General features: G+C 40.7%; 46 protein-coding genes, 1 tRNA gene, 2 pseudogenes and 1 riboswitch (1 of these 50 running past the window's edge). Of the genes and pseudogenes, 32 read left to right on the plus strand and 17 right to left on the minus strand.

What is annotated here, in order from left to right; all coding sequences use genetic code 11:
- Positions 1–541: 541 nt before the first annotated feature.
- The 13 genes from LI288_RS13050 to dnaA form a co-directional block, all read right to left on the minus strand.
- Positions 542–1,351 (minus strand): LicD family protein, encoded by an 810-nt coding sequence (locus LI288_RS13050; RefSeq protein ID WP_227090833.1) that lies wholly within the window; start codon positions 1,349–1,351, stop codon positions 542–544.
- Positions 1,352–1,364: 13 nt separating this feature from the next.
- On the minus strand, positions 1,365–2,576 hold the full coding sequence (locus tag LI288_RS13055; protein WP_022432599.1) for a lipopolysaccharide biosynthesis protein: 1,212 nt from the start codon (positions 2,574–2,576) through the stop codon (positions 1,365–1,367).
- A gap of 81 nt (positions 2,577–2,657) precedes the next feature.
- A tRNA-Ser gene (locus LI288_RS13060) sits at positions 2,658–2,745 on the minus strand.
- A gap of 85 nt (positions 2,746–2,830) precedes the next feature.
- Positions 2,831–3,379 carry a Fe-S-containing hydro-lyase gene (locus LI288_RS13065; protein WP_227090834.1) on the minus strand — a complete coding sequence of 183 codons (549 nt, stop codon included), beginning with the start codon at positions 3,377–3,379 and terminating at the stop codon, positions 2,831–2,833.
- A gap of 266 nt (positions 3,380–3,645) precedes the next feature.
- Positions 3,646–4,488, minus strand: coding sequence for a fumarate hydratase (locus tag LI288_RS13070; RefSeq protein WP_227090835.1), 843 nt, complete (start codon positions 4,486–4,488; stop codon positions 3,646–3,648).
- 115 nt (positions 4,489–4,603) lie between these two features.
- A complete protein-coding gene (locus LI288_RS13075; RefSeq protein WP_022432596.1) occupies positions 4,604–5,353 on the minus strand; it encodes an alpha/beta hydrolase in 750 nt (249 codons plus the stop codon).
- Positions 5,344–6,126: an alpha/beta hydrolase gene (locus LI288_RS13080; RefSeq protein ID WP_022432595.1), complete on the minus strand. Its 783-nt coding sequence runs from the start codon at positions 6,124–6,126 to the stop codon at positions 5,344–5,346. The genes LI288_RS13075 and LI288_RS13080 overlap by 10 nt, the downstream gene beginning before the upstream one ends.
- 85 nt (positions 6,127–6,211) lie before the next feature.
- Complete coding sequence (gene gyrA, locus LI288_RS13085; RefSeq protein ID WP_022432594.1) at positions 6,212–8,722, minus strand: DNA gyrase subunit A; 2,511 nt, start codon at positions 8,720–8,722, stop codon at positions 6,212–6,214.
- Between the two features lie 86 nt (positions 8,723–8,808).
- Entirely contained in the window at positions 8,809–10,731 is a 1,923-nt protein-coding gene (gene gyrB, locus LI288_RS13090; RefSeq protein WP_022432593.1) for a DNA topoisomerase (ATP-hydrolyzing) subunit B, read from the minus strand.
- A 32-nt stretch (positions 10,732–10,763) separates the two neighbouring features.
- Entirely contained in the window at positions 10,764–11,861 is a 1,098-nt protein-coding gene (gene recF / locus LI288_RS13095) for a DNA replication/repair protein RecF (protein ID WP_022432592.1), read from the minus strand.
- Positions 11,862–11,876: 15 nt separating this feature from the next.
- Complete coding sequence (locus LI288_RS13100) at positions 11,877–12,086, minus strand: RNA-binding S4 domain-containing protein (protein ID WP_022432591.1); 210 nt, start codon at positions 12,084–12,086, stop codon at positions 11,877–11,879.
- 16 nt (positions 12,087–12,102) lie between these two features.
- Positions 12,103–13,209, minus strand: a complete 1,107-nt coding sequence (gene dnaN / locus LI288_RS13105; protein ID WP_022432590.1) for a DNA polymerase III subunit beta — start codon at positions 13,207–13,209, stop codon at positions 12,103–12,105.
- 311 nt (positions 13,210–13,520) lie between these two features.
- Positions 13,521–14,873, minus strand: a complete 1,353-nt coding sequence (dnaA, locus tag LI288_RS13110) for a chromosomal replication initiator protein DnaA (protein WP_227090837.1) — start codon at positions 14,871–14,873, stop codon at positions 13,521–13,523.
- Between the two features lie 420 nt (positions 14,874–15,293).
- Here dnaA and rpmH point away from each other — a divergent pair, with 420 nt between their 5' ends.
- From rpmH to rsmG, 8 genes are all read left to right on the plus strand, one after another.
- Positions 15,294–15,428 (plus strand): 50S ribosomal protein L34, encoded by a 135-nt coding sequence (rpmH, locus tag LI288_RS13115; RefSeq protein WP_022432588.1) that lies wholly within the window; start codon positions 15,294–15,296, stop codon positions 15,426–15,428.
- Between the two features lie 222 nt (positions 15,429–15,650).
- Entirely contained in the window at positions 15,651–16,025 is a 375-nt protein-coding gene (rnpA, locus tag LI288_RS13120; RefSeq protein ID WP_227090838.1) for a ribonuclease P protein component, read from the plus strand.
- Positions 16,006–16,248, plus strand: coding sequence for a membrane protein insertion efficiency factor YidD (yidD, locus tag LI288_RS13125; RefSeq protein ID WP_227090840.1), 243 nt, complete (start codon positions 16,006–16,008; stop codon positions 16,246–16,248). Before rnpA ends, yidD begins: the two co-directional genes overlap by 20 nt.
- 17 nt (positions 16,249–16,265) lie before the next feature.
- Positions 16,266–17,525, plus strand: a complete 1,260-nt coding sequence (locus LI288_RS13130) for a YidC/Oxa1 family membrane protein insertase (protein WP_227090842.1) — start codon at positions 16,266–16,268, stop codon at positions 17,523–17,525.
- Between the two features lie 30 nt (positions 17,526–17,555).
- Positions 17,556–18,311: an RNA-binding cell elongation regulator Jag/EloR gene (gene jag / locus LI288_RS13135; RefSeq protein WP_022432584.1), complete on the plus strand. Its 756-nt coding sequence runs from the start codon at positions 17,556–17,558 to the stop codon at positions 18,309–18,311.
- A 67-nt stretch (positions 18,312–18,378) separates the two neighbouring features.
- Positions 18,379–19,752, plus strand: coding sequence for a tRNA uridine-5-carboxymethylaminomethyl(34) synthesis GTPase MnmE (gene mnmE, locus LI288_RS13140; RefSeq protein ID WP_022432583.1), 1,374 nt, complete (start codon positions 18,379–18,381; stop codon positions 19,750–19,752).
- 51 nt (positions 19,753–19,803) lie between these two features.
- On the plus strand, positions 19,804–21,687 hold the full coding sequence (gene mnmG, locus LI288_RS13145) for a tRNA uridine-5-carboxymethylaminomethyl(34) synthesis enzyme MnmG (RefSeq protein ID WP_227090843.1): 1,884 nt from the start codon (positions 19,804–19,806) through the stop codon (positions 21,685–21,687).
- 35 nt (positions 21,688–21,722) lie between these two features.
- The gene (gene rsmG / locus LI288_RS13150; RefSeq protein WP_022432581.1) at positions 21,723–22,439 is read left to right on the plus strand and encodes a 16S rRNA (guanine(527)-N(7))-methyltransferase RsmG; all 717 of its coding nucleotides are present in this window, start codon (positions 21,723–21,725) and stop codon (positions 22,437–22,439) included.
- A gap of 213 nt (positions 22,440–22,652) precedes the next feature.
- On the opposite strand, the gene LI288_RS13155 is transcribed toward rsmG, so the two are convergent.
- Positions 22,653–23,612 carry an alpha/beta fold hydrolase gene (locus LI288_RS13155; RefSeq protein WP_022432580.1) on the minus strand — a complete coding sequence of 320 codons (960 nt, stop codon included), beginning with the start codon at positions 23,610–23,612 and terminating at the stop codon, positions 22,653–22,655.
- A 286-nt stretch (positions 23,613–23,898) separates the two neighbouring features.
- Between LI288_RS13155 and LI288_RS13160 the strand changes: the two genes are divergently transcribed.
- The 17 genes and pseudogenes from LI288_RS13160 to LI288_RS13240 form a co-directional block, all read left to right on the plus strand.
- Complete coding sequence (locus LI288_RS13160) at positions 23,899–24,918, plus strand: sensor histidine kinase (RefSeq protein ID WP_227090844.1); 1,020 nt, start codon at positions 23,899–23,901, stop codon at positions 24,916–24,918.
- A gap of 18 nt (positions 24,919–24,936) precedes the next feature.
- On the plus strand, positions 24,937–25,581 hold the full coding sequence (locus LI288_RS13165; protein WP_022432578.1) for a response regulator: 645 nt from the start codon (positions 24,937–24,939) through the stop codon (positions 25,579–25,581).
- A gap of 555 nt (positions 25,582–26,136) precedes the next feature.
- Positions 26,137–26,910 carry a ParA family protein gene (locus LI288_RS13170; RefSeq protein ID WP_227090846.1) on the plus strand — a complete coding sequence of 258 codons (774 nt, stop codon included), beginning with the start codon at positions 26,137–26,139 and terminating at the stop codon, positions 26,908–26,910.
- Complete coding sequence (locus LI288_RS13175; protein WP_227090848.1) at positions 26,911–27,831, plus strand: ParB/RepB/Spo0J family partition protein; 921 nt, start codon at positions 26,911–26,913, stop codon at positions 27,829–27,831.
- Between the two features lie 46 nt (positions 27,832–27,877).
- Positions 27,878–28,441 carry a DUF4446 family protein gene (locus LI288_RS13180; RefSeq protein WP_227090850.1) on the plus strand — a complete coding sequence of 188 codons (564 nt, stop codon included), beginning with the start codon at positions 27,878–27,880 and terminating at the stop codon, positions 28,439–28,441.
- Between the two features lie 92 nt (positions 28,442–28,533).
- Positions 28,534–29,814 carry a serine--tRNA ligase gene (serS, locus tag LI288_RS13185; protein WP_022431389.1) on the plus strand — a complete coding sequence of 427 codons (1,281 nt, stop codon included), beginning with the start codon at positions 28,534–28,536 and terminating at the stop codon, positions 29,812–29,814.
- A gap of 354 nt (positions 29,815–30,168) precedes the next feature.
- Positions 30,169–30,681 carry an isochorismatase family cysteine hydrolase gene (locus LI288_RS13190; RefSeq protein ID WP_227090852.1) on the plus strand — a complete coding sequence of 171 codons (513 nt, stop codon included), beginning with the start codon at positions 30,169–30,171 and terminating at the stop codon, positions 30,679–30,681.
- Positions 30,682–30,945: 264 nt separating this feature from the next.
- Complete coding sequence (locus tag LI288_RS13195; RefSeq protein WP_227090853.1) at positions 30,946–32,043, plus strand: Gfo/Idh/MocA family protein; 1,098 nt, start codon at positions 30,946–30,948, stop codon at positions 32,041–32,043.
- 47 nt (positions 32,044–32,090) lie between these two features.
- Positions 32,091–33,251, plus strand: a complete 1,161-nt coding sequence (locus LI288_RS13200) for a Gfo/Idh/MocA family protein (RefSeq protein ID WP_227090855.1) — start codon at positions 32,091–32,093, stop codon at positions 33,249–33,251.
- Between the two features lie 126 nt (positions 33,252–33,377).
- Complete coding sequence (locus LI288_RS13205; protein ID WP_227090857.1) at positions 33,378–34,616, plus strand: diguanylate cyclase domain-containing protein; 1,239 nt, start codon at positions 33,378–33,380, stop codon at positions 34,614–34,616.
- Between the two features lie 99 nt (positions 34,617–34,715).
- Positions 34,716–35,702, plus strand: coding sequence for a diaminopimelate dehydrogenase (locus LI288_RS13210; protein ID WP_227091049.1), 987 nt, complete (start codon positions 34,716–34,718; stop codon positions 35,700–35,702).
- A gap of 7 nt (positions 35,703–35,709) precedes the next feature.
- A complete protein-coding gene (locus tag LI288_RS13215) occupies positions 35,710–36,330 on the plus strand; it encodes a sugar O-acetyltransferase (RefSeq protein ID WP_227090859.1) in 621 nt (206 codons plus the stop codon).
- Between the two features lie 159 nt (positions 36,331–36,489).
- Entirely contained in the window at positions 36,490–36,870 is a 381-nt protein-coding gene (locus LI288_RS14795) for an Rrf2 family transcriptional regulator (RefSeq protein ID WP_440311450.1), read from the plus strand.
- A 33-nt stretch (positions 36,871–36,903) separates the two neighbouring features.
- A riboswitch (Fluoride riboswitch) is annotated at positions 36,904–36,980 on the plus strand.
- A 47-nt stretch (positions 36,981–37,027) separates the two neighbouring features.
- On the plus strand, positions 37,028–38,209 hold the full coding sequence (locus tag LI288_RS13225; RefSeq protein ID WP_227090862.1) for a cation:proton antiporter: 1,182 nt from the start codon (positions 37,028–37,030) through the stop codon (positions 38,207–38,209).
- Positions 38,210–38,362: 153 nt separating this feature from the next.
- Positions 38,363–39,322 (plus strand): ketopantoate reductase family protein, encoded by a 960-nt coding sequence (locus tag LI288_RS13230; protein WP_227090864.1) that lies wholly within the window; start codon positions 38,363–38,365, stop codon positions 39,320–39,322.
- A 147-nt stretch (positions 39,323–39,469) separates the two neighbouring features.
- A complete protein-coding gene (locus LI288_RS13235) occupies positions 39,470–41,050 on the plus strand; it encodes a glucose-6-phosphate isomerase (RefSeq protein WP_227090866.1) in 1,581 nt (526 codons plus the stop codon).
- 170 nt (positions 41,051–41,220) lie between these two features.
- Positions 41,221–41,688 (plus strand): annotated as a pseudogene (locus tag LI288_RS13240) (transposase); the annotation flags it as partial.
- 264 nt (positions 41,689–41,952) lie between these two features.
- Here LI288_RS13240 and LI288_RS13245 read toward each other — a convergent pair.
- Entirely contained in the window at positions 41,953–42,795 is an 843-nt protein-coding gene (locus LI288_RS13245) for a helix-turn-helix domain-containing protein (RefSeq protein ID WP_227090868.1), read from the minus strand.
- A 170-nt stretch (positions 42,796–42,965) separates the two neighbouring features.
- Here LI288_RS13245 and LI288_RS13250 point away from each other — a divergent pair, with 170 nt between their 5' ends.
- From LI288_RS13250 to LI288_RS14735, 5 genes and pseudogenes are all read left to right on the plus strand, one after another.
- A complete protein-coding gene (locus LI288_RS13250; RefSeq protein ID WP_227090870.1) occupies positions 42,966–44,345 on the plus strand; it encodes an MFS transporter in 1,380 nt (459 codons plus the stop codon).
- A gap of 24 nt (positions 44,346–44,369) precedes the next feature.
- Positions 44,370–45,122 carry an alpha/beta hydrolase gene (locus LI288_RS13255; RefSeq protein WP_227090872.1) on the plus strand — a complete coding sequence of 251 codons (753 nt, stop codon included), beginning with the start codon at positions 44,370–44,372 and terminating at the stop codon, positions 45,120–45,122.
- A 29-nt stretch (positions 45,123–45,151) separates the two neighbouring features.
- Complete coding sequence (gene bilR, locus LI288_RS13260; RefSeq protein WP_227090873.1) at positions 45,152–47,086, plus strand: bilirubin reductase, long form; 1,935 nt, start codon at positions 45,152–45,154, stop codon at positions 47,084–47,086.
- A 144-nt stretch (positions 47,087–47,230) separates the two neighbouring features.
- Positions 47,231–47,908, plus strand: a pseudogene (locus LI288_RS13265) (transposase); the annotation flags it as partial.
- Positions 47,887–48,084, plus strand: a complete 198-nt coding sequence (locus tag LI288_RS14735; protein ID WP_369122878.1) for a hypothetical protein — start codon at positions 47,887–47,889, stop codon at positions 48,082–48,084. The pseudogene LI288_RS13265 and the gene LI288_RS14735, both read left to right, overlap by 22 nt.
- A gap of 251 nt (positions 48,085–48,335) precedes the next feature.
- Here the strand turns inward: LI288_RS14735 and LI288_RS13270 are convergent, their stop codons facing one another.
- Both LI288_RS13270 and LI288_RS14360 read right to left on the minus strand, forming a co-directional pair.
- Positions 48,336–48,503 carry a hypothetical protein gene (locus LI288_RS13270; protein ID WP_227090877.1) on the minus strand — a complete coding sequence of 56 codons (168 nt, stop codon included), beginning with the start codon at positions 48,501–48,503 and terminating at the stop codon, positions 48,336–48,338.
- Positions 48,491–48,619, minus strand: coding sequence for a hypothetical protein (locus LI288_RS14360; protein ID WP_264473994.1), 129 nt, complete (start codon positions 48,617–48,619; stop codon positions 48,491–48,493). Before LI288_RS14360 ends, LI288_RS13270 begins: the two co-directional genes overlap by 13 nt.
- 508 nt (positions 48,620–49,127) lie before the next feature.
- Here LI288_RS14360 and LI288_RS13275 point away from each other — a divergent pair.
- Positions 49,128–56,453: a pectinesterase family protein gene (locus LI288_RS13275; protein ID WP_227090879.1), complete on the plus strand. Its 7,326-nt coding sequence runs from the start codon at positions 49,128–49,130 to the stop codon at positions 56,451–56,453.
- 225 nt (positions 56,454–56,678) lie between these two features.
- Positions 56,679–57,671 carry the 5' portion of an HD-GYP domain-containing protein gene (locus tag LI288_RS13280; RefSeq protein ID WP_227090881.1) on the plus strand. Its footprint extends 102 nt past the window's final position, so the window shows 993 of its 1,095 coding nt (coding positions 1–993); it begins with the start codon at positions 56,679–56,681; its stop codon lies beyond the right edge, outside the window.

Genomic DNA, 57,671 nt, shown 5'->3' on the forward strand with positions numbered 1-57,671 from the left:
AATTGCTTACTTCCTGTCAGTTCGTAAATTGAAAATTTCAAAGAATTTTCAGGGTTGTTTTACTGTTCAGTTATCAATGTTCGTTTATCAATACCGGCTTATAAGCCGTTGTTGATTTGTTTTATTTTGTTACCGCTGTGGGCTGTTTTTGTTGCCCTCGCTCGCGGCGACTTGATTATAATATCACCAATGGGACAGGTTGTCAACATTATTTTTCAAGTTTTTTAGTTTTTTTTTGAAAGTTTTTGCATCGCCATCAAGAATCCCAGTGTTTATGCGGGTTTGCGGCATTTTATATTTACAATAAAATATCACATTTTGCAGAATTTTATTGTATTTTCTGCATTTTCTCTCTGTTTTTATCAACACTTTTCAGATGCGTATTGCATTTATGGCAGCATCTTTTTTATAACCGTACTTCCTGCAAAGCATTATCTATTACCCCGCGATATTTTTTGTTTTTACAAAAAGCAAAAAACTGCCGGAGCAGCCCCGGCAGTTTTTTCTTTTATTCTTTTTATCTATTATCTATAAGAAGTCTTTATTCTTCTAAATCTGCGTGATGTACAAAGGCATCTTTATCTTCCGGCGGTTTTCTCCAATCCCCGTAGTGTACGGTCAGTTCTTCATCATAGCCTGCCGGTACCGGGAACTTTCTTCCTTTAATGATACCGTAATCTGTGTCCTCATACAAATCCGAACGATAAAAACACGTTTCATCAATTGCATTGTTGCAGGCATAAGACCAGCCCGTTTTCTGTCCCTGATATTTAGAAGACGCCTTCTCCCACATTTTACAGACTTTCGGTGTCGTTGTAAATTTTCCTAAAAAGCGGAGTACGCCAACCTGTAATTTTTGTAGTCCGGTATATTTCTCATCTTTTAACTGGTAACGTTTTGACATGCCCAGTCCGTAAATGACCTTATACCGGAATTTCATCATTTTTCTTTTAAATTCACTGTCCGGCGCAACATCAAAAATAAAAACATCGATTCCGATTCGGTTCTGATAATTCTTATAGTAGCGGTCCTCTGCCGTTTCTTCCCTTAACGGATACCGCTCATCATAGATTCTTGGAATAAAATCGTAAAATGCAGGGCTGTAATCCTGCGGTTCAATAAAGTGCAGGTATTCCGGCAGGTGCTTTCTCATTGCCTCACAAAATGCCGGATAATCTTCACGGAACACCTTAATATCCATGTCATCATCCCACGGAATAATATCCTGTTCTCTTAATGAGCCAAGCTCCGTGCCGGAATCCAGAAACCACCGGACATTTTCTTTTTTACAAATGTCATCAATAATACATAATGTTTCAAATAACAGCTTATGCAATTCTTCTCTTTTCATCTTTTCGTACCCCTTATTTCTGACTTTGTGCCAGCGCATCTTTATATCCTAAGAACAAAGACACTGCCATTCTTAAAATACATACAACCAGTAATGCAATACAGAATGCCCACATATCTGCAAGGTAAAGCGTTACCGGAATACAGATTGCGCAGAATGCTGCTGCATATACTACATTAATATACAGCTGATACCTCGCTTTTGAAAAACGAAGCAGAATGACTGTAATTACATTTGTGACAAAATAAAAGACCTGTGCCATATTTGCAATAATAAAAAACTGCTTCACTTCATGATAATTCTGTGGATATAAAATGTATATCAGAATATGTGAGGCAATCGTACAAAGCAGCGTTCCAATCACAACTGCTGCCAGCGAAAATACAGTCACCAGATTCATAAATTTCAAATTCAAATTTCCCTTGTATTTTGCAAGGTAACCGATAATAACACTGTTAAGCGGTGTTGAAATCAATGAAACCGTCTTTCCCAACAGCGATGCGATATAATATACCGTTACCGCTGTTCCGTCAATAAATATTTTTAAAACCAGTCTGTCACCGTTAAATACGATATTGGAAATGATATCTGTGATAATTAAAACGATAACAACTTTAAAAACTTCTTTAAATGATTCTTTTGAAAATTCCGTATCCTTTTTGAAAACAGAACCTTTGGCAAAAACCATTATGAGTCCTGCGATTTCTCCCGGAATTAATGCCAATGCCCACATACCGGTTACTTTAAATAACACAATACCGATTAAATATCCGATACTGATAAAAAGGTAATATAAAAAGTAACCTTTGTAATTCAGATGCAGCCTGTACTCCACATCCGCATAAAAGCGCCACATTGTAAGAATCGTAAGAATTAAAAATGTAACCGCTTCAGTCACTGTCATCGGAACACCGCAGAACTTTACAATGATGAGCATTACCGGAATCACGATTACAGAGGATGCCATAAGAATAATATTGTAATTGATATTCCATGTATCCTTTGTCGCGCTCTCTGTCATCCGGGCATAATTACATGCACTGCCGACAGAAATAGCGATAATGTTCATAATTGATATCAGATATAAAATGTTTCCGTATTCTTCACTGCCAAGGTGGTTGTTCCACACCGGATAAACTAAAAACTGAACAACAACGTTCATTAACATTAATCCTGCAATACTCCACATGGAATCCGTCAGCAGTGCTTTAATCTTTTCTTTCATACTTATTTCCATTCTGACTTCTATTTATTTGTATAAACTGAAAATGCTACGAACCCGAAAGTCCGTAGCATTTCTAGTCAGCGGAGAAAGAGGGATTTGAACCCTCGCGCCGGTTGCCCGACCTACACCCTTAGCAGGGGCGCCTCTTCAGCCTCTTGAGTATTTCTCCAGATTCTGTTACAAATCATATAATGTGTTAAACACGATTATTAGAATACCAAAGAAATATCTGTTTGTCAATATCATTTATCAACTTATTTGCAATATTTTTTTGCAGCCTGTTCGTAAAGGTCTGTTCCTTCACTGTCAATGACCACAATAACCGGGAAATCTTCAACCTCCAGTCTGCGGATGGCTTCTGTTCCAAGGTCATCATAAGCTATGACCTCAGATGATTTTATGCGCTGTGAAAGCAGTGCCCCCGCACCGCCGATTGCCGCAAAGTAAACGGCCTTGTTCCGCACAATGGCGTCCTTGACTGCCTGGGAGCGCTTTCCCTTTCCAATCATTCCCTTTAAACCGAGATCTAACAGGGTCGGCGCATACTTATCCATTCTGCTTGCCGTTGTCGGTCCTGCCGAACCGATTGGTCGTCCCTGTCTTGCCGGTGACGGTCCCATATAATAAATCACCGTATCCTGCATCTTTATCGGCAGTTCCTTATGTTCGCCGATTGTTTCATACATTCTTTTATGCGCAGCATCTCTTGCTGTATAAATCGTTCCCGTAATATATACATAATCCCCTGCTTTTAAATCTTTAATATCAGATTCCTTCAACGGGGCAGTAATGTGCTTTTCCATATTCTTCCTCTTTTCCGCAGGCATTTTAATGCCGGAGGAACCGCGGACTGAATTTATTCAGTTCTGCGATAAATCCAGAATTGTGACGCCTGCGGCACAATTCTGTTATGCGAAAATCTTTGATTTATGGATTTTCGCATTTCTCCATTTCTAAACTTATGAACTGCTTTGTCGCGAAATGGCGATGAGAATTTCGCGCAGGCGATTTTTCATCTGCCATATAAGTAGATTTGCTTTTGTCGCGCATCAGCGTTATTTTTCATACTTTATATCGTCCGTGTCACATGGCGGTTGACGTGACAGCAGATATTAACTGCCACCGGAAGTCCCGCGATGTGTGTCGGATAGGTTTCGATGTTGACTGCCAGCGCCGTTTTGGTTCCCCCAAGTCCACCCGGTCCGATGCCTAAACGGTTGATTTTTTCAAGCATTTCTTCCTCTAAGTTTCTGACATACTCTTTTTCCGGCTTTTCATGCAGATTTCTGGTCAGTGCCTTTTTCGCTAAAAATGCACATTTTTCAAATGTACCGCCGATACCGACACCCACAACCATTGGCGGACAGGCATTCGGACCTGCATCTTTAACGGCCGTTAAAATTGCTTCTTTCACACCTTCAATGCCGTCTGCCGGTTTTAACATGAAAACACGGCTCATATTTTCACTGCCAAAGCCCTTTGGCGCAACGGTGATTTCCACTTTATCACCCGGCACGATGTCATAATGGATAACTGCCGGTGTATTGTCCTTAGTATTTTCACGGTAAATCGGGTCTTTGACAACGGATTTTCTTAAATATCCGTCAACGTATCCCTGACGCACGCCCTCATTGACCGCATCGGTAAGACCGCCGCCCGTGATATGGACTTCCTGTCCGACTTTAACAAAAACAACCGCCATACCGGTATCCTGACAAATCGGAATCATGTCTTCTCCTGCAATTTGCAGATTTTCCTGAAGCTGTCCTAAAATCTGTCTGCCAAGAGGAGATTCTTCCTCCACTGCTGCCGCATCATATACTTCTTTCATATCCTTTGACAGAAAATGATTCGCTTCAATACACATTTCCTTAATATTTTTGATAATTTCATTTACATCAACTTCCCGCATACCTTTATCCCTTTCAAAAACGCAGTGTAAGGTTTTACTGCGTGTCATTACTCACATCTTCTTTATAGCGTATACCATTTTAATTCATAAGTCAAAAGTTTTCAAAATTTTTGATTTACCAGTGCAGAAAATCCAGAAATCTTTTCAGTTCCTCGTTCCAGAACTTCCACTCATGTCCAAGCTCCGGGATTTCATCATAGGTGTAATCAAATCCGGGGTGTGCCGTAAAATAATCGCGCAGAATGTGATTTTGCATAAGCCACGGATCTTTTCCACCACACGCATGGAAAATTCGCGGCTTATCCACATTTTCAGTCAAAAGTTTCCCCGCAAGGTGGGTAAGTCCGTAGTCATTTTCGTGTAAATCGCCCTCACCAAACAACAGCAGCCTGCTTTTTTGCTTTGCAGGTGATGAAAAATCAGAGTCCGCCTTATCGCCTGCCGAAAATGCACCGACACCCGCAAATTTTTGTGGATATGATAGCGCCGTATGCAGACAGCCGTATCCGCCGTTTGAAAATCCGGCAATGTAGTTGTCCTGTCTTTCACCGGAAATACACGCAAACATGTTCCAGATAACAGACGGCAGTTCCTTTCCCACAAACGTACCAAAGGCGTCCCCGATATTCATATTGACAAAACAAGATTCATGGACATTCGGAAGCACCGCTGCAAAATGCTTTTCCTCTGCCAGTTCGACCAGCGGTGTGTGATACAGCCATGCCGTATGATCGCCGCTTCCGCCGTGATACAGCCACAGACATTTCAGTTTCTCCCCTTTTTTTAGATTTTCAGGCAGTACAACCATACAGTCAATGCCGTAACGCAGTGTAATTGAAAACAGATTGATATTCATTACCGGCATATGCTCCTCCAATCCGGTGACACAGGCACCTTATCATTTAAAATTTGAATTGTATTTTGTATACACGCATCCCAGTACGTCCAGTCATGTCCGCCAGTTTCCGTGATATAATGCACATTAAAGTTTTCCTGCTTCATCGCCTCATACAGCTTCCGGCTCATTTCAATGCGCTTATCCTGTAATCCACAGGTAATGAAAATTTCCGGAAGGTTATCCACATTTCCCGATAAATTTATGCCGGTTTTGTGTGTAAGTTCAAATAAATCTGCTGCCGCCGTGGAAAAATCCTCTTTTTCACCGAAAACCGGTTTTAAATCGAGTCCCTGCGGTCTTAAAAAACGCTCCGATATATCAAGCAGTCCCGAATAGGAAAATGCTTTTCCGTATAATTCCGGTCTTTTTAACGCCGCATGAACCGCTCCGTATCCTCCCATCGACATTCCGGCGATGAAACGGTCTTCTTTTTTTGGCGAAAGGTCAAACCACGTTTCGCATTTTTCGATGAGTTCCTCTGTCAGAAATGTAAAATAGTCTTTTCCGTAACGGTTGTTGACATAACATTTGTTGTTGCCGGACGGCATCACCACTGCAATATTTTTTCCTTCTGCGTAATCCGCAACACGGGATTTTAGCAGCCATGATGCATAATCGCCCCCTGCGCCGTGTAAAAGATACAAGGTTTTATATCCGCCACGCCCCTGCGGCATTAAGACATTTGTCATGACCGGCATTCCCAATGCCTTGGATTCAAAATTTATACTTATCCATGCCATTTTTTTCTTACTCCTGTTTAAAAATTACCGCACGAAGAAACGGCATCTTCTGATGTCCCCTCCGTGCGGCAGTTTCAATGATTGTTTATTCACTCTCTGTGTTTTCTTCGTCGTTTTCTGTTTCTATTTCTTCGCCTTTTTCATTTTCAGGCTTTTTAGAAACTTTTGCAATCGTTGCAACAGTTACATTCTCATCAAGATTAATCAGTTTGACGCCGGATGTAATTCTGCCAAGCTTTGAAATGTCTTTACATTCAATCTGGATAATCACACCTTCTGTCGTAATTAACATGACTTCACGTGTGTCATCAACTGCCTTGACACCGACTACATTTCCGGTCTTTTCACTGATCTTATAACACTTAATTCCCTTGCCGCCTCTGTGCTGGACTGTAAATTCATTCATATCCGTGATTTTACCGAGTCCCTTTTCAGAAACGATTAACAGCGAATCGCCCTGTGTATCAAGCTGCATGCCGACTACTTCATCTTCGTCTAACAGATTCATGCCGATAACGCCCATAGAACTTCTGCCGGTCTTTCTTACATCAGATTCATGGAATCGGATACACTGTCCGAGTTTTGTTACAAGCAAAATATCCTTTGTGTTATCGGTTAATTTTACTTCAATTAATTCATCGTCATCACGCAGATTAATTGCCTGAAGACCTGTCTTTCTGATATTGGCATACTCTTTTAACTGGGTCTTTTTTACAATACCCTTCTTTGTTGCCATAAACATATAATCTGAATCATTAATATGTTTTGTATCCACAGGAATCACGGCTGTAATCTGTTCTTCCGGCTGGAGCTGCAGCAGATTAATAATTGCCGTTCCTCTTGAGGTTCTGCCGGACTCCGGAATTTCGTAAGCCTTTAACTTATAGGCACGTCCCTGGTTGGTAAAGAATGTCAGGCTGTGGTGTGATGTCGTCATGAATAAATCTTCAATAAAATCATCTTCTAAGGTCTGCATTCCCTTAATGCCCTTGCCGCCTCTGTGCTGGCTCTTGAAATTATCCGGTGTCATGCGCTTGATGTATCCGAGATTGGTTCTTGCAATAATAACATCTTCATCCGGGATTAAATCTTCCATGGATAAATCGTATTCGTCAAATCCAATCTGTGTTCTTCTTTCATCGGCATATTTATCCGCAATGGCACTGATTTCTGTCTTGATGACGGTAAGGAGCTTTTTCTTGTCACTTAAAATTGCCTTGTATTCCGCAATCTTTGCAAGCAGTTCCTTTAATTCAGCTTCCAGCTTCTCTCTTTCCAGACCTGTCAGTGCACGCAGACGCATATCCACGATTGCCTGTGCCTGTGCTTCGGAAAGTCCGAATTCACTCATCAGCCCTTCCTTGGCAATCTGTACATTCTGCGAACCTCTGATAATCTGGATGACACGGTCAATATTGTCAAGCGCAATCATTAAGCCCTCTAAAATGTGGGCCCGTTCTTCAGCTTTATTTAAATCATACTGCGTTCTTCTTGTGACAACTTCTTCCTGATGCAGAAGGTAATACTTGAGCATATCGTAAAGGTTTAATACCTTTGGCTGGTTGTCAACAAGCGCCAGCATAATCACACCAAATGTATCCTGTAACTGGGTATGCTTGTACAGCTGGTTTAAAATGATGTTTGCATTGACATCACGGCGCAGTTCAATACAGATTCTCATACCGCTTCGGTCAGATTCATCACGCAGTGCCGTAATGCCGTCAATCTTTTTATCGCGAACCAGTTCCGCTATTTTCTGGATTAATTTGGCTTTGTTTACCATGTACGGAAGTTCCGTTACGATAATGCGGTGCTTTCCGTTTTCCATTGGCTCGATATTGGTCACTGCACGGACTTTAATCTTTCCGCGGCCTGTACGGTATGCTTCTTCAATGCCCATTTTACCGATAATGACACCGCCGGTCGGAAAATCCGGACCTTTGACAATCTGCAATACTTCATCAATCGACGTTTCGCGGTCTTCCTCGACTTTGTTATCAATCAGCCTGACAACGGCATCGACAACTTCACGCAGATTATGCGGCGGGATATTCGTTGCCATACCAACGGCAATACCGGACGTTCCGTTTACTAAAAGATTCGGATAACGGGACGGCAGTACAACCGGTTCTTTTTCCGTTTCATCAAAGTTTGGAATAAAATCCACGGTATTTTTATTAATATCGGCTGTCATTTCCATGGAAATGCGGCTTAAACGTGCTTCTGTATATCGCATGGCGGCGGCACCGTCACCATCGACAGAACCGAAATTACCGTGTCCGTCTACCAGCGGGTATCTTGTATTGAAATCCTGTGCCAGTTTTACCAGTGCTTCATAAATGGATGAATCTCCGTGCGGATGATATTTACCCATTGTATCACCGACAATACGCGCACATTTTCTGTGCGGCTTGTCAGGACCGTTATTTAATTCAATCATTGAGAATAAGATTCTTCGCTGTACCGGCTTTAAACCGTCCCTTACATCAGGAAGTGCACGGGAAGCGATAACGCTCATCGCATAGTCGATATAGTAATCTTCCATGGTCTGCTTCATATCCACTTCATGAATCTTATCAAAGATATGTTCGTCCATTTTCTACTCCATTCCGAGAACGCGTTTTAGAAAAAATTCATTATCACCCGGAGCGTTCTCAGTCCGTGTGACGGTACAAATTTTTATTAAATATCCAGATTCTTTACATACTTAGCATTGGCTTCAATGAATTCCCTGCGCGGCTCAACCTTATCGCCCATCAGCGTAGAGAACGTTACATCAATTTCTGATTCTGAATCCTCGTCCATGTTCACCCGTAATAAAATTCTCTTTTCCGGGTCCATGGTTGTTTCCCAGAGCTGGTCGGCATCCATTTCGCCAAGACCTTTGTAGCGCTGGACTTTGTTATTCTGGTCACGTCCGATTTCAAGCATAATCTGATTGAGTTCCTCATCACTGTATGCATACCAGACTTTTTTGTTCTTTTCAATCTTATAAAGCGGCGGCTGTGCAAGATATACGTGACCCTGCTTGATTAACTCCGGCATAAACCGGTAGAAAAAGGTAAGCAGCAGTGTTGCAATATGCGCACCGTCCACATCGGCATCGGTCATAATAATAATCTTGTGGTATCTTAATTTGCTGATATCAAAATCTTCATGAATGCCTGTACCGAATGCCGTAATCATAGCCTTGATTTCTTCGTTGCCTAAAATTCTGTCGAGTCTTGCTTTTTCAACATTTAAAATCTTGCCGCGCAGCGGAAGAATTGCCTGTGTTGCACGGCTTCTTGCCGTCTTTGCAGAACCGCCGGCAGAATCACCCTCAACGATATAGATTTCACAGTTTTTCGGGTCCCTGTCAGAGCAGTCCGCAAGTTTACCCGGAAGACTTGTATTTTCAAGCGCAGTCTTTCTTCTTGTCAGATCTCTTGCCTTTCTTGCCGCCTCTCTTGCGCGCTGTGCAAGAATGGATTTTTCACAGATAACCTTTGCAACTGCCGGATTCTGCTCTAAGAAAATCTCAAGCTGTTCACTGACAATGCTGTCAACGGCACTTCGTGCAACGGTGTTGCCAAGCTTCTGCTTTGTCTGTCCCTCAAACTGCGGGTCTTCAATCTTGACACTGACAATCGCTGTCAGACCTTCACGGATGTCATCGCCGGAAAGGCTCTGCTCACTGTCTTTTATCAGTTTATTTTTCTTTGCATAATCATTAAATGTCTTTGTCAAGGCATTTTTAAAACCGGTCAGATGCGTTCCGCCTTCCGGTGTCTTGATGTTGTTGACAAAGGAATCCACAACTTCGTTGTAACCGTCATTGTGCTGGAATGCCACTTCAACCTGCACACCGTCTTTTAGACCCTCGCAGTAAATAATCTTATCATAAAGCGCATCCTTGCTCTTGTTTAAATATTCAACAAATTCCTTGATACCGCCCTCATAGTGGAATACTCTTTCCTGTTCAATGCCTTCTCTTGCATCCTTTAACACAATTTTGATGCCTTTTGTAAGAAAAGCCATTTCACGCAGACGGCTCTTTAAAATGTTATATTCATAAACAGTTGTTTCCTGAAAAATCTCTTTATCCGGTAAGAATGTAACCTTTGTACCGGTTTCTTCCAATGGGCAGTCCCCCACAACTTTTAACGGATAACATACATTACCGCGTTCATAACGCTGGTTGTAGATGTGTCCGTCACGCTTTACATAGACTTCCATCCACTCGGATAAGGCATTTACAACGGATGCACCTACACCGTGCAGACCACCGGATACTTTATATCCCCCGCCGCCAAACTTACCGCCTGCGTGTAACATTGTATACACGACTTCAACTGCCGGTTTGCCGGTTTCGTGATTGACATCAACTGGAACGCCTCGTCCGTTATCAATAACCGTAATGGAATTATCCTGATTAATTGTGACTTCAATTGTATTGCAATATCCTGCCAAAGCCTCATCTACTGCATTATCGACAATTTCATAAACAAGGTGATGAAGCCCCCTTGATGATGTACTGCCGATATACATACCCGGTCTTTTCCGGACGGCTTCAAGACCTTTGAGAATCTGAATCTGGTCGCCACCATAATTATTCTCTGACACTGTGCATTCCTCCTTCAATGTTTTTCAGAAAACTAAATGTTATTTTCATGAATCACGGTACCGTTCTGAATCTGAAATGTTTTATGAACGGCAAACTGACTGTTTACAAATTCATCCAGCCCCGTACAGGTAATCACTGTCTGAATCTGCCCGATACTATTTAATAAAAACTGCTGCCGGTTACTGTCTAACTCTGACAGCACATCATCCAAAAGCAGCACCGGCGTATCCTTCACTACTTTTTTTACAAGTTCGATTTCCGCAAGTTTTAAAGACAGGGCGGCTGTACGCTGCTGTCCCTGCGAACCGTACTTTTTTACTTCGCTGCCGTTGATAAAAAAGATTAAATCGTCCTTATGTGGTCCAAAGCAGGTCGATTTCATCCGCAGATCCCGCTCCCGCATCTTTGTCACGGTATCTAAAAATGTTGTTTCTTCCACGCAGGGCTGATACTCAATCGTTAGTTTCTCTGTTCCGCCGGATAACTTTTCATGCAGTCCGCCGATAATTTCATTTAACTCCTGTACGAAACCGACACGCCTTTTCATGACTTCCGTTCCGTACTTCACAAGCTGCAAATCCCAGATATCCAGCGTTTCAAGCTTTTCTTCTGACGACTTAAATGACAGTTCTTTTAAAAGCTTGTTGCGCTGATTGACCACTTTATTGTAATTAATCAGATTGCTTAGGTAGATTTTATCAAGCTGGCTCAGCTCCATATCCATAAACCGGCGGCGCTCCGCCGGTCCGTTTTTAATAATACTTAAATCCTCCGGTGAAAAACAGACAATATTTAAAATTCCAAACAGCTCTACCGCCCGTTTAATCGGAATACCGTTTACGGCAATTCCCTTGCTTTTATTTTTTTTCAGATGCATATCAATCCGGTACGGCAGCCCGTTTTTTTTCACATTCAGCTTGATATGTGCTTCATCACTGCCCATCCGTATCATTTCACGGTCTTTGCTTCCTTTGTGGGAACGCGATGTTGCGCAGACATAAAGCGCCTCTAAAATATTGGTCTTTCCCTGCGCATTATCACCGTAAATAATATTAATCTGCGGGTTAAAATTCATATTTAAAATTTTATAATTTCTGTAATCTTTTAAATCTACGGACTCAATTATCACGGTTACACCTGCAAATTACTTTTCTATTCTGATTTCCTGACCGTTATAGGAAATGACTTCCCCGCCTGTCAGTTTTTTGCCGCGCTGAAGCTCAGGCCTGCCATTGACAAGAACTTCTCCGTTCTGAATGACAATCTTTGCTTCTACACCGGATTCCACAAGACCTGCTGCCTTTAATGCCTGTCCCAGTTTAATAAACTCATCTCTGATTTTTATTGTTTCCATTGTTTCTCCATTCTTACTATTCAGCCGTAAAGTTTACCGGAAGAATCAGATAAATATAACTTTCCTCTTTGTCCTTAATAAAACATGGTGCTTTCGGATTTACCAGATAAATATAAATCTGTTCATCATCTATTACCTTTAATGCATCAATTAAGAACTTCGGATTAAAGCCAATCATGATATCCTTACCGTCTTTGTTAATATCAATATCTTCGTTTAACGAACCCATGGAAGAATTGACATGAACTTCCAGTGAACCATCGGTAATGCTTAAAATAATCGGTTTCTTTTCACTTTCTTTGATTAAAAGGGTTGCTCTGTCAATAGAATCTAAAAATTCTTTTTTGTTAATGGTTACTTTGGTTTCATAATCACTGGAAAGCATCTGGTTAATTCTGAAATACTCTCCTTCAATAAGACGGGATACAACGGTGGTATTGTCAAATTCAAATAAAATGTGATTATTTGTAAAGTATATTGTAACGGCATCTTCTGCATTTGTCGATAAAATTTTACTGATTTCAGAAAGTGTCTTTCCAGGAACAACAACTTTTACATCATCTGCATGACTGGTCAATTCAATATTGCGGATTGCAATACGGTGTCCGTCAAGACCTACAACCTTTAAAATACCGTTTGCAACTTCAAAAAGTTCACCGGTCATCATTTTATTGTTGTCATTCATTGCAATAGAAAACAGTGTCTGGTTAATGGTTTCTCTTAATGTAAACTGTGATAAAGTAATAAATTTGTCTTTTTCAATAATCGGTAAATAAGAAAAATCATCCCCTGATTTACCGGCAATATTAAATTTACTCTTTTCACAGGTAATTAAAGAGGTGTAATTACTGTCTGTTTCGATGCAGATTTCATTATCCGGCAGTTTTCTGACGATTTCTGAGAAAATCTTTGCATCAATGGCAACTTTACCTTTTTCGATAATTTCACCTTCAACGATGGTTTCGATACCAAGCTCCATATCATTGGCGGTAAATTTAATTTCATTTGTAGTCGCATCGATTAAGATACATTCTAAAATGTTCATTGTTGTTTTAGCAGGAACTGCTTTCATAACAATGCCAACTGCTTTGGCAAGATTTGTTTTTGAAAAAACTAACTTCATAATTGTGTAAAACTCCTTTCAGCGAAAAAACAAAAAACAAAAATAAATATATATAAATAAAAATCCGTAGTAGTAGTAGTAGGGGCTGTGAATTTGTTGATATGTGGTGTAAGCCCTTGTTTCATGCGGGTTTGTGGTATCTAAAATCCCGGTAGATAAATCCGTTTTTGCCTGTGAAAAAATTTGGGATAACCGCAGACACAATAAAATTCCCAAATGGCCGTTGTGGACAAACAAAAAAATGTCAACATAAAATAAAGCATTTTTACACAGCTTTTCAACGGAAAAACCACAATAAATGTGGATAACTATTACGAAGGATCAATCTTCTTAATGAGAATATCCACAGTGTTCTTGGTTGTTTCATTGACGAGTACTTCTTTGGCAATCTTGTCCGCTCCGTGAATAATCGTCGTATGGTCCCTGTTTCCAAGGGCTTTGCCGATTCCCTGTAAGGCGACATTCGTCATCTGGCGGCACAGATACATCGTAATCTGTCGTGGATAAACAATGTCGGCGCTTCGTTTGGAAGAAAGAATATCCGCCGGTGAAATACCGAAGTGGTCCGCAACAATCTGGATAATCAGTTCCGGTGTGACTTCTTTTTTGGCATCCGGTGAAATCAGGTCTTTTAAAGTTTCTTCCGCAAACTCAACCGTAATCGGGCTGTGGGAAAGTGTTGCAAAAGCCGAAAGCTTGGTAAGTGCGCCTTCCAGCTCACGAATACTGGATTTAATATGGGTTGCAACATAATCCTGAACATCATCGGGAATGTTGTAGCCGCCAAGTTCGACTTTCTTCTTTAATATAGCACGTTTTGTTTCATACGTAGGAATCTGGATATCGACAGGCAGACCCATTTCAAAACGGGTACGCAGTCGTTCCGTCAGGGTTTCCATCTCTTTCGGCGGCCGGTCAGAAGAAATTACAATCTGCTTGCTGTCCTGATAGAGCGCATTAAAAGTATGGAAGAATTCTTCCTGCGTAGACTCTTTACCTATAATAAACTGAATATCGTCAATCAGTAACACATCAATATTGCGGTACTTTTTGCGGAATTCAGAGTTTTTCTGGTTCTTTACCGAATCAATCAGTTCATTGGTGAATGTTTCGGAGGTTACGTATAAAACCTTGCGTGTCGGGTCATTGGTAATAATAAAATGGGCAATCGCCTGCATCAGATGCGTCTTTCCAAGTCCAACGCCTCCGTAGATAAAAAGCGGGTTATAGACTTGTCCCGGTGTTTCGGCAACTGCAAGGGAAGCAGCGTGTGCTAAGTTATTATTTGTACCGACAACGAAGGTGTCAAAAGTATAGTTCGGATTCAGGTTCTGAAGACCGGAATTCTTCGCAGCAGAGCCGGTTGCGGCCTTTTTAATTTCCGCTGCCTTCTTATCTTTGGCTGTAATTAAGCGGACATCATATTCGTGGTTCATAATCTCACAAATCGTAATGCGAAGCATCTCCAGATATTTTTTTTCCACATAGGAAACAGCCATGTCGGGGTTCATAGAGGTACTCGACATAATCAGTGTAATGGTATCGTTTTCCACTGTATAAACTTCAATTGGCTTAATCCAGCTGTTAAAGGAAATATCCTGAAGCTCATAGCGTTCTTTAAAGGTCTGTAATATCAAATCCCAGTTCTGTTTTAAATCTTCCATATTATATCAATGCCTTTCTGGCTTTCGTTAAAGTAAATGTATTCTAATATATAATATAACAAATGTGGATTTTTAGCAAGAAGCCCATGAAAAAATAGTGGATAACTCAGTTAAAAGTGGACAAATCACAGTGCTGTTGACAACTTATAAACACGAAATATGCCCATAAATGCGCTTTTTCGTGTTTTTTTACACAGGATGTTGTAAATTTATCCCCAACTTATCCCCAATTTGTGGATAAGTTGGGGATTACTGTGTATAGCTTGTGGGTATTTGTGGAAAAGACAAAGAATACAAAAAATATCGAAAAAACACTTGACTTATAGATGTTTTATTCTTATAATTAGAAGCGATGTTTTTAAATTTGATTAGAAAATTCCTGCCATATACAATCATGGTGTGAAAAGGAGGTGCGTATAAATGAAGATGACATTTCAGCCTAAGACAAGACAGAGAGCTAAGGTTCACGGCTTCAGAGCAAGAATGAGTTCAGCAGGTGGAAGAAAAGTTTTAGCAGCAAGAAGAGCAAAAGGAAGAAAAAGACTTTCAGCTTAAGAGTTGTTTCAAGAAGGCAGATGAGTGCGGAACAAGGCATTTATCTGCCTTTTTTTACTTTTAAGATATAGTATGGAGGAGTAGTTTGAAAAATCCATAAATTTAAGCTTTTTCAAACTAAACTTTGTGCTGCAGGCGTCACAAAGTTTCCGTTATCACAGAACTGAATAAATTCAGTCCGTGTTTCCTCCGGCATTAAAATGCCTGTGGAATGGAGGAGTTATGAAATATCAGAATTTTGAAACATTAAAGAAAAACAGTGAGTTTAAGAGCGTCTATCAGGCGAAACACTCTTATGCAAACAAGTATATCATTATGTATATACTTCAGAATGGAACGGATACAAACAGACTCGGCGTATCTGTGAGTAAAAAAGTCGGGAACAGTATTGTCCGGCACAGGCTGGCAAGGCTTATACGCGAAGCATTCCGGTTAAATGTTACACAGGTAGCACCCGGATATGACATTGTGGTAATAGCAAGAGCCGGTCTGAAAGGAAAAGGTTATAAAGAAACCGAAAGTGCGATGCTCCATCTTTTAAAGCTGCATCATATTTATAATAAGGAAGAAAAAGTCCATGAAGAAAGTGATCATTAAACTAATACACTTTTACCAGAGGGCAGTTTCACCGTATAAAGGACGCAGCATGTGCATTTATTATCCGACCTGTTCCCAGTATGCCCTGGAAGCGGTCGAACAGTATGGCGCATTAAAAGGTGGATGGATGGCATTTAAAAGAATATTAAGGTGCAATCCTTTTGCAAAGGGCGGATATGATCCGGTACCCATTGTGTACAAGCCTAAAAAGGGAAGGCACTAAAAAATGGAGGTATCAGTTTGGGTTCAATTTATAATGCAATTATCAACCCGATTGCGTGGGTATTCGGTAAAATACTGGATTTCCTGTTTATGGGACTGCACGCGATTGGATTGGGAAACATTGCAATTGCAATCATTGTATTTACATTTCTGGTAAAAATCCTTATGCTTCCGCTGACTGTAAAACAGTCCAAGATGATGAAATTAAACAATATCATCATGCCGGAGGTCCGTAAAATCCAGGATAAATACAAGGATAAGAGAAACGATCAGGAAGCCATGTTAAAAATGCAGGCAGAAACAAAGGCTGTCTATGAAAAATATGGTACATCACAGATGGGCGGCTGTATCCAGATGCTGATTCAGTTCCCAATCTTAATGGCAATGTACCGTGTTATCCAGTACATTCCAATGTACGTAGGACAGTTAAAAAATCTGTTTGTCAACATTTTGACAGGAACAGACGGCGGTATTATGAATGTTTCCGGCTATGCGGATATTATGGCGGAAAACTTCAAGATGACGGGCAGAATGACAAATGTGGACTGGGGTAATATTGATTCTGCGGTAACTGCAATGAATTCATTTTCAGCAGACCAGTGGGAAACATTAAAATCTTTATTCCCGGCATATGCAGGCGTGATTGCCGAAAATCAGACAAAGATTACGGAAATGAACACATTTTTAACGATTAATGTATCACAGAATCCGACCTTCGGATTGAGTATTGCTGTATTAATTCCAATTCTTTCCGGTCTTTCACAGTACATCAGTGTAAAGGTGTCACAGGGAAATACTCAGATGGATCCGGACGATCCGACAGCGGCATCAATGAAGATGATGACACTGTTTATGCCGATTATGTCAGCATTTATCGCATTTTCTGTACCGGCAGGTCTTGGTGTATACTGGATTGCGACAGCCGTTTTCCAGACAATTTTACAGGTGCTTGTAAACCGTCATTATGATAAGATGGGTGTGGATGCGATTGTTGCAAAGAATGTAGAACGCATGAACAAGAAGCGTGCCAAGAAAGGTCTTCCGCCGGAAAAGATTGCTAAAAATGCAGTAACCAACACAAAGAAGCTTGATTCTATCGAAAAGAGCAGACAGCGTGTAGAAACACTTCAGGCAAAGAAGGAAGCCAATGACAAGAAGATGAAGGAAATTCTTTCATCGACAGAATATTATAAGTCAGCCAAACCGGGAAGCCTTGCAGAAAAGGCGGGAATGGTTGCCAGATATAATGAAAAGAACACAAAAAATACAAAGAAGTAATCAACCTGCTTAACGCAAAAGGAGGAAATTATGGATTATATTGAAATTTCAGGAAAAACAGTAGATGATGCCTTAACGGAAGCGCTTGTAAAGCTTGAAACAACAAGCGATAAAGTGGATGTGGAAGTTGTGGAAAAGGGCAGCTCCGGAATCTTAGGATTGTTTAACAAACCGGCAGTCATCCGTGTACGCAGAAAAAAGGATAAAGACATCTTAGAAGAAGATGTGGTTGCAGAAGTATTCCATGAGGAAGCAAAAAAGGAAGAACCTGCCGTGGCACCGGCAACGGAAAAGAAGCCGGAAATGACAAGAGAAGAAGTAGAATCAAGAATCAGAAACTTCCTCTCAGACCTTTTTAACGCAATGGATATGGAAGTTGCCGTAGAGATTACATTTAATGATAAGGAAGAATGTATCAATGTCGAATTAAAGGGCGGCAATATGGGCGTTTTAATCGGCAAGAGAGGTCAGACACTCGATTCTATCCAGTATCTTACAAGCCTTGTAGTTAATAAGGGAAGAGAAAAGTATGTAAGAATCAAGATGGATACAGAGGATTACAGAAACAGAAGAAAAGAAACGCTTGAATCCCTTGCAAAAAATATTGCATATAAAGTAAAGCGCAGCAGACGTCCTGTAGCTTTAGAACCGATGAATCCATATGAGAGAAGAATCATTCACTCTGCATTACAGAATGATAAATTTGTATCGACAAAGAGCGAAGGTGAAGAACCGTTCAGACATGTTGTGATTTATCTTGATAAAGAAAAAAGTGCAAACAAATAGTATGAATTTTAAAATGGCTGTGGTATGATATACTACAGCTATTTTTGATTAGAAATGGAGTGTAGTTATGGAGGATACGATTGCGGCGATTTCCACAAGCACAGTCAGCAGCGGTGGAATCAGCGTTGTAAGAATCAGCGGGGAAAATGCACTGTCAGTGGCACAACAGGTATTCCGCTCAAAAAAGAATAAAAACGTAGAGGACATGGAAAGCCACACGGTCCACTATGGCAATATTTATAACGGTGAAGAACTGATTGATGAAGTGCTGATGGTTGTCATGAAAGCACCGAATACGTATACAAGGGAAGATGTTGTGGAAATTGACTGTCACGGCGGTATTCTGGTGACGAAAAAGGTACTGGAAGCTGTGCTTTCTGCGGGAGCGCGCCTTGCAGAGCCGGGGGAATTTACAAAAAGAGCCTTTTTAAACGGAAGAATCGACTTATCGCAGGCGGAAGCGGTGATTGATGTCATTCAGTCCAAGAACGAATATGCCTTAAAATCCTCTGTCAGACAGCTCAGTGGAAAACTTTCCGAAAAAATCAAAGGACTCCGGGAGCTGGTTTTAAACAATGTTGCCTATATTGAGGCGGCATTAGACGATCCGGAACACATTTCACTGGATAACTATGTGAATAAACTATCAATCGATGTGGATAAGTGTGTGGATAATGTGGATAACTTGTTGAAAACATGTGATAACGGCAGGATTGCAAAGGAAGGTATCCGCACGGTGATTCTCGGTAAAACCAATGCAGGAAAGTCAAGTCTTCTTAATGCCCTTGCAAAGGAGGAGCGTGCCATTGTAACGGACATTGAGGGGACAACGAGGGATACGCTTGAAGAACAGATTACAATCGGCGGAATCCAGTTAAATCTTATTGATACAGCGGGTATCCGTGACACGGTGGATTTTGTGGAAAGTATCGGTGTGGAAAAAGCCAAGAAACTTGCCACGGAAGCAGATCTGGTTATTTTTGTCGTGGACAGCACGCGTACACTCGATGAAAATGATAAGGATATCATTTCACTGATACAAGACAAAAAAGTGATTACGCTGCTTAATAAATCGGATCTGACACCGGTTGTTACGCCGGAGGAAATGAAAAAGCGGCTGGACTGCTGTGTCATTCCGATTTCCGCAAAAGAAGAAACGGGACTGGATAAGCTTGAAGATGCTATAAAAGAGCTGTTCTTTTCGGGAAATCTTGAATTAAATGAGGATATTTATATTGCCAATCAGCGGCAGAAACAGTTACTCATTGAAGCAAAAGAAGCCTTTCTTTTGGTAAAAGACGGCATTGAGAGTGGCATGAGTGAGGATTTCTTAACGATTGACTTAATGACTGCTTATGAAAAATTAGGATATATTATTGGTGAAGAAGTAGAAGATGACCTTGCAGATAAGATTTTTAAAAGCTTCTGCATGGGTAAATAAAGTGAAAGTTGTGCAGTGTCTGCCGTTGCGCGGACAGGTTGGAGGAAAATTATGCCGAATATACGGGAAGAATATGATGTAATAGTAGTAGGTGCCGGACATGCAGGCTGTGAGGCGGCACTGGCAGCGGCAAGAATGGGATTAAATACCATTTGTTTTACCGTCAGCTGTGAGAGTATAGCCATGATGCCATGTAATCCGAATATCGGAGGTAGTTCAAAAGGACATCTTGTAAGGGAAATTGATGCGCTGGGCGGTGAAATGGGGAAAAATATTGATGCAACCTTTATCCAGTCTAAAATGCTTAATAAATCCAAAGGTCCTGCGGTACATTCCCTTCGTGCGCAGGCGGATAAGTCGGATTACAGCCGCCGGATGAGAAAGGTTATGGAAAATACCGAAAATCTGTTTGTCAGACAGGCGGAGGTTACGGAAATTATGGTCAAAGATGGCGTGATTCAGGGTGTAAAGACACTCTCAGGCGCGCAGTATTTTGCAAAAGCCGTTGTACTTTGTACCGGTGTATATTTAAAGGCAAAATGTATCCATGGTGATGTCAGCTATGAAACCGGTCCAAACGGCTTACAGGCAGCCAATCATCTGACGGCATCTTTAATTGAAAACGGTATTGAAGTGCGCAGATTTAAGACGGGTACACCGGCAAGAGTGGACAAGCGTTCCATTGATTTTAGTAAGATGACAGAGCAGTTTGGTGACGAGCGCGTGGTGCCGTTTTCATTTACAACTGACCCGGAAACGGTACAAAAAGAACAGGTTTCCTGCTGGCTGACATATACAAATGAAGAAACACATCAGATTATCCGTGATAACCTGGACCGTTCCCCGCTGTATTCCGGTGTGATTCACGGTACAGGACCGAGATACTGTCCGTCTATTGAGGATAAGGTCGTTCGTTTTGCAGATAAAGACCGCCATCAGGTATTTATCGAGCCGGAAGGACTTTATACAAATGAAATGTATCTGGGCGGTATGTCCAGTTCCATGCCGGAGGACGTGCAGTATGCGATGTACCGCACCGTACCGGGGTTAGAGCATGTAAAGATTGTAAGAAATGCTTATGCGATTGAATATGACTGTATCAGTGCCGTACAGTTAAAGTCTTCGCTTGAATTTAAGAAAATCCGCGGTTTATTTGCAGGCGGACAGTTTAATGGAAGTTCAGGCTATGAAGAAGCGGCGGCACAGGGGATTGTTGCAGGTATTAATGCGGCGCAGTATGTCAAGGGCAAAGAACCGTTTATCTTAGACCGCTCTGAGGCTTATATCGGCGTTTTAATTGATGACCTTGTGACAAAGGAATCTACAGAGCCGTACCGTATGATGACATCCAGGGCAGAGTATCGTCTGCTGTTACGTCAGGATAATGCGGATTTACGTCTGACAAAGCGCGGATATGAAGTTGGATTAATCAGTAAGGAGCGTTATGAGGGCGTTCTTGAAAAGGAACGGCTGATTGCAGAAGAAATTGAGCGTGTAAAGTCCGTCAATATCGGAACAGGCGGACAGGTGCAGGCACTTATGCAGCAGTACGGCAGTACGGAATTAAAGACCGGTGCGACACTTGCAGAGCTGATTAAGCGTCCGGAGCTTTCTTATCAGGCACTGGCGCCGCTTGACACACACAGACCGCAGCTGCGGGAAGATATTGCGGAACAGGTCAATATCAACCTGAAATACGAAGGCTATATTGAAAGACAGTTACGTCAGGTAGAACATTTTAAAAAGCTGGAAAAGAGAATTATCCCGGAAACGATGGACTATACGGCAATTAACGGACTGCGTGTGGAGGCAATGCAGAAGCTTGAAAAATTCCGTCCACATTCAATCGGACAGGCATCCAGAATTTCAGGCGTATCTCCGGCGGATATTTCGGTCCTTCTGGTTTATATGGAGCAGTTCAGAAGAAGAAAGTAATCATTTTTCCTCAGAAAATAAGGAGAATTATCAATATGAATTTTACAGAGCAGTTAAATGAAGTAGGCATTGTGTTAAATGATACGCAGAGAAGCCAGTTTGACAAATATTTTGAAATTTTGGTGGAATGGAATGGCTTTATGAATCTGACAGGCATTACGGAATATGAAGAAGTGCTTGTTAAGCATTTTTTAGACAGCCTTGCCGTCGGAAAATACAGTGAAAAGTTTGCGGGAAATCCTGAGCTTTCTATTATAGATGTAGGAACGGGCGCCGGATTTCCGGGACTTCCGTTAAAAATCGCTTATCCACAGGCAAAAGTGGTGCTTCTGGATTCGTTAAATAAGCGTGTAAAATTCTTAGATGAAGTGATTACGCAGCTGGGACTTACGGGTATTACGGCGGTACATGCGCGCGCAGAGGAAGGTGCAAGAAATGCAGCTTACCGGGAGCAGTTTGATATTAGTGTGTCGCGGGCTGTGGCTAACTTATCGACACTTGTGGAATACTGCCTGCCGTTTGTAAAAGCCGGTGGATATTTCATTGCGTATAAGTCCGGGGATATTGATGCGGAAGCAGAGGGCGCAAAAAGGGCGGTGTCCCTGCTTGGCGGAAGAATTGAAAGCGTGGAAAAGATGACACTGCCGGGAACAGACATTGAGCGGTCGTTTGTCTTTGTAAAAAAGGAGAAGCCGACACCGAAGAAATATCCGAGAAAAGCAGGACTGCCCTCAAAAGAGCCGTTGGGGTAAACGTACAGAAAAAAATGTGCAATTATAAGTGTAGATAGAAGTATAAAGATAAACTGGCAGATAAAGAATAAAATCAGCCGTAGCGTATGTAAAAGAACATATGTCACGGCTGTTTTTTAAGTGAATATAACGGTAAATGTCTGTAAGATGTATCTGTGCGGTACGATAACAGTGTTACCAATCTGTTATCGTACCGCACAGGCAGTATACAGATTAAATCTGGTTAATATAGATGTTTAAGGTGTTGACAAATTCCTCCGGCTGTTCAATCTGCGGAAGAACCTTTGCATTTGGAATCAGATAGGTTTCAATCGCAGGATTTAAGTCGGTATATTCTTTAATAACGGCACGCATGTCGGTGTTTTTATCGCCGGATACGATATAAATGCAGTTATCAAGCTGGCTGACAGCACGTGATATGGAGGCCGTTGTATAATGGCACTGCGTACTGGCAAAGAGGTATTTGGCAGAAGCGCCGCCTAAATGCGCTGTTTCATGGTAAGCCTTGCAGGTTTCACGCGGAATCATATTCTGATATGCAAACAGCTCGTTTGTAAATTTGCGGTTGATTTCGTGGCGGTTTACAAAAATATTGTAAAGCATTGTGCCAAGAACCGGCGTATTTAAAAGCATTTTACGGATATTGCTGTGCTTCCCCGGATTAATCATGGCATGGCGGATGCTTTCGGGGCTTACAAGAACAATCTTATCAAAAAGATATGGATTGTTGTAAGCTGCCATAATGGTAAGCGGTGCAGACTGTCCGGTGGCAGCTACGCTTACACGGCGTGCAATTACATTTACAATAAAATCATTGAGCAGCTGGGTATACATATAGGCGGTGTAGGTAATATTCGGTTTGTCAGAATAGCCGCAGCCCAGCAGGTCAATGGTGTATACGGTGTGTTTTTTGGCGAGCGCTTTTACAACACGCTTCCATTCATAAGACGAACTTTCCGGTTTTAAATCGTGAATTAAAAGGAGCGGTGAACCCTTACCACAGACGGTGTAGGCAACATTTCCCAATCTCCATTTGTATTTTAAAATTGACTTGTTTTCGGTAATCTTATCTGAAACAGCAGCCTGAAAAATGCACTGGTTTATAATATGTGCGGTTGTAAAAGCTGCGGTCCCCATTCCGGCAGCAAGACCTAATTTTTTCCATTTATTCATAGCTATCTCCATTCCGCTGCATAGCAGCAATCGTTATAAAATAACGGGTAACCCGTCCCAATATTATTATCTCCTATTATAATGGAAAAAGGCTGAACTATCAATGATAAATGCACGAACACAAAAGAAATGAAAAAAACATTTTCAGGGATTAAAATAATCTAGTAGAAAAGTACTTTAAATATTCCACAAAATAGAGTATTATATATAGTAAAAGCATTAATACGTGATAAAATATAATATATATTAAATATAAAAAATATTCATGTACTATAAGGGGACAACGATGGATGAAATACAAAAATATCTGACGGAAGAATTACAGTCTGCAAAAGAAGAAAAAGAGAACCTGGAAGAGCAGATTCATAAGATTGAAATTGAGACAGAGCTGATTTGTCAGGCAATAGATAAAATTGTAATGAATCAGGATGCAACAAGCCTGGTATTTATGTCAGAGGAAGAATTTCAGGGATTTGACGGGACAGAGATAAAAAAGCTGAGTCAGAAAAAGACAGCTCTTGCAGAAGAAAAGCTACGGCTTCAGCAGACTGTTTCCCAGACAGCACGCCGGATTGCAAAGCTGGAGCGGCTGCTGAAACAAAGCACTGGAAAGTTGAAAGAAGATTCGACCGGGGCTAAAAAGGTTTATAATACATATGAAGTAATATATATGCAGGAGGCTGACCGTCAGAGAATTGCCAGAGATATTCATGATACCGTTGTCCAGGGGCTGACTGCTTTAATACATAAAAATGAATTTGTGGGAAAGATTTTTGAAACAGATAAGCAGCGGGCACAGTTGGAATTGAAAAAGAATAATAACGTTATCCGGGATTCCATTAACGAACTGCGCAATATTATATTTGATCTTCGACCCATGTCTTTAGATGATCTTGGATTTGAAAAAACATTTTATACAGCAATTGAAAAAATAAAAGGAACAACACAGATGGTTGTGAAAGCTGATTATCTGTGCGATACTGATTCAATGAATCCGATTATCGGAATTACGGTTATCCGGATAATACAGGAATTATGCAGCAATTCTATTAAATATTCAAAGGGAACAAAAATCCAGGTTACGATAAAGCAGGATAAGCAGAATGAACTGCTCATTTTGTATTCAGATAATGGAGAAGGATATGATTTGAACAAACCGACGGATTGTACAAAAAACAATACCGGATTTGGATTGAATATGATGCGGGAGAGGATTGCACTGTTACAGGGAAAAATGGAAGTGTGTTACAAAGACGGAGAACTTTCTTATACAATCCGGATTCCTTTAGATACACAGAAAATATGAAACTGGGAGGAATTATAAATGTCTGTTAATATATTATTAGCTGATGACCATTTGATGGTGCGGGAAGGATTAAAACAAGTATTGGAATTAGATCATGATATTGATGTAATCAGTGAGGCAAGCGATGGATATGAATGCCTGAATCTGATTAATAAGACACACCCGGATGTAGTGCTGCTTGATATTAATATGCCAAACCTTGACGGCTTACAGGTATTGTCGATTATGAAACAGCAGAAAATGAAAAGTAAGGTGATTATGCTTACGATTCATAAGGATGTAGATTATCTGATTGAGGCATTGGATGCCGGATGTGACGGTTACGTTTTAAAAGATTCAGATTCGGAAACATTGAAAAAAGCAATTTTTGATGTATATAATGGAGAAACATTTATTGAACCAAGCTTAACAGTATTGCTTAATTCAAGTCTGGCAGAGCGTGATGTAATGAAAGACAAACTCAGTGAACTGACAAAACGTGAAGTTGAAGTTTTGAAATTAATTGCAAGTGGAATGTTTAATAAAGAAATTGCATCTACCCTTTGTATCAGTGAACGGACAGTTAAAAATCATGTATCAAATATCTTTAAAAAGATAGAGGTATCAGACAGAACACAGGCAGCTGTATTTGCAATAAAAAATAATCTGGTTGATATTAAATAGCTCTCGTAAAAACAGCTTTTATAAAAGAAAATAATTGCTATTGTGTGATTGCAAATATGTCGATAGATAAATAATAAATAAAATGATGGAGAATGGTATAAAGGAAATGAGTCTTTGTACCATTTTTTATTTTGCAGAAAAACAGATATGCAATATTTATATCTGAGAAAATACTTCTAAAAAAATGCAACGGTTATACAATGGTTTGGTTTTTGCAGGTGCTTTAAAATTTGAATGAAACAGGCAGCAAATTAAAATTACATTAAGCAATAAGCAAAATTAAATAAAAAAGTGTTTCACGTGAAACATTGTAGTTTTTTATAGAAATCAAGTGAAAACAAAGAAAAAATGAAATTAAATAAAATGGGAAAATTCTATAGATATCTAATATAAAAAATGCTATAATATTTACGGTGTGTCTGGGTCAAAAGTTATTCATGTACATATGAGCATGATAAGACTTTTTGAATTTTTGACCTTAACATTTTTATGTTGGACGGCTAAAGTGTTTCACGTGAAACATTGATTAAGAATGCCGTCGGGATTGGAGAATAAATGGGGAGAATTATAGCAATTGCAAACCAAAAGGGCGGCGTTGGAAAGACGACAACAGCAATTAACTTGTCCGCCTGCCTGGCAGAAGCAAAACAGAGAGTATTAGTCATTGATATTGATCCGCAGGGAAATACCACAAGCGGTCTTGGAATTGATAAAGAAGAAAAAGAAAATACAATCTATGAAGTTATGCTGGGTGAAATTTCGATTGAACAGGCTATCTGTAAGGAAGCATTTGATTGTCTGGACGTAATCCCTTCTAATGTCAACCTTGCAGGTGCGGAAATCGACCTTATTGATATAGAAGACCGCGAGTATATTTTAAAGAAAAGTATTGCTCAGATCCGGAAAAACTATGATTATATTATATTGGACTGTCCGCCGTCTTTAAGTATGTTGACAGTCAACGCAATGACTGCAGCAGACACAGTACTTGTGCCGATTCAGTGCGAATACTATGCATTGGAAGGATTAACACAGCTGATACATACAATTCATCTGGTTCAGAAAAAATTAAATCCAAATCTGGAACTGGAGGGTGTTGTCTTTACAATGTATGATTCCAGAACCAATCTTTCATTACAGGTTGTGGAAAATGTAAAAGATAATTTAAAACAAAACATCTATAAGACAATTATTCCAAGAAATATCCGGTTAGCCGAAGCACCGAGCCATGGACTGCCAATCAATATTTATGATACAAAGTCCAGTGGTGCAGAAAGTTACCGCTTATTGGCACAGGAAGTAATGAACAATAGAAATGAGGAAAAATAAATGGCAGTAGCGAAGAAAAGCAAAGCATCTTCAAAAGGCCTTGGCAAAGGATTGGGAAATCTTATCCGGGAATCGGAAGAAGATGAAAATGTAGTAGTAAAGGAAGTAGTCAAAGAAGTTGTTGTAAAAGAACCGGGTGAAATAAAAGTTCGTTTGTCACAGATTGAACCGAATCGGGAACAGCCAAGAAAAGTATTTGATGAAGATGCGCTGATTGAATTGTCGGAATCGATTAAACAGTATGGCGTCTTACAGCCGCTTCTGGTTCAGAAAAAGGACAAGTATTATGAAATTATTGCCGGTGAAAGAAGATGGCGTGCAGCAAAGCTGGCAGGTGTCAAAGAAGTACCGGTTATTATAAAAGACTACTCTACACAGGAAGTCATGGAGATTGCGTTGATTGAAAATATTCAGCGTGAAGACTTAAATCCAATAGAAGAAGCGCAGGCATATCAGCGTTTAATCAAAGATTACCGGTTAAAGCAGGATGAAGTCGCGGAAAAGGTATCAAAGTCCCGTGCGGCAATTACGAATTCGTTGCGTCTGTTAAAGCTTGATGAACGTGTACAGGAAATGGTTATGGAAGGCAAATTAAGCAATGGTCATGCCAGAGCCATTATCGGAATAGAAGACGGCGACCAGCAGTATCAGGTAGCACAGAAAATTTTTGACGAGCAGATGAGTGTCCGTGAAACGGAAAAATTGATGAAAAATCTGAACCGTCCTGAAAAACCGGAAAAACAAAAGCCACAGAATGATTTTGTGTACCGGGATATTGAGGAAAAGATGAATAAGATTATGGGTACAAAAGTCGTTATTAAAAACCGGGAACACGATAAGGGTAAAATTGAAATTGAATATTATTCACAGGCAGAGCTGGAAAGAATCTATGATTTGCTGAAACAGATAAAAAATGAATAATTCAATATTTTTTACACTTATACTATAAATATAGGAGCAAACGATTATGATAAATTTTTTTGATTTATTTTCAGTGGATACCCTGTATATTGTCTTGGGACTTGCCGGGGTAAGCCTGATTACGCTGATTCTTGCAATTGTTGCGCTTTGTAAGGCAGCAAAGTTAAAAAAGAAATACCGTTCCTTTATGGAAGGTGCAGATGGAAAGTCGATTGAGAGTCTGATTCATGAACATCTCGATGAGATTGAAAGTATCCGGACAGTCGGTGAGAAAAACAGTGCGGCAGTGAAAGATATTTACGAAAAAATGCAGTATACATTTCAGAAGGTGGGCATTGTGAAGTATGATGCGTTTCATGAAATGGGTGGAAAGTTAAGCTTTGCATTATGTATGCTGGATAAAGTCAATAACGGATATATTATTAATGTAATGCACAGCAATAACGGCTGTTTTGCTTACATTAAAGAGGTTGTTGACGGAAAGTCGTACATTGAGCTGGGCGATGAGGAAAACCAGGCATTACAGCAGGCTGTGGCAGGACGCATGGGTGATGCTGATCTGGGCAGAAAAATCAATGATGCGATTCAAAAAGATGTTTCCGTAGATTAATTATGGGGAAAATTATATAAAAGACTGGAAATGAATAAAAAAACGTTGTATGATGGCAATGAATTGAAAAATTGAAATGGAGATTATGGAAAATGTTAGATTTAAAATTTGTAAGAGAAAATCCGGAAATTGTAAAGCAGAATATTAGAAATAAGTTTCAGGATAGAAAGCTTCCGCTGGTAGATGAAGTGATTGAACTGGACGAGCAGGCAAGAGCAACCCAGACAGAAGCCGATGAGTTAAGAGCAAACCGTAACAAGCTTTCAAAGCAGATTGGTGCATTAATGGCACAGGGCAAGAAAGAAGAAGCGGAAGAAGTAAAGGCAAAGGTCAATGCCGATGCAGAACGTTTAAAGGAACTGGAAGCAAAGGAAAGTGAATTAAACGCAAGAGTAAAGGAAATTATGATGACTATTCCGAACATCATTGACCCAAGCGTTCCTATCGGAAAAGACGACAGTGAAAATGTTGAAATTGAAAAGTTCGGTGAACCGGTTGTGCCGGATTATGAAATCCCATATCACACAGATATAATGGAGAAGTTTAACGGTATCGACTTAGAAGCTGCCGGAAAGGTTGCCGGTAACGGTTTCTATTATCTGATGGGAGATATTGCAAGACTTCATTCAGCTGTTATTTCTTATGCAAGGGATTTTATGATTGACAGAGGATTTACTTACTGTATTCCGCCGTTTATGATCCGCAGCAACGTTGTTACAGGCGTTATGAGTTTTGATGAAATGGATGCCATGATGTACAAGATTGAAGGCGAAGATTTATATCTGATTGGAACAAGCGAACATTCCATGATTGGTAAGTTTATTGATACCATTACACCGGAATCTGAACTGCCAAAGACTTTAACAAGTTATTCACCATGCTTTAGAAAAGAAAAGGGTGCGCATGGTATTGAAGAACGTGGTGTATACAGAATCCATCAGTTTGAAAAGCAGGAAATGATTGTTGTGTGTAAGCCGGAAGAAAGCAAGATGTGGTTTGACAAGCTGTGGCAGAATACCGTGGATTTATTCCGTTCACTGGATATTCCTGTAAGAACACTGGAATGCTGCTCTGGCGATCTTGCAGATTTAAAGGTGAAGTCTATTGACGTAGAAGCATGGTCACCTCGTCAGAAGAAGTATTTTGAAGTTGGTTCATGCTCTAACTTAGGAGATGCACAGGCAAGACGTTTAAAAATCAGAGTACAGGATGAAAATAAGAAGAAGTACTTTGCACATACATTAAACAATACAGTTGTTGCACCACCTAGAATGTTAATCGCATTTTTGGAAAACAACCTTCAGGCAGACGGAAGCGTAAAGATTCCAAAGGTACTTCAGCCATATATGGGTGGAAAGACAGAAATCCGATAAGTACCGTATGTAACTGTTCAGGGGAAAATGCTTAGAAAAGGCATTAAAATGCCTGCGGAATGGAGGTCCGTGTGAAAAATCCTTAAATCTAAGATTTTTCACACGGCACTTTGTGACACCTGTGTCACAAAGCTGCCTTTATCGCAGAACTGAATCAATTCAGTTCGCGATTCCTCCGACATTAAAATGCCTGCGGAATGGAGGTTAGTGTGAAAAATCACACTGATGTGCTGATTGTTCACACGGCTATTTGTTTCTGAGCAAAAACAAATAGCTATGATGGCAGATGAGAAATCGCTTACGCGAATTTCTCACCGCCTCTTCGCAACAAGTTGCTCAGAAATGAGGGTTTGTGTGAGTAAAAAACTATTAGTAGTCATAGATATGCAGAATGACTTTATTACCGGTGCTTTAGGCAATGCACAATGCCGGGCGGTAGTTTCTAATGTCGTTAAAAAGGTAAATCACACCGATGCAGATATTGTGTATACATTGGATACACACGGAGAGGATTATCCGGACACACAGGAAGGCAGAAAGCTTCCTGTGAAACATTGTATAAAAGGGACACCGGGCTGGGAACTGATTCCTGAATTAGAACACATTCAGGAGAAGACACATTTTGAAAAAAATACGTTTGGTTCAACACAGCTGGCAGAATGGATTCGCAAACAGGGATATACAGAAGTGGAGCTTATCGGTGTCTGTACAGATATCTGTGTTATCAGCAATGCAATGACGATAAAGGCATTTAACCCTGAAGTAGAAATCAGTGTAGATGCCGGATGCTGTGCAGGAGTTACACCACAGTCCCATAAGACAGCACTTGATGCAATGAAGGGCTGTCAGATACGGATTGAGGAATAGATGCTTAAAAATGATGACAAGATGTTGACCTCTGATAGACAATGAATATCATGAGCCGGATAAGACAGCGCAGTCTTATCCGGCTCTGTTTTTTACTGCCGGTGTGTGTGTTTAATGCCGAATAATAAAAATTTTATGTAAAAGATATGTAATCCACAATGATTTCAGTATTTGTTAAAAGACAAAATGGTTATAATAAAACAAATGGGAAGTAGTGTGAAAAATCGCCGCTTTACAACAAGCTGTTCAGAAATGAGGATTATTATGGGAAAGTATCATTTTATAATTATTGGAGCAGGCTGGAGAGCCCTTTATTATGTAAGAATTGCAAAGGCAATGCCAGATATATTCTGTCTGGATGCGGTATATTGCAGAACGCAGGAAAAGGCAGACAAGATTGCGCGGGAATATCAGATACATACCACAACATCAAAAGAGGAATGTGCTGCATATAAACCGGATTTTGCCGTTATAGCGGTGAATAAAGCGGAGATATGCAATGTGGCGGTGGAGTGGATGGACAGAGGCATAACAGTTCTTTCTGAAACACCGGCCGCGCTGGATATAGAAGCACTAAAGAAGCTTTACGGATATTATAAAGTCGGTAAAAAGCAGGTTGTTGCAGAACAGTACAGGGAATATCCATCCAATAAGGCAGCACTTAGACTGATTGGCAGCGGTATTATAGGCGATGTAAGCTGTATGAATATTTCACTTGCGCATGAATATCACGGAGTGAGTCTTATGCGTGCTTATCTTGGAATCCGCCCGGATGAAAATTTTACGGTATCAGGTAAAATGTATGAATTTCCAACAACAGAAACGCTTACAAGATATGAGCAGTTTACGGACGGAAGAATTGCCAATAAGAAAAGGTGTGTTGCGGCATTTGAATATGACTGCGGTAAGACGGCATGGTATGACTTTGATTCTGAACAGTACAGATCCCCTATCCGCAAAAATACCGTTAAAGTTCAGGGCATACGGGGTGAAATGATAGATGACCGCATTTATTATCTGGATAAGAACAACAAAGGGCAGGCGGATCAAATTATAACCGGTTTTCATATTACCCGGACGGATAATCCGAATCCAAATCTGTCAGAAATTTATGAGGTAGAAAAAATATCCTGCGCGGGAAAAGTATTATATGAACCACAATGGGGACTGCGCGGTTTATCAGAAGATGAAACGGCGGTTGCCACACTCATGATAAAAACGGCGTTATATAATAGGGATGAAGCGCCTGCACCGTACAGCGTGGAAGATGCAATTGCAGATGCGTATACCGCTATATTGCTGAAAGAGGCAGTAAAGACGGGAAAATGTATAAGAAGTGATATGAAACGGATTAAGGAATAAGAATATCGGGATATAGATGATATAGATAAGGAAGGACGGCGGAAAATATGCAGGATAAAGTATTAAAAATGGCACTGATAGGTGTAGGAAATATGGGGAAAAAGTATGCACAGATGATTGTATCGGGTGAAGTTTTGCATATGAAGCTGGCAGCTGTTGTTATAAGGCGGGATGAGCAGATAGCATGGGGAAAAACACTTGTAAATGTTGACGGACAGCCGGTGGAGATATTCAGAAGTGCAGATGAATTGTTTCATGCAGCAGAATCAGACCCGTCTTTATTTGATGCGGTGCTTATAGCAACACCACATAAGACCCATAAGGAACTGGCGGTCAGAGCTTTTGAATTAAAAAAAGATGTCTTATGTGATAAGCCGGCGGCGGCAGATATTGGTGAAGCACTTGCAATGAATGATGCAGCAGAAAAAAATGACAGAATTTACGGGCTGGTTTTTCACCAGAGATTATATCCTAAATATATGAAGATAAAAGAAATGATAGATTCCGGCGAAATAGGGAAATTAAAAAGGGTCAGTCTTATCAATTCCAGATATTTAAGAACTTCACATTATCATAAGTCCGGTTCGTGGAGAAGCAGCTTTGCAGGTGAAGGCGGCGGAGCGCTTATTAATCAGGGACAGCATATTCTGGATATATTCCAGTATCTGTTTGGAATGCCGCAGAGATTGTTTGCAGTGATTCCTTTTGGCAAATACAATCCGTTTGCGGTTGATGATGAAGATACGATTGTGATGGAATACGATACGGGTATGACCGCTTCATTTATTTTAACCACAGGAGAGGCCTGTTGTGAAGAAAGAATGGAAATTATAGGAACAAAGGCAAGACTGCTTTTGGAGGATAACACGCTGTCAATTACAAGGTTTGATGATATTGAAAAATATATAAAAACAGAAGATGTCAACTCAAGAGAGCATCTGCATTTTACGGAAGAAAAAATTATGTATGAAAAGTCAGCAGAGCCTTATACACAACTGCTTGAAAAATTTGCACAGGCTGCCTTAAAACACGACGAAGGCTGTCTGGTGGCAAAAGGTGCGGAAGGGCTTCATTCACTGATGCTTTGTGCGGGGGCATATTATTCGGCATGTAAAGGGATTCGTGTTGACCTTCCCCTGGATGCGGTGCGGTATAAAGAATTGATGGATAACCTTATAGAAGATGAGAAAAATGCACCTGTTATGTAAAATAGCGGAAGCTGCCTTTAAATCATTGTCCAGACGGGAAAACAGGGTGGTTACGGGATTGCCGTAAGAAAACCGGTTTATCTGGAGGATGAAAGCGGACAGGAGTTTTTTTGGGGATTTACGATTGTGATTATCCGTGTGCCGGAAATTTTTTCAGATTCCGTAAAACCGCTTTCAGATTTTGGATATCAGTACTGCTTATCCAAGACAGGTTCTCCTTGGGAAGAAGCATATGAGGTTGTGGATTGTTCAGGCGGAAGTATCAGTGCTCCGGTTTCCTATACATTTGAAATCGGCGGCAGTGTTTGGAAGCTTGAAGTTATGCCGCAGAACGGCTGGGTGGAAAAAAGCTATTTATATAGTATTTTTGGCGGTGGACTGTTGGTAGTGCTGCTTTTGACAGGATTAACGGCAGCACTGCTGATTCTTGATGAGAATCGTCAGGAGTTAAGAAAACTTGCGCTGACGGATGCCTTGACAGGTATTTATAACCGTCACGGTTTTGATAAGCATGTGACAGTATATATGAAACAGTATCCCGAAAAGCACTGTGTCGGTGTACAGTTTGATATTGATGATTTTAAATTGATTAACGATATTTACGGACATGCTTCCGGGGATAAGGCACTGCAGATTCTCGCGGAAAGCATGCGGAAGTTTTTTCCAGAGCATGCGGTGCTTGGTCGAAACGGTGGTGATGAGTTCTGCATTTTTCTGCCGGACTGCACCTGCAAAGAAGCAGAAGAAAAACTGGTACAGTTTACAAAACAAAAGCGTTTTTTTGTTTATGAAGGTGAGAAACGCGCATTTAACATTTCGCTTGGATATGCAGAATATCCGGTTCATGCAAAATCGCAGCTGCAATTAATGCACTGTGCCGATGCGGCACTTTATGAGGTGAAATTGCGTGGAAAAAAGGGAAACCTGGTATATGATGAGGGATTTGATCCAGAAGTCCGTACACAGCTTGGATTTGCACTGCGGGATATTTCAGAAAATCTTCCGGGAGCCTTTATTATTTACAAGGCAGACTATACGGATGATGAAATTCTATTTGCAAACAGTGAATTAATACGGTTGGCAGGCTGTGAAAATATTGAGGAATTTATGACATATACACAGCGGAGTTTCCGCAGTCTGATCCGTGAGGACGAAAGAGAAGGTGTGGAGCAGAGTATCTGGCAGCAGATTGGAACAGGGCAGTGTAATGATTATGTGCATTTTTATCTGAAAAAGAAAGATGGTACCTATCTTAAGGTGCTTGACCATGGCAGAATTGTGGAGAGCGGTCATTACGGAAAAGTGTTTTATGTATTAATTATGGATTGGGATTCTATGAAGGAAAAGTACATGGATTCTTTATAAAAACACATTTGTTAAAAAGGTAAAGCGGAAAGCAGCGGCAGTTGACAGTTCCGGACACAAAAAGTAAAATAAATAAAGACTATTTGAAATAGAAGGAGAATAAAGATGAGAATTGGCATTTTAGGTTATGGAAACCTCGGCAGAGGGGTAGAGTGTGCAATTAAGCAGAATCCGGATATGGAACTGGCGGCTGTATTTACAAGACGTGCGCCGGAAACCGTGTCTATCCTGACAGAAGGCGCGGCAGTATGCTCCGTTGATGATGTGGAACAGTGGAAGGATAAGATTGACGTCATGATTCTGTGCGGCGGCAGTGCAACGGATTTACCGGAGCAGACACCAAAGTTTGCAAAGCTGTTTAACGTGGTAGACAGCTTTGATACACACGCAAGAATCCCGGAGCATTTTGACAATGTAGATGCAGCGGCAAAGGAAAGCGGACATGTCGGCATTATTTCAGTCGGCTGGGACCCGGGTATGTTCTCATTAAACCGTATGTATGCAAATGCAATTTTACCGGACGGACAGGACTATACATTCTGGGGTAAGGGGGTCAGTCAGGGTCATTCTGATGCAATCCGCCGCGTAGAAGGCGTAAAGGACGGCAAGCAGTATACAATTCCTGTGGAAGCGGCACTTGAAGCTGTAAGAAACGGAGAAAATCCACAGCTTACTACAAGACAGAAGCACACAAGAGAGTGCTTTGTGGTACTTGAAGAAGGTGCAGATGCGGCAAAGGTAGAAGAAACCATTAAAAATATGCCGAACTACTTTGCAGATTATGACACGACTGTTCATTTTATCAGTGAAGAAGAATTAAAGGAAAAGCACAGTGGTATTCCGCATGGCGGATTTGTAATCCGTTCCGGAAAGACCGGCTGGAATAAAGAAAACCAGCACGTGATTGAATACAGCTTAAAACTGGATTCTAATCCTGAATTTACCTCTTGTGTTATCGTGGCTTACGCAAGAGCGGCATATCGTCTGTACAAGGAAGGTCAGACAGGCTGTAAGACAGTATTTGACATTGCCCCGGCTTATTTAAGTGCAAAAGATGGCGCTGAATTAAGAAAGAGCCTGCTGTAGAAAAATTATGACAGAAAAAGAAAAAATGCTCGCGGGACAGATATACGACCCATCAGATGAAGAACTGTTAAAGCTTCGTCAGAATGCGCATATTTTAAGCAAAAAGTATAATGACTGTTTTGAAACAGATGCGCAGAGGACGGATTTACTGCATGAGCTTATACCGCATATGGGTGAAAATGTGTATTTACAGGGTCCTGTCCAGTTTGATTACGGCTGTTTTACGGAAATTGGAAAGAATACATATGCAAATTTTAATTTCACGTGTCTGGACTGCGCACCGGTAAAAATCGGAAACGACGTATTTATCGGACCGAATGTATCCCTGCTGACACCGGTACATCCGTTTCGTTTTCAGGACAGAAATATGTACCGGCGCGCAGATGGTGTATACGCAGACCGGGAATATGCAAAACCGATTACAATAGGGGACAACTGCTGGCTTGCCGGAAATGTAACAGTGTGCGGCGGTGTCACGATTGGCAGTGGTACGGTTATCGGTGCGGGAAGTGTGGTCACACACGATATTCCGGCAGGTGTCCTTGCGGCAGGCGTTCCGTGCCGGGTTATCCGGGAGATTACGGAGGAAGATGCGTTGTCATGCCACCCGGAGTTATTTGGTGTATAGCAGGAAGGCTGTAGAACGCTTTCGAATAAAAAACGTATCTTTTCAAACGGCAATAGGTGCAACTGAAAAGATACGTTTTACTTTTAATTTTAAGATTCGGACGAAATTGTACGCGCCAGCTCTGCAACGGTTTCTGTTGGCAGTTCGGTAAGGTCTGCGGTGTCCCGGACACTGCTTCCGTTCTTTAAAAGCTTGGCGGCAAGCTGCATTTTTGCTTCCTTTATACCTTTGGCAAGTCCGGAGGCTTCATATATTCTATATATAAAATACTATACTGAAATAATATTTGCAACAGAAAAAATAAAATTCCCGTCTGTAATTGTATTTGATTTGCAAAGTGGTATGCAAAATAAGAAAATGACCAGTGATTTTATGGCAGGCAGTATCGGGACAAATCCCGTGATTGTAAGAAAAATTTTACAGCAGTTAAAGGCGGAGGGATTGGTTGAGGTATCCAGAGGAACCAGAAAAGGAAAAAGTAAGTTCATGGGAGTCTTTTTGAGTTTCATGCGGAAATTTCGTGTGATACTCCTTTTTTAATATCTTGAAAATAACTTCCGGTTATGCTATCTTATAGAACAAGGGAATGAAGTACTCCCGAAGTGAAAAACACTTAAACCGCTTATTAAGCTGATGACTTCTGCGATGAAATAAACGCAGAAGCTGTCAGCTTTTTTTGTGTAGAAAAGAGGAATGTATGTTATTAAGTATTGCATTGATTTTGCTGGTCGGAATGTCTATGGGCTGGATTTGCAGGAAAATAAAACTGCCGGGTCTGCTTGGAATGTTGATTACCGGTATTGTGCTAGGTCCGTATGTGTTAAATATGCTGGATATAAAGCTTCTTGGCATATCGGCAGATTTAAGAAAAATCGCCCTGATTATTATTCTGACAAGAGCGGGGCTTGGACTGGATTTAACGAGCTTAAAAAAAATCGGAAGACCTGCGGTTTTAATGTGCTTTGTGCCGGCAACGTTTGAACTGGCGGGTATGCTGCTTTTAGCGCCGCGCCTTATGGGAATGAGCCTTCTGGAAGCGGCGGTCATGGGCGCGGTGCTTGCGGCAGTATCGCCTGCGGTCGTTGTTCCGCGCATGGTAAAGCTTATGGAAGAAGGCTACGGGGTCAAAGAGGGGATTCCGCAGTTGATTCTTGCGGGGGCATCGGTCGATGATGTCTATGTCATCGTGCTGTTTTCGACATTTTCGGGCATGATGCAGGGGGAAGGCGCATCGGTTATCCGTTTTGTCAATATTCCGGTGTCTATTATTTTAGGAATGATTATCGGTCTGACAATTGGCATTCTGCTTGCATTTTATTTTCAAAAAGTGCATATTAGAGATACGGCAAAGGTACTGATTATTCTTGGTATTTCATTTCTGCTGGCAGCAGCCGAAGACAGCCTGACAACACCGGTTACATTTTCGGCGCTGATTGCAATTATGTTTATCGGCGTGGGCTTGCAGAGAAAGCGGGAAGCTGTTGCAAAAAGACTTGCCGTAAAATACGGAAAACTGTGGGTAGCGGCAGAGGTCTTTTTATTCGTACTGGTCGGTGCAACTGTTAATATCGGTTATCTTGGCAGGGTTGGCGTGCGTGCATTGCTGATGATTGCAGGTGCATTGCTGTTTAGAATGGCGGGCGTTTGGGTCTGTCTGCTGGGTACGGGTTTGAAAACAGGCGAAAAGGCATTTACAATGCTTGCGTATACACCGAAAGCCACAGTTCAGGCGGCAATCGGCGGGATTCCGCTGGCACTGGGTTTTGCGTGCGGCGATACGGTACTGACGGTTGCGGTATTGGCAATTGTGTTGACTGCGCCGCTCGGGGCATTTGCGATTGATTTATCGTACCGGAAGCTGCTGACGAAAAGTAAGTAAGAATGGAGATAAGTGCGAAAAATCCTTAAATCTAAGATTTTTCGCACAGCGCTTTGTGCCGCAGGCGTCACAAATCCGCTTTTTATCGCAGAACTGAATAAATTCAGTCCGCGATTCCTCCGGCATTAGAATGCCTGCGGAATGGAGATTAATATGCAGATAAAAAAAGTTGCGGTTTTAGGAGCGGGAGCGGTTGGCTCTTATGTAATATGGGGACTTTCACAAGCAGAGAATCTTAGCCTTGGAGTGATTGCGGAAGGGGAGCGCGCCGGGCGCTTAAAAGAAAACGGTTGTCTGATTAACGGACAGGTTTACCGTCCGGAGGTCTGGACACCAAAGGAAGCGCACGGCGCAGACCTTTTAATTGTATCGTTAAAATACGGCGCACTGCCGGGTGCATTGGACAGCATTGCGCAGGCGGTGGGAGAACACACAATCGTAATGAGTTTAATGAACGGTGTAGACAGCGAAGAAATTATTGCGCAGAAAGTAAATCCCGATAACATTTTGCATGCACTGATTAAAGTGGCATCCCACAAAGAAGAGAACGGTTACTGCTTTAATCCCGAAACGACAATCGGTATCATCTTCGGGGAAATCAAGCCGCCGTTTGAGAGTGAACGTGTACAGGCGGTGTGCACACTTTTTGAAAATGCGCAGATACATTTCCGTGTAACAGACTATATTAAGGAAGAAATGTGGAGCAAATTCCGCCTGAATGTGTGCAATAACCTGCCGCAGGCAATCTTAGGCGCGGGTGTCGGCTGTTACAGCGATAGCACGCATATGAAAGCCATCAGTGAAGGACTGAAAAAAGAGCTTGAAGCCATTGCACAGGCAAAGGGTATTGACATCGGAAAAGCCGACAAGTCATCTTCCCACGGCAGTGCAGTGCCGCCAAAGACACGCTATTCGACATTGCAGGACTTAGATGCGGGACGGCACACCGAGATTGATATGTTTTCCGGGGCGTTAATGCGGATGGGAAAAGAACTAGGCATTCCGACCCCGTATAATGAATATACCTACCACATAATTAAGGCGCTGGAAGAAAAAAATGACGGAAAATTTGATTACAGTAAAGATACGCAGGAATCGACGTGGTCAAAATAAAAATGCATCTAAATTTACGATTTATGACATTGAACTTCAATAGGTTTGAGAGTATAATTTAACATATGTATCAAAGGTATCAGGGAATGTTTCTATTTTACCTGAAATACGCATATTATATTATGAAATGTTGGGGAGGACATGGTTATGGCTACATGGAAGAATTTAGACACACTGGAAACTTTTAAGGCACTTTCAGAGGTAAAACGCGTGAAGCTGGCAGAGGCAATGTCAGGGGCAGAAGGTGCAGAGCGTGTAAAGAAGTACAGTGTACCGATGGCAGAGGGATTTTCTTATAATTTTGCCGCAAAGCAGGTGGATGATGAAGTGTTAAATGCGTTAAAGGCACTGGCAGAAGAAGCTCAGCTTGCAGAAAAATTTGAAGAACTCTACAACGGTGCGGTAATAAATACCGGAGAAAACAGACTGGTACTTCACCAGCTGACCCGTGGACAGCTGGGTAATGCAGTAGAAGCAGACGGCGTGGACAAGCGTGAATTTTATGTAAAACAGCAGGCGCGGATTGCGGAATTTGCCAATAAAGTACATAATGGTGAAATTACCAATGCCGCAGGCGAGAAGTTTACAACGGTTGTACAGATTGGTATCGGCGGCAGCGATTTAGGACCGCGCGCGATGTATCTGGCACTGGAAAACTGGGCAAAGAAGAACAATACGTTAAAGATGAAGGCGCAGTTTATCAGCAACGTAGACCCGGATGATGCCGCCGCAGTTTTAAATGCAGTGGACGTGGCACATGCCCTGTTCGTACTGGTGTCAAAGTCCGGCACAACCCTTGAAACATTAACCAATGAATCCTTTGTAAAGGAAGCGTTAAAGAAAGCAGGCTTAGATGCTTCAAAGCATATGATTGCCGTAACAAGCGAAACTTCACCGCTTGCAAAGAGTGATGATTATCTGGCTGCATTTTTCATGGACGACTATATCGGTGGTCGTTTTTCATCGACATCAGCCGTTGGCGGCGCTGTACTGTCACTGGCATTCGGACCGGACGTTTTTGCACAGTTCTTAGAGGGTGCGGCGGCAGAAGACAAGCTTTCAGCCAATAAAAATGTTATGGAAAATCCTGAAATGTTAGATGCACTTATCGGCGTATATGAGCGCAATGTACTGGGCTATCCGGGTACGGCAGTACTTCCGTATTCACAGGCATTAAGCCGCTTCCCGGCACATTTACAGCAGTTAGACATGGAATCTAACGGTAAGTCCGTGAACCGTTTTGGCGAACCGGTGGATTATCCAACAGGTCCGGTCATTTTTGGTGAACCGGGAACCAACGGACAGCACTCCTTCTATCAGCTGCTTCATCAGGGAACGGATATTGTGCCGTTGCAGTTTGTAGGTTTCAGAAACAGCCAGATTGGCACGGATATTGAAATTCAGGGCAGTACAAGCCAGCAGAAGCTGTGTGCAAATGTTGCCGCACAGATTGTTGCATTTGCCTGTGGTAAGTCAGATGACAACCGCAACAAGAATTTTGAAGGCGGACGTCCGTCCAGCATTATTATTGGTGACAGTCTTACACCAAAGTCACTGGGCGCTCTGCTTGCGCATTTTGAAAATAAGATTATGTTCCAGGGCTTCTTATGGAATGTCAACAGCTTCGACCAGGAAGGCGTACAGCTTGGCAAGGTGCTGGCAAAGCGTGTGCTTGCGCATGAAACGGACGGCGCATTAAAGGTTTACAGCGATTTGTTAAACATTTAATTAGACTGTCGTATATACAGTAATTGTATATACGACAGTCTTTTGTATAATGGGGCTGTCGCACTAAGAAATTAGTGCGATGCCCCTTTTTTTATGTTAATGTGGTATATAATCTAAAAAAAATAAATCCCAGGCTTCGAAAACCCTGGGATTTATGGTAAAATATTAGCATGCTACTACATAATAAATTACAAAAAGATTATACGTTAAATCAGAGTGGATATCAACTAAAACTTCCACTTGAATTAGGAACAATTATTCCTAAGAATGATTCTGTGCGGTTACTCAGTCAGTTTGTAGAGGAGATGGATTTGACTGATTTATATTCTACTTATGATAGAATAAATTCTTTATCGCCAAGAACACTTTTGAAGATTGTTTTATACTCTTACATGAATGGTGATTATTCATCCCGTTCTATGGAATTAAACTGCAAAAGAGATATCAATTTCATGTTTCTTTTAGAAGGACATTCTGCACCTGACCATGCAACACTTGCACGATTCAGGAGCATTCATTTTGCCCCTTGTTCTAAGCGTATTCTCGCAGAAGTTTCAAATATCCTTTTTGATTTAGGTGAAATATCCGGTGAAACTATCTTTATTGATGGTACAAAAATCGAGGCAAAGAAACATAAATAAACTTCATAATAAGATTCAGAATGGGAAGACAGGAACACATTTATTTCCTTTAAAAAGTGCCTGAATTTAGAAATATCAAAATAAAAATTTTAAAACCTATATAGGTTTATTAAAGTACGCCAATTTTTGGAACATCCCATTCATTTTAATAAATAGTAACTTAAAAATCGTATTTTTATAGGAAAAAGAGGCTGGTACCCTAACGATTTTCAATCGTTAAAGCGACAGCCCCTTATTTGCTTTATTCTACAAACACAATCATTACTTTTCATTCCTGTCAATCTTTAAATCTTTGTAATATTGCATTGGAGTAACACCATATTCTTTCTTAAATGCTCTAAAAAAATGATTATACCCTCCAAATCCACCAAGCGCATATACCTCATGAATACTTTTCCCCTGCTCTATATAATGGCGGCATAAATCAAGTTTGCTCTTTACAATGTATGAATGAGGTGTCTCACCTGTCAATTTTTTAAACTCTCTTACTATATGATAACGGCTTATATAAAATTCATTTTCCAAGCGCTCCAACGAGATATCTTCTGTCAAATGTTCTCTGATATAAATAAAAATATCATCCATTACAACGTGCTTTTTCTTATTCGTCTTAATCTGCACATCCTCCTGAACAGATGAGCGAAGTGCAAGTACAAGAATCATAGTTAATAGGCTTTTCTCGTATAATGAGTGGGCAAATTTAGGCGGCTCATTATTCATCGAATAGAGCTTTTTTGATATATTCTTTATAAGCATAGCCGATTCAGTCTCAGAATGAACAATCTTAACTTGATACGGAACAAAATCAAACGCTTCATCAAGTCTTGTTTCTTCATCTGACAATTTCCTTAAAAGTTCTCCACCTATATAAAGAACATAAACTTCAAGAGGATACTTATTTTTACGATATTCAAGTTTTACTTTATTACCTGGCTTAATAAATATCAAATCCTCCATAGTACATACAATATTATCGTCCTCCTGGTGCATATGCCCTATCCCACCAGCTATAAATACAATTGTATAGCTCTTCTTTTGCCCAAAGCTTCGCTGGGCACTATCCAATATTTTCAAATATTCCATTTTGTAGCCTTGCTTTTCCATATGTCTATTTTGTACACTTTCCTATTATATTTTTTGTTCATTTCGTCAAAATATACAATATATCAATTTTTCGTAGTTTGCAAGCAATATTTGTATATGGATATCAGCATAACCACAATATAATAAGATTGTAGCTACTAAAACAATATAAATTTGGGAGGTAAATTATCATGAAAGAAACAAGACCTTTTTCCATGAAGGACAAAATTGGTTACACTCTTGGCGATTTGGGATGTTGCTGTACTGAGCAGTTCCGTGCCATGTATCTTGCTATTTTTTATACACTGGTATTAAAAGTTAATCCAGTACACGTAGGAATCCTTATGCTTGTTACAAAGTTTTGGGATGCTATAAATGACCCTTTAATTGGTGCACTTGTTGATAGCCACAAAAACAAAGGAAAAGGAAAATTTATTCCTTGGATTAAATTCTTTGCTTTTCCAACTGCAGTACTCTGTATATTAGGATTTGTTAACGTATACAATTTCGCTTATGGTGCACGTATTGCTTATATGTTCATTACATATATTGTTTACGAAATTATGTACACATGTGTCAGCGTTCCATTTGGTAGTCTTTCAAGTGTAATGACTGATGATGTTAACCAACGTACTGACCTTTCTCGTTTCAGAAGTCTTGGCGGTACAATTTTTATGACAGTTATCGTTATTGCTGGACCAGTATTCTTATATAAAGATAACCAGCCAGTACCTAGCCATTTCCTTATTATGTCAGCAATCTGTGCAGTTATTGGATTAATCTGTCTTATGTTTACATCTCATTGGTGTAAAGAGCGTATTATTACAGAGCCAGTTGTTGAGAAAAAAGAAAAGCTTAACTACTTCCAGGTAATTAAAGATATTACTAAAAACAAAGCATTACTCGGAGTTATGTTATCAAGCTTTATCGGTATTGTTGGAGCAGGTATGGTTAACGGATTAAATACTTATTTATTCCGCGATTATTTTGGAAATGTTGCCATCATGGCAGTTTCAGGTATGTTAAGTGTACTCTGGTCACTTATTGCATTCGTAGGCACAAAATTTGTTGCTAAGAAATTTGGAAAGAAAGAATGGATTATGTACAGTGCAACTTTCTCAGTTGTTGTTTATGCTATTTTATTCTTCTTCCCAATTGAAAATCCTATTCTCTTTATTATCATCAACGGAATCTGCTATCTTGGAGTAAGTGGTTTCCAAGTATTAGTTTGGGCACTTGTAAATGATGCAATTGATTATCAAGAACTTCAGACAGGAAAACGTAATGAAGGAATTGTATATTCGGCATATACATTCTTCCGTAAACTTGCTAATGCTGTATCAGGAAGTATGAGTAGTTTTGCACTTGCAATTGCTGGATTCCAGGTTAATGAAGCTGTCCAGAATGAAGCATTCTCAGGACATCTTTGGAAAACATATACAGGTTTATATGTTGTAGGATATTTATTAGCTGTTCTGGTATTAAAATTTATCTACCCTCTTACAAAAGAGAAAACAGCTGAAATGTTACAGGATTTAGCTGACAAGCGAAATGCTACTACTGCAGAATAAAATTAGAAATGGAGGTATTTTAAATTGACAAAACAAGTAGAAATCACAAACCGTGATGGACACATCTTACGCGGAATAGTTAACATTCCAGAAGATGGCACAAGATTTCCTGCTATTGTAAATGTACATGGCTTTACAGGGAATAAAAGCGGTTACAAAAGTATTTATACGCACACAGCCAGATTCTTAGCTGAACATGGATTTGCCAGTGTCCGTTTTGATTTATACGGAAATGGTGAAAGTGATGGTGAATTCGAGGACATGACCTTTACAGGTATCCTACACGATATCGAGGATATTATAAACTGGACTAAAACACAAGATTTTGCCAATCCAGATAAGATTATCTTATCTGGTCAGAGTATGGGAGGATACGCAGCTGCTACTGCCGCTCCTATTGTTAATCCTTATGCTCTCATGCTTATGTGTCCAGGTGCTGGAATGTGGTTTGGATGTAAGGATCGTGCTGAAGCCATGGAAGCTAAGGGGATCACCAAGGCCGATATTGAAGGACTCACTTTCCCAACATCTTTTAATCATGATTTATTTAATTATGAGCCATTCTCGTCAGCAGAAGGATACAACGGACCAGTCCTCCTTATAAGAGGAACTGCAGATGATTTGGTAGATGATGCAACATGCCATAGATATGAGTCACTTTACAATGGAAAATGCAATTATAAAACAATTGAAGGCGCTAACCACAATTTTGCCAGTGCTTTTGCAAGAGCAGAATTAGACAAATTAATGTTAGAGTTTTTAACACCACTTAAATAGTATACTCAATTTGAAAGGAAGTATGAACAATGAAATTATTAGAGCCTATAAAAGTTGGAAATATTGAGTTTAAAAACCGTATTATGTTCCCACCACTTACAACAGGATATGAAGAAAAAGATGGTTCAATTGGAGAACAAAGTTTTCGTTTTTACGAGCGTCTCGCAAAAGGCGGTGTCGGATATATAGTAATTGGAGATGTTGCACCACTTCCAACATTCTCTCCTACACCAAAGCTTTATTCATCTGAACAGGTTCAAAGCTTCAAAAGACTTGCTGACGCATGTCATGAAAATGGCGCAAAACTTGGAATTCAGTTATTCCATCCTGACTACAATGTTAAAGCTTTAAACGACTTGTTCCATCAGGGCAAAATGCAGGAGGCAAGAGCTAAACTTCACCATGATATGCAGCACTTTGTAAATGAAGTTACTGCAGAAGAGCTTGATGAAATAATAAAGCATATGGAAAACTGTGCTATCTTAGCACACGAAGCTGGTGTTGATTGTATTGAAGTACATGGAGACCGTCTTGTTGGTTCTCTCTGCTCTCCTATTTTAAATCATAGAACTGATGAATATGGCGGTGACCTGGCTAATCGTACACGTTTTGCATTAACACTCGTAAAAAGATTAAAAACAATCGTACCTGACATGGTTATCGACTACAAGCTTCCTATAGTTACTCCTCTTGGAGAAAATAGTTTTAGAGGAAAAGGTGGTCTTCCACTTGATGAAGCTTGCATTTTTGCTAAAGAATTAGAAGCTTGCGGTGTTGACACATTACATGTTGCACAGGCTAACCATACTGGAAATATGGGTGATACAATCCCTGCCATGGGAACACAGCCATACGGATTTATGGTTTCTTATTCTAAAAAAATCAAAGAGCTTGTATCTATTCCTGTATCTGTAGTAGGCCGTATCGTTACACCAGAAGCTGCTGAAGCAGTTATTACAAATGGTTCTGCTGATATTATTGGATTAGGTCGTTCTCTTCTCACAGACCCTGACTTTGCAAACAAATGTGCAGATGGACATTGCTGTAATGTCAGAACATGTATGATGTGTAATAAAGGATGTACAGATAATATTCAGAATCGTGCTTTCTTAAGTTGTGTACTTAATGCTGAAAATGGTTACGAAGGATCCCGTCAGATTACTCCTGCAGCATCAACAAAGAATATAGCAATTATTGGTGCTGGTATTGCTGGACTTGAAGCTGCACGTGTTGCTGCATTAAGAGGACATCATGTAACTATATTTGAGAAATCACTTCAGATTGGTGGTCAGTTACTTATTGCTAGTGTACCTCCAAGAAAAGAAGAAATGATGAGAAGCATTAATTATTATACAAATGTACTTCCTGAATTGGATGTAACATTCAGGCTTGGTCAGGAATTCACATCCCAAGATTATAATTCATTCGATGAAGTAATTGTGGCAACAGGAGCAAACAATGCAATAATCCCTGTTCCTGGCAAAGATCTTCCAACTGTAGCAAGTGCATGGGATGTACTTGCCAAGAAAGAAATCGTATTCGGTAATGTTTCTGTAATCGGTGGTGGTCTTGTAGGTGTTGAAACCGCTGAATATTTGGCTTCACGCGGATGTAAGGTTACAATTATTGAAATGATGGATCAGATTGCAAAAGAAGAAAGTAACACTATTTTACCTACTCTAATGAGGGAATTAGAGCATTATAATGTTCAAATAGTAACATCTGCAAAATTATCAGAAATTAAAGATGATTCTGTAGTTGTTGAAAAAACAATAGATGACAATACATCAACAGAAGAAATTGCTTCAGACTTTGTTGTAATGGCTGTTGGTGCAAGAAAGAATCTTCCAGAGCTTTCAGATTGTCCTCTCCCACTTCACTATATTGGTGATTGTGCCGGAGAACGTCCAAGTAATATTGATCATGCTATTAAATCAGCATATGATGTAGCATGTGAAATATAAATTATTAATTACCCTATTACCACAAAGGGGCTGTCGCACTAAGAAATTAGTGCGATGCCCCTTTTTTATGTTAATGTGGTATATAATCTAAAAAAAATAAATCCCAGGCTTCGAAAACCCTGGGATTTATGGTAAAATATTAGCATGCTACTACATAATAAATTACAAAAAGATTATACTTTAAATCAGAGTGGATATCAACTAAAACTTCCACTCGAATTAGAAACAATTATTCCTAAGAATGATTCTGTGCGGTTACTCAGTCAGTTTGTAGAGGAGATGGATGTGACTGATTTATATTCTACTTATGATAGAATAAATTCTTTATCGCCAAGAACACTTTTGAAGATTGTTTTATACTCTTACATGAATGGTGATTATTCATCCCGTTCTATGGAATTAAACTGCAAAAGAGATATCAATTTCATGTTTCTTTTAGAAGGACATTCTGCACCTGACCATGCAACACTTGCACGATTCAGGAGCATTCATTTTGCCCCTTGTTCTAAGCGTATTCTCGCAGAAGTTTCAAATATCCTTTTTGATTTAGGTGAAATATCCGGTGAAACTATCTTTATTGATGGTACAAAAATCGAGGCAAATGCCAATAAATATACTTTCGTGTGGAAAAAAGCCGTTACAAAAAATCAGGCAAAACTGTTAATTAAGTTAGCTGATTTTGTAGCTGAATGTGAACAACTCTATGACATAAAAATAGTTTATGGAAATGTAATAAAAATCAAACATTTAAAGAGACTACGCAAGAAGCTGTATGCTCTCAAAAATGCTGGAAATATCACATTCGTGCATGGTATAGGCAAGGCTCATTTGGAGACATAAAACAGGACATGCAGTTCAGAAGATACCTAAGCAAAGGGACTGCGAATGTACTCGCTGAAAGTACTCTTTTAGCAATTGCAAGAAACATAAATAAACTTCATAATAAGATTCAGAACGGGAAGACAGGAACACATTTATTTCCTTTAAAAAGTGCCTGAATTTAGAAATATCAAAATAAAAATTTTTAAAACCTATATAGGTTTATTAAAGTACGCCAATTTTTGGAACATCCCACTTATTTTAATAAATAGTAGCTTAAAAATCGTATTTTTATAGGAAAAAGAGGCTGGTACCCTAACGATTTTCAATCGTTAAAGTGACAGCCCCATTATACAAAAGGTACTTCGTGCCAGTGGTGCGCTCTTTTTATGGCAGACACGGTTAATCATTTGGTTGTGACCGGGTCTGTTTATTTGACTTCTGTGGATATACTTTGTGCCAGTTCGGCTACTGTTTCCTGTGGAAGTTCTGTATGAAATGCTACCTCTGTGATACTTTTACCGTTTTTTAGAAGCTTTACAGCAGACTGGACTTTTTTAATTCCGGCAGCTTTGGCATACCGGGTTAAGTCACCCATCTGGCAGAGCCGCCGTAAAGCTGATTTTTTAGTACCTGTGGTATCGGTGTTTCTTTACTACTGATAATTTCAAAACTGGAATCCGTAATCCGTTCCTGCTCACTGCCGTCGGGCATTTTAATAAAATGCTCATTTTGCAGCAGGCAGACGGTTCCTTTCTTTTATTATACTGGACTTGTGGGATTGTCGACAAGCATTTCAATGGATTTTCTAAAATTTTTTCAAGTCTTTTGGGATTTCAAACCGGTTATAAATGGTGTTTGAACGAATATAGAATGACATTTCAGAATCCGCAGTAAATTCCAAAAACCGTGAAAAAATACAGACGAAATCTAAAAAACTTAGATTTCAACAGTTAATCAGATTTTAAACACATATTAATTGATATAAAACTGTGCTTAAACTGAGATTTAGAATATATTCTATTGGTATAATAACATATTATTGCACATTTGGCAATAGCAATGGAAAATATAATAAAATCAGTGGTTTTTACTAAAATACAGCCAAAAATCAGTTGTCGTCTTTTGTCGAATATAGTACTCTAGAACTACATAAGGCTAATTTCTATACAAAAGAAGAATGATACTAAGGGAAAAAATAAACAAAAAAGGAGAGAGAAAAATGGACAGAATTCAACGCAAAAAACCGGAATTCCGGCGGATTGCAGCGATGATTATGGCGGTAGCCATGATTATTTCCGTGATACCGTTTCCGGAAGGGCTGTTTCATGTAACAGCGGCGGCAGCAGTAAAGATGTCGGCAACATGGACAGCTGCCAATTCAACATTAACCGATTCCGACGATGCCGAGGCGGCAAGTGTAAAAGGCGGAAAACTTACCAATGATACAGGCGATACGATTCAGATTTCAGGAACAGCCACATTTACAAAAAGGGATAGTGACTTTCTGGCAAATAACGGGGTGTCTTTGGACATTCCGGTTGTAGAGGGCGCAAAGACCTGTACGCTTACAATCGTATCTTATTATGATATTACAGAAAGTAATGCAAATCCAGTGCTTGTAAGCGGCATGGAGAATGTAAAAATCACAAGAACAGGAACAGGCGACTGGTCAACTTATACGATTACCGGTACACCGGATAAAAATGTGTCGGCAGTGACACTCACCATGCAGAAGCAGGAGTATTTTAGGTCTGTACAGGCAGATTCTTCAACCAGCCTTGCAGTGACTTCTGCCGGCTTTGCCGAAGGCGGGGACACGACGGCAGAATGGACTTACAGCAACGGAAGTGTAGTAGCTTCTAATTCGGCAAGCTCCATTCAGAAGACAACGGGAACCTATACAAATACAGACGGGGATGTCTTATATGTAGATGCATCTGCAGGTAAATTTGCACCGGATACGACTCAACAGTATAGAATCCAGATTAATGCAACAACCCAGATGACGATTCCGGCAGCGGGAGAGAAAGCAACTTTAACACTTATTATTAATAAAAATAATATTAGCACAGATACACAAAGCGTGCTAACAGATAAATATTTGAGTCTTTCAGGCACAGGTCTTTTAAAGGCAGAATGTACAAAAAATGAAGTGTATTTGGAAGATAACAATTACAGAAAAGTAGAAATTACCTGCTATCTGGATGGTGATGAAGGTGAATTAACATTAACAGCATTATCAAATACTTATTTTAAGTCCCTTGCCATTGCCTGTGAAACACTCGACAAGACAACGATTAAAGGAAGTATTACATCTTCTGCAGAAATCCCTGATGGAACAGCCATTGTTGCAACCAATCAGACAACAAAACTTTCCTATACGGGTGTAATTACAAACGGAACGTATGAGATCGCCGTTCCGGCAGAAGATGAAGAAATGACTTATGAACTGTCAGTCAGTGATGCAGAATATCAGATTGCATCCGGTGTGACAACACATGTTATCAGTAAAGACAAGAGTGCAGACATTACAGCGAATTTAAAGCTGGTGAAATTAAGTACCTGTGTTGTAACAGGCAGTATCAGCGGATTTGCTGATGATTATGATATCAGCAGACTGGATGTTTTGTTTAAGGCAGCTGGGGAAACAGAGTATGTGCCGGAAGTTACAGTAGATACAAAGAACAAGACCTATACGGCAAAGCTCGAAAAGGATATGCCGTACAGTGTAGCATTACAGGGTGTCAATGACTATGAACTGACTGCACCGGCAGAAAATGTTACCTATTCAGAAGACAGTACACTGAATATGACGGTAGCATTAAAGCCTACGTATCAGGTATCGCTTACGCTGCCGGATACACCGGATTTAAGCGGTAAAAATATCACGTATACCTATATAAATCAGGATGACGGATATACTTATATATTTAGTAATAAGGAAGCAATCTCATTAAGAGACGGTACGTATCTGTTACAGCTTTCAGGAGATTTTCTTGCACAGCCGTATTGCGTAAAGAGTGGTTTATATGTAACGGTTGCAGGGAAAAAAGCTGCACAGACACTTACATTTGAAGAAGTGACAAGCTGGTCCTTTGTATACAGTGATGATGGAAATTACTATCAGCAGAGTATCAATGGAACAACCGGTTATTATAATGGACTTTATGTTGATGCAGCAACAGGTAAGCTTGTACCAAACGGTCCTACACCGAATTCAGCACAGTTTACGACAGGCGCAAAGATTTCCGTGCCGGTCAGCGGAAAATGTACGATTTCGGTTGAAGCATATCAGGCGGAGCGTGCGCTGTATACAATCGGAGGAACTGCGGCAGATACGACAACGGCGGTTTCTACCTATACCTATGATTCAGAAGAAGCCGGAACGGTAGAAATCGTATCAACGGGAAGCGCATATCTTTGTAAAATATCCGTTGTCTATGCAGCAAAGGACGTAGAATATGTTGAGCAGCCGGAAATGCCAAAGACATATGATTACGGTACACCGGATGCGCTGGTTGTACAGCCGACAGGTCAAAGACTGGTCGTTACACAGACAGGTGGTACTTTAACCGGAAAAGAAAGTATCAGTGACAGTGTCAGCTACTTTGGATTTAATGAAACAGCGGATATAAATAAGCTCACGGCAGATGTGACGATTTTAGAGTGCGGCACAAGCAGTTCTAACGGCGTGTTCTTTGGCGCATTTAACGGAAACGGCATTGCAACGGCAGGTATCCGTAAAGGTACGGAATTAAAGATGATTTATTCCAAATCTTCATCAGAAATGGTGGGTGCGGCAGGTGCACTGACAGGAAATGTGACTTTAGGAACACGTGTCAGATTTGAACTTGTAAAGACAGATGAAGGTCTGGTTATCAGCATTACACCAAAAGACGATAAAGAGCAGCAGATCGTTTATAAATATAGTTCAACAATGCTGCTTCAGACAGACCGTGAAAATACAGCCGTGTCCTATGGTTTTGTATTTGCAGGGGTCAAGGCTGTGATTCAGAATATGAAATATACAGCAGAAGACGGAACGTGTCTGTATGACCAGAACGCATGTTATTATGCGCAGGGTACGGCACCGGTAGTTGAAAGTGTAACAGCACAGCAGGCAGAAACAAGAGATTACATTACCGTAAGCTGGACGAATTCAGTAGAAGCAGACGGTGACGGTATGTATGTGATTCAGGTATCAGATGACGGCGGTCAGACATGGAAAAATGTGGACACGGCTATTACAGATACAACATACCGGTATGAGCTGAAAAATGCCGGGAATTATAATTTCAGAGTCTGCGGAAAACTCGGTGTAAGCGGAGAGTACAATGACTTTGTTCAGACCGATGCGATTACGGTGATAGCACCGTTAAGTACACCGGCTGTCAGCATTTCCTCAACGGCAGACAAAGTAAAGCTTGCCTGGGATAAGGTATATGATGCAACAGCGTATGACGTATACCGTTATTCTTATGATGAAACAGAGGAAAATGCTAAGAAAATTGCAACGACAACAGAATGTGCTTACGAGGATACGGACGTAACTGAAGAAATGCCGTATTACTATTATATTGTTGCCAATTCTTACATCGGAACCACATTGGATAACTATAGCAATCCGTCAGAAACGGTATGGGCAGTGCCAAGTGCCGGACATAAGGGAGATTATGTATACGAGGATGATGCGGTAGGATTTACGATTACAAAGAGGTCTTATGACACTGTATTTGATGGTAAGATTACCCTTGAAGGTGTCGTTGAAAAGGTGGCAGATGTTTCACTGGTGATTAACGGAGAAACAGTAGACACACAGAGTGTGAAAGCCAAAGAAACCTTTGCATTTGACGATAAGGAGATTGCACAGGGCAGAAATGATGTGGAATTACGGTTCACGGATAAAGATGGCAATATCACAAGAGAAACCTTTAATTTTGTGTATCTGACGAATTATCAGAAAGTAGTTGATGCTGCTTATGATGGAACAGACGGCGAAGAGGTAAATGGAATTGCAACCTACAAGACCGTACAGGCAGCAGTCAATTCTGTAGCAGCGTCCAATACACGGCGCGTTGTGATTTTTGTTAAAGAAGGCGATTACGAAGAACATCTTTCAGTGACATCACCGTATATTACACTCATTGGTGAAGACAGTGAAAAGACAAGAATTTATTATGATACCAAAGAATGGGTCGGCGGTGACATGAGCCAGCGCTGTGCAGTCAGCATCGGAAAGGCGGCAACCGGATTTTCAGCAGAAAACCTGACCATTGAAAATACATACAAATACCTTGGTGACGGTTCGCTTTCCAATGAATCCTGCGATGCATTAAGAAATGATGCAGAAAATACTTTGTATGTTAATGTAAGAATTTTAGGATATCAGGATACACTTTGTGCTAATGCAGGAACACAGTATTATTACAAGTGTTATATTGCAGGAAATGTAGACTTTATTTACGGAAATGAGCCAAGGGCATTCTTTAATGACTGTAAGCTGGTATTCCGTTATAGCGCAGCTAAAAATTCCGGCTATGTATGTGCTCCAAAGACAGGAGCTGATGCGGCATACGGACTGACATTTTACAAGTGCCGTGTGCTTTCGGAAACGGGCTGTTCAGGCAGCAGATATTACCTTGCAAGACCGTGGGGAGCAGATGCCTATATTACATGGATTGACTGTTACATGGGTAAAATTCTCCGTGCCAATACTGCAAATCCGTATTCGGATATGAGCGGAAATCCGGCAGCAGGCGCAAGATTCTTTGAATTTGGAAGCTTTGGACCGGGTTATGCAATTAATGTTAACAGAAGACAGATTTCATCCGCAAAGGCGGAAGAAATGACAACCACCGGTTATTTAGGCTGGGATCCATATACAATCGTAGCGATGATTGGCGGAAGATATGTGGGAACCGTAAATACCGGTATTGAGAACAAATTTGTTGAGAAAGAATACGTATCCGATACCTATTCCGGCATGGAAGGTGATGATACCGGACTGGATAAATATGTACTCGAAGGATACGCACAGAGCGGAAAGACAACCGGCGGCGGATTATTAATGGAATCTTCTAAGGATTATTACACCGCAGGTTCAGCCGAAGAATTTTTACAGGCTATCCAGAGTATAAAAGCAAGCGGCAGACCGTCCGTGCTCGAACTGACAAGTGATATTGCACTGGGAACGAACGAGGTTGAGGGCTTTGAGAATTACAAAGCATTTATTACGGCACATAAGCTTGCACCGCTGACACACCCGACACTGATACAGACAGGTGTATCCATGTTAAAGTTACAGGATATGAGTAACTTGACGATTTACTCAAAGAACGGTGCAAAGATTACACATACCTGCATTGATGTTACAGGTTCAAGCAACATCATTATCAGAAACATCGAATTTGATGAAATCTGGGAGTGGGATGATGAAACCGAAGGCGCATATGACCGTAATGACTGGGACTACATGACAATTGAAAAGGGAAGTTCCAATATCTGGATTGACCATTGTACGTTCTATAAAGCATATGACGGTGTGATTGATGTTAAGACACCAGCAGACAGCAGCAATGTAACCATTTCATGGTGTGAATTTTTACCGGCGAGTGAAGACAGCGTATTTTTTGATACGATGATGAATGCCATGAAGGAAAATCCGGACAACTATCCGTATTATAAGCATTTACTGGAAGCGGGCATGACAGATCAGCAGATTTATAACTATGCATATGGACAGAAAAAGACACATCTGCTCGGACAGTCCGATACAGATACGTCAGCTAAAAACATTACCGTAACACTGGCAAACAATTACTACAAGGATTCAATGGACAGAATGCCAAGACTGCGTTTTGGTACGGCACACGTTTATAACTGTATTATGGATGCACAGGATTTAAGAGATATGCGTCTGGATATCCAGAATACAGTCGGTTCGGCATTTTCACAGAAGATTGTAAGCAACGGCGCTTCTTCAAACTGCGGTGCGCACATGCTTCTTGAAAACTGCTATATGTCCGGCATGACTAACGCATTAATCAGTGGTAACGGTGACAGTGAGGCCGGCTATATTAATGCATTTAACACGATGTATCTGCTGGATAGCAAAGAACAAGAATTAAAGATAACTTTGAACACGCATAAAGAAGGCGAAACGGCATTAGTTCAGGACAGAGGAGAATTTATAGAAAATCTTCCATACAGCGGCTACACCCTGTATGCGGCATCAGACCTTGAAACACAGGTGCAGCCTTACACAGGTGCCGGAAAGCTGACGATGACAACACTGCAGTGGGAAAAGACAGCTTACAATGATGTACATAAAGAACACACAGAGCATACATGGAATGACGGAGCAATCGAAAAAGAAGCAACCTGTACCGAAGCGGGCGTAAAAGTTTACACTTGTACAGTCTGCGGAGACACAAAGAAAGAAGAAATTCCGGCAACAGGACATGTATGGGATGAAGGTAAGGTTACAACAGAAGCAACGACAGAAGCCGAGGGCGTAAAGACGTACACCTGTACAATCTGTGGGGATACGAAGACCGAAGCGATTCCGAAACTTGATGATAATGATAACAAAGGTGATACCGATGACGACAACAACGGTAAAACCGACGTAAGCATTGATGTTGTTGCAGGTGAAAATACACCGGTAGTTGCAGTTGAGGGAACAACCGATGACATTGTAAAGAAGGTTCTGACACAGGAAGAACAAAAGTCTGCGGCCAATGGTGCAAAGACAGCGATATCTCTTCATATAGCAGATATTACCGCAACCGTTTCAGATACAGAGAAGGAACTGATAGCAAAGAAGTTATCAGACGGACAGAGTGCCGGAATGTATCTTGATATTGTATTAAAAGCGGCAGTTGGAGAAAGTACCCGTGTTGTTACAGATACAAATGAGGCGCTGACAATGAAGATTACAGTTCCTGAGAGCCTTCGCAATACGGATACATCAAAGAAGAGAACGTATGATATTGTAAGAGTTCATGGAAAGGATGCAGTTGTTTTATCTTCTGAATTCAATCAGGATGATATGACCATTACATTTACAACCGGTCAGTTCTCAACTTACGCAGTTGTGTATAAAGATACGGCTGTGACACCGGAACAGCCGACAATACCGGAACAGCCGACAACACCGGAACAGCCGACAATACCGGAGCAGCCGACGACACCGGAGCAGCCGACAACACCGGAGCAGCCGACAACACCGGAACAGCCGACAACACCGGAACAGCCGACGACACCGGAGCAGCCGACGACACCGGAACAGCCGACGACACCGGAGCAGCCGACAACATCGGAACAGCCGACAACATCGGCACAGCCGGAAAATCCGACAATCCAGAATACGGAGAGTACGGAAAAAACAACAGCGGCAGACAATGCAGCAGAGGAAACACAGGTTCAGACAGGTGATTCTGTTTCATCTGGCAAGGTGGCCGGCATCGTGATTATTCTGATTGCCAGCATGGCAGTGATTGGTTTTGTACTTTTTAAAAAGAAAAAAAACGATACAGAAGAATAGTTGCAGATATCATAGGCGGGGAATTTTGACCGCAACATCTGATTGCATAAATAATTAAAAAAATGAAAAAAAGCGGGCGCTAAATGAGAGTTAGGCGTCCGCTTTGTCTTGTAAAAAATATAAATTTATGATATCTTTAATAGAAAGGATTGGATAAAAAATAAAAGCTGTATACAGGAATAAATTTATATGCAGAAGTTATTGGAGTAACGGATTGGAGTTATTATGATACGTGTGGATGTAAAAGATTTAAAAGGTGATGAAATACTGGCAGCCCCTGTGATGTCAGCATCTGATACGGTTCTTGTACAGTCCGATACAGAGTTAAAGGAAGAATATATTCAAAAGCTGACGGACCAGCGGATCGGCTATGTATATGTAAAAGAACAGACCGGCAGCGGACAGATTGTAAAAGAACGGAAAGAAGAAAAAGAGCCGCAGCAAAAGAAAATATACAGGCTGGATGAAACGACAGACCGTTCAAGGGAAATTGTCGCGGGGATTCTTGACAGACATATTTATAAACATAATTCGGATTTAAAAAAGATTGGAGAGGCGGCAGAAAATATTATTGATTCTGTACTTTCAGACCATGATGTCCTGACCAATGTGACGGAAATCCGCAATGTCAGTACAGATATGTATACACACTGTATTAATGTGTGTTCATTATCAACCATTCTGGCATTGAAGCTGAAGATGACAGAGCGTCAGGTACATAATGTGGCGCTTGGGGCGATTCTGCATGATATTGGCTTAAAGTATATCCGCGTACCGTATGAGAATATTAGTATTGAAGATATGAATTACAGGGATTTACTGGAATATAAAAAGCATACCATCTATGGATACAGCTCTGTAGAAAAAGAAGAATGGCTGTCCGATACGGCAAAAGAGATTATTCTTCTTCACCATGAAAACGTAAAGGGAACAGGCTTTCCGTTCCAGCAGAGAAATGGCAAGTTAAAGGCAGAAGTGCGCTTAGTATCCGTTTGTGATGATTTTGACAGCCTGGTGAGTGGAATCGGTAACCGGAAGATGAAGATTTATGAAGCCATCGAGTATATCAAGGTGCATACGGGCATGGAATATGATGCGACCATTGCGAATAAGCTGCTTGAATCGGTAGCAGTGTATCCGGTTGGCATGAATGTCATGACGAATGAAGGAGAAATCGGTGTGGTTGTACGCCAGAACCGGGAGGTTACAGACCGTCCG

This window comes from Lachnospira pectinoschiza, assembly GCF_020564355.1.
GTDB classification, from domain to species: domain Bacteria; phylum Bacillota; class Clostridia; order Lachnospirales; family Lachnospiraceae; genus Lachnospira; species Lachnospira intestinalis.

Excerpts from the sequence above, each read along its gene's own strand:
- jag (WP_022432584.1), top strand. The coding sequence starts at position 17,556 with ATGGATTATATTGAAATTTCAGGAAAAACAGTAGATGATGCCTTAACG.
- LI288_RS13165 (WP_022432578.1), top strand. The coding sequence starts at position 24,937 with ATGTCTGTTAATATATTATTAGCTGATGACCATTTGATGGTGCGGGAA.
- bilR (WP_227090873.1), top strand. The coding sequence starts at position 45,152 with ATGAAATTATTAGAGCCTATAAAAGTTGGAAATATTGAGTTTAAAAAC.
- LI288_RS13080 (WP_022432595.1), bottom strand. The coding sequence starts at position 6,126 with ATGGCATGGATAAGTATAAATTTTGAATCCAAGGCATTGGGAATGCCG.
- LI288_RS13050 (WP_227090833.1), bottom strand. The coding sequence starts at position 1,351 with ATGAAAAGAGAAGAATTGCATAAGCTGTTATTTGAAACATTATGTATT.
- rnpA (WP_227090838.1), top strand. The coding sequence starts at position 15,651 with ATGAAATATCAGAATTTTGAAACATTAAAGAAAAACAGTGAGTTTAAG.
- LI288_RS13175 (WP_227090848.1), top strand. The coding sequence starts at position 26,911 with ATGGCAGTAGCGAAGAAAAGCAAAGCATCTTCAAAAGGCCTTGGCAAA.
- dnaN (WP_022432590.1), bottom strand. The coding sequence starts at position 13,209 with ATGAAGTTAGTTTTTTCAAAAACAAATCTTGCCAAAGCAGTTGGCATT.
- LI288_RS13245 (WP_227090868.1), bottom strand. The coding sequence starts at position 42,795 with ATGGAAAAGCAAGGCTACAAAATGGAATATTTGAAAATATTGGATAGT.
- rpmH (WP_022432588.1), top strand. The coding sequence starts at position 15,294 with ATGAAGATGACATTTCAGCCTAAGACAAGACAGAGAGCTAAGGTTCAC.
- LI288_RS14360 (WP_264473994.1), bottom strand. The coding sequence starts at position 48,619 with ATGCCCGACGGCAGTGAGCAGGAACGGATTACGGATTCCAGTTTTGAA.
- rsmG (WP_022432581.1), top strand. The coding sequence starts at position 21,723 with ATGAATTTTACAGAGCAGTTAAATGAAGTAGGCATTGTGTTAAATGAT.
- LI288_RS13225 (WP_227090862.1), top strand. The coding sequence starts at position 37,028 with ATGTTATTAAGTATTGCATTGATTTTGCTGGTCGGAATGTCTATGGGC.
- gyrA (WP_022432594.1), bottom strand. The coding sequence starts at position 8,722 with ATGGACGAACATATCTTTGATAAGATTCATGAAGTGGATATGAAGCAG.
- LI288_RS13215 (WP_227090859.1), top strand. The coding sequence starts at position 35,710 with ATGACAGAAAAAGAAAAAATGCTCGCGGGACAGATATACGACCCATCA.
- LI288_RS13230 (WP_227090864.1), top strand. The coding sequence starts at position 38,363 with ATGCAGATAAAAAAAGTTGCGGTTTTAGGAGCGGGAGCGGTTGGCTCT.
- yidD (WP_227090840.1), top strand. The coding sequence starts at position 16,006 with ATGAAGAAAGTGATCATTAAACTAATACACTTTTACCAGAGGGCAGTT.
- LI288_RS13075 (WP_022432596.1), bottom strand. The coding sequence starts at position 5,353 with ATGCCGGTAATGAATATCAATCTGTTTTCAATTACACTGCGTTACGGC.
- LI288_RS13155 (WP_022432580.1), bottom strand. The coding sequence starts at position 23,612 with ATGAATAAATGGAAAAAATTAGGTCTTGCTGCCGGAATGGGGACCGCA.
- LI288_RS13100 (WP_022432591.1), bottom strand. The coding sequence starts at position 12,086 with ATGGAAACAATAAAAATCAGAGATGAGTTTATTAAACTGGGACAGGCA.
- mnmG (WP_227090843.1), top strand. The coding sequence starts at position 19,804 with ATGCCGAATATACGGGAAGAATATGATGTAATAGTAGTAGGTGCCGGA.
- LI288_RS13250 (WP_227090870.1), top strand. The coding sequence starts at position 42,966 with ATGAAAGAAACAAGACCTTTTTCCATGAAGGACAAAATTGGTTACACT.
- serS (WP_022431389.1), top strand. The coding sequence starts at position 28,534 with ATGTTAGATTTAAAATTTGTAAGAGAAAATCCGGAAATTGTAAAGCAG.
- LI288_RS13200 (WP_227090855.1), top strand. The coding sequence starts at position 32,091 with ATGCAGGATAAAGTATTAAAAATGGCACTGATAGGTGTAGGAAATATG.
- LI288_RS13275 (WP_227090879.1), top strand. The coding sequence starts at position 49,128 with ATGGACAGAATTCAACGCAAAAAACCGGAATTCCGGCGGATTGCAGCG.
- LI288_RS13160 (WP_227090844.1), top strand. The coding sequence starts at position 23,899 with ATGGATGAAATACAAAAATATCTGACGGAAGAATTACAGTCTGCAAAA.
- LI288_RS13065 (WP_227090834.1), bottom strand. The coding sequence starts at position 3,379 with ATGGAAAAGCACATTACTGCCCCGTTGAAGGAATCTGATATTAAAGAT.
- dnaA (WP_227090837.1), bottom strand. The coding sequence starts at position 14,873 with ATGGAAGATTTAAAACAGAACTGGGATTTGATATTACAGACCTTTAAA.
- LI288_RS13270 (WP_227090877.1), bottom strand. The coding sequence starts at position 48,503 with ATGGGTGACTTAACCCGGTATGCCAAAGCTGCCGGAATTAAAAAAGTC.
- LI288_RS13055 (WP_022432599.1), bottom strand. The coding sequence starts at position 2,576 with ATGAAAGAAAAGATTAAAGCACTGCTGACGGATTCCATGTGGAGTATT.
- LI288_RS13235 (WP_227090866.1), top strand. The coding sequence starts at position 39,470 with ATGGCTACATGGAAGAATTTAGACACACTGGAAACTTTTAAGGCACTT.
- LI288_RS13170 (WP_227090846.1), top strand. The coding sequence starts at position 26,137 with ATGGGGAGAATTATAGCAATTGCAAACCAAAAGGGCGGCGTTGGAAAG.
- LI288_RS13195 (WP_227090853.1), top strand. The coding sequence starts at position 30,946 with ATGGGAAAGTATCATTTTATAATTATTGGAGCAGGCTGGAGAGCCCTT.
- LI288_RS13180 (WP_227090850.1), top strand. The coding sequence starts at position 27,878 with ATGATAAATTTTTTTGATTTATTTTCAGTGGATACCCTGTATATTGTC.
- mnmE (WP_022432583.1), top strand. The coding sequence starts at position 18,379 with ATGGAGGATACGATTGCGGCGATTTCCACAAGCACAGTCAGCAGCGGT.
- LI288_RS13070 (WP_227090835.1), bottom strand. The coding sequence starts at position 4,488 with ATGCGGGAAGTTGATGTAAATGAAATTATCAAAAATATTAAGGAAATG.